At 53.2% G+C, this 56,612-nt stretch carries 56 protein-coding genes, 1 tRNA gene and 1 pseudogene (1 of these 58 cut by a window edge); 46 read left to right on the top strand and 12 right to left on the bottom strand.

Features of this window, described 5'->3' with window-relative positions:
* Together IE156_RS17710 and IE156_RS17705 are read left to right on the top strand one after the other, a co-directional pair.
* Positions 1-349, top strand: the 3' portion of a protein-coding gene (locus IE156_RS17710) for a WG repeat-containing protein (protein WP_229841483.1). 113 nt of this gene lie to the left of the window's left edge; the window shows 349 of its 462 coding nt (coding positions 114-462); its start codon lies off the left edge, out of view; it ends in the stop codon at positions 347-349.
* Between the two features lie 45 nt (positions 350-394).
* The gene (locus IE156_RS17705; protein WP_189393981.1) at positions 395-628 is read left to right on the top strand and encodes a putative hemolysin; all 234 of its coding nucleotides are present in this window, start codon (positions 395-397) and stop codon (positions 626-628) included.
* 70 nt (positions 629-698) lie between these two features.
* On the opposite strand, the gene IE156_RS17700 is transcribed toward IE156_RS17705, so the two are convergent.
* Positions 699-992, bottom strand: coding sequence for a hypothetical protein (locus tag IE156_RS17700; protein ID WP_189393980.1), 294 nt, complete (start codon positions 990-992; stop codon positions 699-701).
* A gap of 252 nt (positions 993-1,244) precedes the next feature.
* Here IE156_RS17700 and IE156_RS17695 point away from each other — a divergent pair, with 252 nt between their 5' ends.
* From IE156_RS17695 to IE156_RS17600, 20 genes are all read left to right on the top strand, one after another.
* Positions 1,245-2,186, top strand: a complete 942-nt coding sequence (locus IE156_RS17695) for a carbohydrate kinase family protein (protein ID WP_189393979.1) — start codon at positions 1,245-1,247, stop codon at positions 2,184-2,186.
* A gap of 28 nt (positions 2,187-2,214) precedes the next feature.
* Complete coding sequence (locus IE156_RS17690; protein WP_189393978.1) at positions 2,215-2,382, top strand: hypothetical protein; 168 nt, start codon at positions 2,215-2,217, stop codon at positions 2,380-2,382.
* A 599-nt stretch (positions 2,383-2,981) separates the two neighbouring features.
* Entirely contained in the window at positions 2,982-3,224 is a 243-nt protein-coding gene (locus IE156_RS17685) for a putative hemolysin (RefSeq protein ID WP_189393977.1), read from the top strand.
* A gap of 231 nt (positions 3,225-3,455) precedes the next feature.
* A complete protein-coding gene (gene thrS, locus IE156_RS17680) occupies positions 3,456-5,378 on the top strand; it encodes a threonine--tRNA ligase (protein ID WP_189393976.1) in 1,923 nt (640 codons plus the stop codon).
* A 46-nt stretch (positions 5,379-5,424) separates the two neighbouring features.
* Positions 5,425-5,949 carry a translation initiation factor IF-3 gene (gene infC / locus IE156_RS17675; RefSeq protein WP_189394023.1) on the top strand — a complete coding sequence of 175 codons (525 nt, stop codon included), beginning with the start codon at positions 5,425-5,427 and terminating at the stop codon, positions 5,947-5,949.
* A 128-nt stretch (positions 5,950-6,077) separates the two neighbouring features.
* A complete protein-coding gene (gshB, locus tag IE156_RS17670; RefSeq protein ID WP_189393975.1) occupies positions 6,078-7,040 on the top strand; it encodes a glutathione synthase in 963 nt (320 codons plus the stop codon).
* Complete coding sequence (locus tag IE156_RS17665; RefSeq protein WP_189393974.1) at positions 7,037-7,444, top strand: PTS sugar transporter subunit IIA; 408 nt, start codon at positions 7,037-7,039, stop codon at positions 7,442-7,444. The genes gshB and IE156_RS17665 overlap by 4 nt, the downstream gene beginning before the upstream one ends.
* A gap of 35 nt (positions 7,445-7,479) precedes the next feature.
* Positions 7,480-7,749: an HPr family phosphocarrier protein gene (locus IE156_RS17660; protein ID WP_189393973.1), complete on the top strand. Its 270-nt coding sequence runs from the start codon at positions 7,480-7,482 to the stop codon at positions 7,747-7,749.
* An 81-nt stretch (positions 7,750-7,830) separates the two neighbouring features.
* Positions 7,831-9,519: a phosphoenolpyruvate--protein phosphotransferase gene (gene ptsP / locus IE156_RS17655; protein WP_189394022.1), complete on the top strand. Its 1,689-nt coding sequence runs from the start codon at positions 7,831-7,833 to the stop codon at positions 9,517-9,519.
* Between the two features lie 319 nt (positions 9,520-9,838).
* Complete coding sequence (locus IE156_RS17650) at positions 9,839-10,324, top strand: hypothetical protein (protein ID WP_189393972.1); 486 nt, start codon at positions 9,839-9,841, stop codon at positions 10,322-10,324.
* A 106-nt stretch (positions 10,325-10,430) separates the two neighbouring features.
* Entirely contained in the window at positions 10,431-10,718 is a 288-nt protein-coding gene (locus IE156_RS17645; RefSeq protein ID WP_189393971.1) for an accessory factor UbiK family protein, read from the top strand.
* Between the two features lie 87 nt (positions 10,719-10,805).
* On the top strand, positions 10,806-11,957 hold the full coding sequence (locus IE156_RS17640; protein ID WP_268248126.1) for an MFS transporter: 1,152 nt from the start codon (positions 10,806-10,808) through the stop codon (positions 11,955-11,957).
* Positions 11,958-12,063: 106 nt separating this feature from the next.
* Positions 12,064-12,741: a pentapeptide repeat-containing protein gene (locus tag IE156_RS17635; protein ID WP_189393969.1), complete on the top strand. Its 678-nt coding sequence runs from the start codon at positions 12,064-12,066 to the stop codon at positions 12,739-12,741.
* Between the two features lie 104 nt (positions 12,742-12,845).
* Positions 12,846-14,366: a YifB family Mg chelatase-like AAA ATPase gene (locus tag IE156_RS17630; RefSeq protein ID WP_189393968.1), complete on the top strand. Its 1,521-nt coding sequence runs from the start codon at positions 12,846-12,848 to the stop codon at positions 14,364-14,366.
* Between the two features lie 423 nt (positions 14,367-14,789).
* Entirely contained in the window at positions 14,790-14,987 is a 198-nt protein-coding gene (rpmI, locus tag IE156_RS17625) for a 50S ribosomal protein L35 (RefSeq protein ID WP_189393967.1), read from the top strand.
* Between the two features lie 16 nt (positions 14,988-15,003).
* Positions 15,004-15,363: a 50S ribosomal protein L20 gene (rplT, locus tag IE156_RS17620; RefSeq protein WP_189393966.1), complete on the top strand. Its 360-nt coding sequence runs from the start codon at positions 15,004-15,006 to the stop codon at positions 15,361-15,363.
* 70 nt (positions 15,364-15,433) lie between these two features.
* Positions 15,434-16,456, top strand: coding sequence for a phenylalanine--tRNA ligase subunit alpha (pheS, locus tag IE156_RS17615; protein ID WP_189393965.1), 1,023 nt, complete (start codon positions 15,434-15,436; stop codon positions 16,454-16,456).
* A gap of 77 nt (positions 16,457-16,533) precedes the next feature.
* On the top strand, positions 16,534-18,939 hold the full coding sequence (gene pheT / locus IE156_RS17610) for a phenylalanine--tRNA ligase subunit beta (protein ID WP_189393964.1): 2,406 nt from the start codon (positions 16,534-16,536) through the stop codon (positions 18,937-18,939).
* A 9-nt stretch (positions 18,940-18,948) separates the two neighbouring features.
* Complete coding sequence (locus tag IE156_RS17605; protein ID WP_189393963.1) at positions 18,949-19,275, top strand: integration host factor subunit alpha; 327 nt, start codon at positions 18,949-18,951, stop codon at positions 19,273-19,275.
* Between the two features lie 77 nt (positions 19,276-19,352).
* Positions 19,353-19,757, top strand: a complete 405-nt coding sequence (locus tag IE156_RS17600) for a MerR family transcriptional regulator (protein WP_189393962.1) — start codon at positions 19,353-19,355, stop codon at positions 19,755-19,757.
* A 175-nt stretch (positions 19,758-19,932) separates the two neighbouring features.
* On the opposite strand, the gene IE156_RS17595 is transcribed toward IE156_RS17600, so the two are convergent.
* Entirely contained in the window at positions 19,933-21,624 is a 1,692-nt protein-coding gene (locus IE156_RS17595) for an anti-sigma factor domain-containing protein (protein ID WP_189393961.1), read from the bottom strand.
* Between the two features lie 517 nt (positions 21,625-22,141).
* On the opposite strand from IE156_RS17595, the gene IE156_RS17590 reads away from it, so the two are divergent.
* The 9 genes from IE156_RS17590 to IE156_RS17550 all read left to right on the top strand — a co-directional run bounded on the left by IE156_RS17590 (position 22,142) and on the right by IE156_RS17550 (position 31,736).
* Positions 22,142-23,923, top strand: a complete 1,782-nt coding sequence (locus tag IE156_RS17590; protein WP_189393960.1) for an ABCB family ABC transporter ATP-binding protein/permease — start codon at positions 22,142-22,144, stop codon at positions 23,921-23,923.
* A gap of 60 nt (positions 23,924-23,983) precedes the next feature.
* Positions 23,984-24,478, top strand: coding sequence for an SUF system Fe-S cluster assembly regulator (locus IE156_RS17585; protein WP_189393959.1), 495 nt, complete (start codon positions 23,984-23,986; stop codon positions 24,476-24,478).
* The gene (gene sufB, locus IE156_RS17580; RefSeq protein WP_189393958.1) at positions 24,475-25,923 is read left to right on the top strand and encodes a Fe-S cluster assembly protein SufB; all 1,449 of its coding nucleotides are present in this window, start codon (positions 24,475-24,477) and stop codon (positions 25,921-25,923) included. Before IE156_RS17585 ends, sufB begins: the two co-directional genes overlap by 4 nt.
* 13 nt (positions 25,924-25,936) lie before the next feature.
* Positions 25,937-26,716: a Fe-S cluster assembly ATPase SufC gene (sufC, locus tag IE156_RS17575; RefSeq protein ID WP_189393957.1), complete on the top strand. Its 780-nt coding sequence runs from the start codon at positions 25,937-25,939 to the stop codon at positions 26,714-26,716.
* Positions 26,713-28,020, top strand: coding sequence for a Fe-S cluster assembly protein SufD (gene sufD / locus IE156_RS17570; protein ID WP_189393956.1), 1,308 nt, complete (start codon positions 26,713-26,715; stop codon positions 28,018-28,020). The genes sufC and sufD overlap by 4 nt, the downstream gene beginning before the upstream one ends.
* On the top strand, positions 28,017-29,264 hold the full coding sequence (locus IE156_RS17565; protein WP_189393955.1) for a cysteine desulfurase: 1,248 nt from the start codon (positions 28,017-28,019) through the stop codon (positions 29,262-29,264). Before sufD ends, IE156_RS17565 begins: the two co-directional genes overlap by 4 nt.
* Positions 29,265-29,717, top strand: a complete 453-nt coding sequence (gene sufU / locus IE156_RS17560; RefSeq protein ID WP_189393954.1) for a Fe-S cluster assembly sulfur transfer protein SufU — start codon at positions 29,265-29,267, stop codon at positions 29,715-29,717.
* A 16-nt stretch (positions 29,718-29,733) separates the two neighbouring features.
* On the top strand, positions 29,734-30,294 hold the full coding sequence (sufT, locus tag IE156_RS17555; RefSeq protein ID WP_189393953.1) for a putative Fe-S cluster assembly protein SufT: 561 nt from the start codon (positions 29,734-29,736) through the stop codon (positions 30,292-30,294).
* 842 nt (positions 30,295-31,136) lie between these two features.
* A complete protein-coding gene (locus IE156_RS17550) occupies positions 31,137-31,736 on the top strand; it encodes a winged helix-turn-helix domain-containing protein (protein WP_189393952.1) in 600 nt (199 codons plus the stop codon).
* A gap of 113 nt (positions 31,737-31,849) precedes the next feature.
* Here the strand turns inward: IE156_RS17550 and IE156_RS17545 are convergent, their stop codons facing one another.
* Entirely contained in the window at positions 31,850-32,281 is a 432-nt protein-coding gene (locus IE156_RS17545; RefSeq protein ID WP_189393951.1) for a helix-turn-helix domain-containing protein, read from the bottom strand.
* 915 nt (positions 32,282-33,196) lie between these two features.
* On the opposite strand from IE156_RS17545, the gene IE156_RS17540 reads away from it, so the two are divergent.
* The 11 genes from IE156_RS17540 (at position 33,197) to IE156_RS17490 (ending at position 45,771) form a co-directional block, all read left to right on the top strand.
* Positions 33,197-34,042: a MurR/RpiR family transcriptional regulator gene (locus IE156_RS17540; protein WP_189393950.1), complete on the top strand. Its 846-nt coding sequence runs from the start codon at positions 33,197-33,199 to the stop codon at positions 34,040-34,042.
* 21 nt (positions 34,043-34,063) lie between these two features.
* The gene (locus tag IE156_RS17535; RefSeq protein WP_189393949.1) at positions 34,064-35,311 is read left to right on the top strand and encodes a diaminopropionate ammonia-lyase; all 1,248 of its coding nucleotides are present in this window, start codon (positions 34,064-34,066) and stop codon (positions 35,309-35,311) included.
* Positions 35,308-36,552: a Zn-dependent hydrolase gene (locus tag IE156_RS17530; RefSeq protein WP_189393948.1), complete on the top strand. Its 1,245-nt coding sequence runs from the start codon at positions 35,308-35,310 to the stop codon at positions 36,550-36,552. The genes IE156_RS17535 and IE156_RS17530 overlap by 4 nt, the downstream gene beginning before the upstream one ends.
* Positions 36,553-36,628: 76 nt before the next feature.
* A complete protein-coding gene (locus IE156_RS17525) occupies positions 36,629-38,227 on the top strand; it encodes an ABC transporter substrate-binding protein (RefSeq protein ID WP_189393947.1) in 1,599 nt (532 codons plus the stop codon).
* Entirely contained in the window at positions 38,224-39,165 is a 942-nt protein-coding gene (locus IE156_RS17520) for an ABC transporter permease (protein WP_189393946.1), read from the top strand. The genes IE156_RS17525 and IE156_RS17520 overlap by 4 nt, the downstream gene beginning before the upstream one ends.
* A 27-nt stretch (positions 39,166-39,192) precedes the next feature.
* Positions 39,193-40,032 (top strand): ABC transporter permease, encoded by an 840-nt coding sequence (locus tag IE156_RS17515; RefSeq protein WP_189393945.1) that lies wholly within the window; start codon positions 39,193-39,195, stop codon positions 40,030-40,032.
* 24 nt (positions 40,033-40,056) lie between these two features.
* Positions 40,057-41,700: a dipeptide ABC transporter ATP-binding protein gene (locus IE156_RS17510; protein WP_189393944.1), complete on the top strand. Its 1,644-nt coding sequence runs from the start codon at positions 40,057-40,059 to the stop codon at positions 41,698-41,700.
* Positions 41,701-41,819: 119 nt separating this feature from the next.
* Positions 41,820-42,755 (top strand): N-carbamoyl-D-amino-acid hydrolase, encoded by a 936-nt coding sequence (locus IE156_RS17505; RefSeq protein ID WP_189393943.1) that lies wholly within the window; start codon positions 41,820-41,822, stop codon positions 42,753-42,755.
* Positions 42,746-43,927 (top strand): YgeY family selenium metabolism-linked hydrolase, encoded by a 1,182-nt coding sequence (locus IE156_RS17500; protein ID WP_189393942.1) that lies wholly within the window; start codon positions 42,746-42,748, stop codon positions 43,925-43,927. Before IE156_RS17505 ends, IE156_RS17500 begins: the two co-directional genes overlap by 10 nt.
* A gap of 21 nt (positions 43,928-43,948) precedes the next feature.
* On the top strand, positions 43,949-45,472 hold the full coding sequence (locus IE156_RS17495; RefSeq protein ID WP_189393941.1) for a M81 family metallopeptidase: 1,524 nt from the start codon (positions 43,949-43,951) through the stop codon (positions 45,470-45,472).
* A gap of 222 nt (positions 45,473-45,694) precedes the next feature.
* Positions 45,695-45,771, top strand: a tRNA-Pro gene (locus IE156_RS17490).
* A 71-nt stretch (positions 45,772-45,842) separates the two neighbouring features.
* On the opposite strand, the gene IE156_RS17485 is transcribed toward IE156_RS17490, so the two are convergent.
* The 3 genes from IE156_RS17485 to IE156_RS17475 form a co-directional block, all read right to left on the bottom strand.
* Positions 45,843-46,991, bottom strand: coding sequence for a tyrosine-type recombinase/integrase (locus tag IE156_RS17485; RefSeq protein WP_189393940.1), 1,149 nt, complete (start codon positions 46,989-46,991; stop codon positions 45,843-45,845).
* Positions 46,992-47,328: 337 nt separating this feature from the next.
* On the bottom strand, positions 47,329-48,237 hold the full coding sequence (locus tag IE156_RS17480; protein ID WP_189393939.1) for a hypothetical protein: 909 nt from the start codon (positions 48,235-48,237) through the stop codon (positions 47,329-47,331).
* Between the two features lie 151 nt (positions 48,238-48,388).
* Positions 48,389-48,862 carry a class I SAM-dependent methyltransferase gene (locus IE156_RS17475; RefSeq protein WP_189393938.1) on the bottom strand — a complete coding sequence of 158 codons (474 nt, stop codon included), beginning with the start codon at positions 48,860-48,862 and terminating at the stop codon, positions 48,389-48,391.
* An 88-nt stretch (positions 48,863-48,950) separates the two neighbouring features.
* Between IE156_RS17475 and IE156_RS17470 the strand changes: the two genes are divergently transcribed.
* Positions 48,951-50,372: an HNH endonuclease gene (locus IE156_RS17470; RefSeq protein WP_189393937.1), complete on the top strand. Its 1,422-nt coding sequence runs from the start codon at positions 48,951-48,953 to the stop codon at positions 50,370-50,372.
* Between the two features lie 28 nt (positions 50,373-50,400).
* Here IE156_RS17470 and IE156_RS17465 read toward each other — a convergent pair whose 3' ends face one another.
* Entirely contained in the window at positions 50,401-51,339 is a 939-nt protein-coding gene (locus IE156_RS17465; protein ID WP_189393936.1) for a phosphoadenosine phosphosulfate reductase domain-containing protein, read from the bottom strand.
* A gap of 164 nt (positions 51,340-51,503) precedes the next feature.
* Between IE156_RS17465 and IE156_RS17460 the strand changes: the two genes are divergently transcribed.
* Entirely contained in the window at positions 51,504-52,289 is a 786-nt protein-coding gene (locus tag IE156_RS17460; RefSeq protein ID WP_189393935.1) for a hypothetical protein, read from the top strand.
* Here the strand turns inward: IE156_RS17460 and rdgC are convergent.
* Positions 52,282-52,428 carry a recombination-associated protein RdgC gene (rdgC, locus tag IE156_RS17455; RefSeq protein ID WP_189393934.1) on the bottom strand — a complete coding sequence of 49 codons (147 nt, stop codon included), beginning with the start codon at positions 52,426-52,428 and terminating at the stop codon, positions 52,282-52,284. The two genes, IE156_RS17460 and rdgC, sit on opposite strands and share 8 nt — an antisense overlap.
* A 64-nt stretch (positions 52,429-52,492) precedes the next feature.
* On the opposite strand from rdgC, the gene IE156_RS17450 reads away from it, so the two are divergent.
* Positions 52,493-53,128, top strand: coding sequence for a hypothetical protein (locus IE156_RS17450; protein WP_189393933.1), 636 nt, complete (start codon positions 52,493-52,495; stop codon positions 53,126-53,128).
* Between the two features lie 98 nt (positions 53,129-53,226).
* Positions 53,227-53,823 (top strand): hypothetical protein, encoded by a 597-nt coding sequence (locus tag IE156_RS17445; RefSeq protein ID WP_189393932.1) that lies wholly within the window; start codon positions 53,227-53,229, stop codon positions 53,821-53,823.
* 23 nt (positions 53,824-53,846) lie between these two features.
* Here IE156_RS17445 and ssb read toward each other — a convergent pair.
* The 4 genes and pseudogenes from ssb to IE156_RS17425 all read right to left on the bottom strand — a co-directional run.
* Positions 53,847-54,176: pseudogene (ssb, locus tag IE156_RS17440) on the bottom strand (single-stranded DNA-binding protein); the annotation flags it as partial.
* Entirely contained in the window at positions 54,177-54,812 is a 636-nt protein-coding gene (locus IE156_RS17435) for a lambda exonuclease family protein (protein WP_189393931.1), read from the bottom strand.
* A complete protein-coding gene (locus IE156_RS17430) occupies positions 54,812-55,576 on the bottom strand; it encodes an ERF family protein (RefSeq protein ID WP_189393930.1) in 765 nt (254 codons plus the stop codon). The genes IE156_RS17435 and IE156_RS17430 overlap by 1 nt, the downstream gene beginning before the upstream one ends.
* A 7-nt stretch (positions 55,577-55,583) precedes the next feature.
* On the bottom strand, positions 55,584-56,612 hold a 1,029-nt coding region (locus tag IE156_RS17425), incomplete at its 5' end, for a hypothetical protein (protein WP_189393929.1).

Genomic DNA, 56,612 nt, shown 5'->3' with positions numbered 1-56,612 from the left:
CCCCATGGCTCATGGGCAAGGCTTGATACAAGATGCCCAAGGTTGGGTTTATGTGAATGATGAGGGTAAGCCCATCCTGCGTCCCTTTATCTACGACAATGGCCCCGACTATTTCGAGGAAGGTCTGGCTCGTTTTGTGTCCAAGGGAAAGATGGGATTTCATGATCAGGCTTTGAATATCCAGATTCCAGCCCGTTACGATTTTGCCTTTCCCTTTGTAGATGGTATTGCCAAGGTCGGTATGGATTGTGAATTTATCCCGGATGGCGAACATCGTTCGGTCAACTGCAAGCAGTGGGAGACCATTTCCAATCCTTTGTCTGGCCGAAGGACTCCCCTCGCAAAGTAGTCAGCGCACAGTACACTGCAACACAGACCTTATTCGGAGAGCAAGATGAAAAAATGGGGAATCCTGGGGCTTGTCGGTCTCTTATCCGCTTGTGCAAACCAAGCCGCGACACAGCCGCCTATCGGCCTCGCCAATCCGGCTTCGGCGTATTGCATAGAAAAAGGCGGGCGCCTGGAGATTGTGAACACCCCAGCAGGACAAGTGGGCATGTGTACCTTACCCGACGGCAGCGTGATCGAAGAATGGGAATTGATGCGCCGCGATCATCCTCCGGCATAGTCTTGATGCTTGATGAAAAAGCCAGCGATTCGCTGGCTTTTCTTTTTTTGCTCTTAGCGGCCGAGATTAATCAACGCTCAATGCGGACTTCAAAATACGCTTCGGACTCGCCTAAATCGCGAAAACCATCACTCATGGCACGGGTGGCAGCGACGATCCATTTTTTGGCCAAGGCGATGTCTTCCCCAGACAATTCGGTCTCTGCGGTCTCCTCGGCCAACTGCCAGGCACGATAGGCCTGGACCACGGCTTCGGGGCCTTGCATGACTTTCTCTAAGCTGCGGCGAAAGCGCTCTTCTGCCTCGCGGCGGCCGCGTTCTGTGATATCGGAAGGAGCGTCGTGCAAGGTGATGGTATAGGACATGATGCTTCTTTTTGCTGTATGGATAAACAGTAATTTAGCACGTCTTTTTGTCTTGGGCTAGATTTTTATAATCTCTGTTGCATCAACGATTACCAATGTCCTTTTAACCTGAAAGCTGGTTGAAGACAGGACTAACTTGCCCGGTCTTTTGTGGGTCTGCCAAGCCTAAATTTGCGTCATAAACTATCTTGTTTCGCTCATGGGTATACTGCCTCACACAGGTTCACGCTCTCTTTTTCATGGACGAGGTGCATGGTGCAGGTTGTAGCGATTGGCAGTATTACCGTTGATATTGTGGTCTCCGATATGCCTGCAGATTTGGCGCGTGGGGATAAGCAAGAGGTCGGGTCCATAGACCTGTACCCTGGCGGTGGCGCTTTGAATGCGACGGCTGGTTTTATGACACAAGGCGAATCTGTACGACTATTGGGCGCACTGGGTCGTGATGGCCTGGGCGAACGCTTGTGCGCGCATATTGAGCAGCTGGGGATTGATGTCAGCAGTGTGCAGATTTGTCCTGATCAACCCACTGGCAAGGCCATTGTCTTGGTAGAGCCTTCAGGCAGTGCCTCTGTGCTGGCACGGCGTGGTGCCAATGCCTGCTTACGTATCCAAGCGCAGGATTTACAGGCTGACTTGATTTATGTTGCCCCCTTGGCGCTACAGCCTATGGAAAGTCTGGCGCAAGCGCTGGCTCAAAGAGAAAAAGGGTCGACCTGTCTGGCTGTAAATCCTAGTGTGGCTTGCCTGAGGCAGCAAGGGCAGGGGTTCAAGCAGGTTTATGCGCAAGCGGATGTGTTGGGCTTGAATGCTGTGGAGGCGCAAATGCTGGCTGGCGTGCAGGATGCAGATATTCAGCTGGATTTATCTGTGGAGCAGGCTAGCGTCTTGGCGACTCGTTTGCAGCACCATTTTCAACAAGCTCTCATCATTACCTTAGGGGTGCAGGGCGCGGTGTTAGCGATGAATGATCAGCATTATTTTGAACCGGCCTGTCAGGTTGCCGTGTGTTCAACCGTAGGAGCAGGCGATGCGTTTCTGTCCAGTTTTGCGCTGGCCTGGAAACGAGGTCTGGAGCCCTCCCACGCTTTGCAGTTTGCCAGTCAGGCGGCGGCAGCGCGATTGGGACAATGGGCGGCAAATGCCTTTCCACCCTTATTTGGGCAGGGTGCAGACGAAGTCCTGGCGTTATAAATACGAAAAACTGTGTGGAGGAAAGGCGATGGCGGCCATCATCATTATTGTGGGTTTATATCTGCTGGTGACGGTGTTACTGGGCGTCACGCTTTTGTATACCCGACCTAAAAGCTGGAAGCGAGACACGGCTTTATTGATGATTACGCCCTTGACCGTGCCCGTGGTTTACGCCTTATTCACGATGCTGGGTTAATGGAGACTAGGGCGTGGGCCTTATTCGGGCGACTTTTGTTGCGTGTTATGAACTTTTGCAGTGATTCTTGCCACAGAAGTAAGCCCGTGTAGCCTGATCCTAATCTTTGTGTTGCCTCTGTGTCGGTTCTTGACAATCGTTGACTTCATGTTCTGAGGACGGGCCGTTACCATAGTCTCAAGCTAGTGTTGAGTTGGGATTTTGGGATGTACGCCATGATTAATGCCTCGAATTTGATCGATTATGTACCTATGGTATTAATGCTTGCTGGCTGCGGTATTTTGGGCTTTATTTTGCTGTCTTTCTGGCTGCATCGTTCCTGATTTACGCGCAGCCCTGTTGTTCTCTGCAACAAACCTTCACCATCTACGCCTGATTTCATTTCTATCTTTTACCTGACGTGTTGCTTTTGCTGCACGCTTGTCACGGCGCACTTTCAGTGTCAAATAAGTGTAGTAAGCTATTTCCACGATCTGTTTCGCGACCAGCGCGTCAAGGCTTGCCCCAAGCCTGCGCTAACAGCAGGCACAGGCTTGTAAGCCATGACGCTACATGGTTTGTGAAGCATCCGCCAAAATCAGGTCAAGGAGAAGGGAATCATGTTTTTCCGCTTAGTTTCTGCTTGCGCAGGCTCTCTGATGCTCACGGCGTGCGCCAGCTCCACTCAAAGTACTAAACCTGTCGCCCAAGCCAATCTGGCTTCTACCTTCTGTCAACGCATGGGTGGTCAAACCGTTGTGCATGAAAATGTGCGTGGCGCCTACGGAACCTGTCTGATGCAAGATGGCAGCGAGTCCGAAGAATGGGCGTTTTATCGCAGTTGGTACCCTCGAATGGACTGAAAACTGCTTCAATTGTGGTTTTTGTGGCGATACAGCGCCGCGATAGCTGGCGAAGGTGATAAACTTATCCAATCAAATGTGTTATTTGGGAAGCAGAATCTTATGAAATCAACGCGAACTACCCGTCGGCAAAACTAGCCGTGGCCGCGTAGCGTTTCGTTTGCTTTCCAAGAACGTTCAATTCAAAAGCGCGGCCTTTTCAAGGCCGCGTTTTTTATTTCAGGAAGTCTTATGGTCCGAATCACATTGCCCGATGGCTCTCAAAGAGAGTTTCAGGGCCCGGTTTCCGTCAGCGAAGTGGCTAACTCAATTGGTACTGGCCTGGGCCGTGCCGCTCTGGCTGGCCGCGTCGGCACGCCAGGTACCGAGTCGCGTCTGGTGGATACCTCTTTTGTGATCGACCAAGACAGCGAGCTGGCGATTGTCACGGCTAAAGACGCTGATGGCCTGGACCTGATTCGTCACTCCACGGCTCACTTGTTGGCCTATGCGGTTAAAAGCCTGTTCCCAGATGCCCAGGTCACGATTGGCCCGGTCATCGATAACGGCTTTTATTACGACTTCTCGTACAAGCGTGCCTTTACGCCCGACGATTTGGAAGCGATTGAAAAGAAAATGGCCGAACTGGCCAAGAAAGACGAAATCGTGACGCGCGAAGAGTGGATGCGTGACGATGCCGTGGCTTTTTTCAAAAGCATAGGCGAGGATTACAAAGCGGAAATTATTGCCTCTATTCCCTCCAACGAGCCCATCAGCTTGTATCGTGAAGGCGACTTCATCGACTTGTGTCGTGGCCCTCACGTGCCATCGACTGGCAAGCTGAAAGTCTTCAAGCTGATGAAAGTGGCGGGTGCTTACTGGCGTGGCGACAGCAATAACGAAATGCTGCAGCGTATTTACGGTACGGCCTGGGCCACCAAGGAAGAGCAGCAAGCCTATCTGACCATGCTGGAAGAGGCCGAGCGCCGCGATCACCGTAAACTGGGCCGCGAGCTGGACCTGTTCCATTTCCAGGAAGAAGCACCAGGTCTGATTTTCTGGCATCCCAAGGGCTGGGTGATTTGGCAACAGGTCGAGCAATACATTCGCCGTGTCTACCAGGACAACGGTTATCAGGAAGTGAAGGCGCCGCAAATTCTGGACCTGTCCCTGTGGAAGAAAACCGGCCATTGGGACAACTACGCTGAAAACATGTTCACGACCGAGTCCGAGAACCGTGTTTATGGTTTGAAGCCCATGAACTGTCCCGGCCACGTGCAGATCTTTAATTCCGGCCTGCACTCCTACCGTGAATTGCCTATTCGTTACGGCGAGTTTGGTCAGTGCCACCGCAATGAGCCCTCGGGTGCCTTGCACGGCATGATGCGTGTACGTGGTTTTACGCAGGATGACGGCCACATTTTCTGTACCGAAGACCAACTGCAAGATGAGTGCGCAGCCTTTACGGCTCAACTGCAGGCTGTGTATGCCGACTTTGGCTTTACTGAAATTCTGTACAAGGTTGCTACTCGTCCTGAAAAACGCATTGGTGACGATGCCGTGTGGGACAAGGCGGAACAGGCCCTGCTGGAGAGCTTGCGCCGTACTGGCTGCGAATTCGAGATTTCCGAAGGCGAGGGCGCTTTCTATGGTCCGAAGATTGAGTACACGCTGAAAGACGCCATTGGCCGCCATTGGCAGTGCGGTACGATCCAGGTGGATTTCTCCATGCCAGCCCGTTTGGGCGCCGAGTATGTAGATGCCCAGGACCAGCGCCGTGTGCCGGTTATGCTGCACCGTGCTATTTTAGGTTCCTTCGAGCGCTTTATTGGCATGCTGATTGAAAACCATGCGGGTGCCTTGCCGGCCTGGTTGGCTCCAGAGCATGTAGTGGTATGCTGCATTTCCGAAAGTTCGGCCGATTATGCACAATCGGTCGCGCAAAATTTGAAGAAAATGGGTTTCCGTGCCTCTTCGGATTTGCGTGGTGAAAAAATCACTCGTAAAATCCGTGAGCACAGTATGCAAAAAGTGCCCTATATTCTGGTCGTGGGTGAAAAAGAGCGTGAAAACGGCGCAGTCGCCGTGCGTGCGCGTGGTGGTGTGGACTTGGGCGTCATGCCGTTAGCCGATTTTTCTACACGATTGAAGCAAGAGATCGATAGTCGTCAGTAAAACAGGAACGCTATCGTTTTTATCGACATTTTTAGGAGTTTTCGACATCGCAACCGAGAAAAAACATCGCATCAATGGTGAAATTCGTATTCCAGAGGTGCGACTCATTGGAGTCGAGGGTGAACAGCTAGGTATCGTTAGCGTGCCTGACGCCTTGGCTATGGCAGAGCAGCATGATGTGGATCTGGTGGAAATCTCCCCAGTGGCCGTACCACCTGTGTGCCGCTTGATGGATTACGGCAAGTTCCGTTACCAGGAACAAAAACGCCAGCAAGAAGCCAAGTCCAAACAGAAAATTATTCAGATCAAGGAAGTCAAATTTCGTCCCGGTACGGATGAAGGCGACTACCAGGTCAAACTGCGTAATGTGAAGCGTTTCATTGACGATGGCGATAAGGTCAAAGTGACCTTGCGTTTCCGTGGTCGGGAAATGGCCCACCAGGAGCTTGGTATGCGGGTGCTGGAGCGGGTTCGTGACGAAGTCACTGAAATCTGCCAGGTTGAAGCGATGCCCAAGCTGGAAGGCCGTCAAATGGTCATGGTTCTGGCGCCTCGCAAGAAAGCGTCCTGATCCTTTTGCACGATACGGCCTGGGTCCGCCCAGGAGCATTATGCGTCGCCCGATTTGCTCCCAAGTAGCGGGTCGGGCACACTCGCCTTTGCAGCTCGTCTGCAGAGGCGTTTTTCTCTAGGTGTGATATGCACGTTTTATTCATCATTGATCCCTTGCCCAGCCTGTCGGCTTACAAGGATTCCTCCGTTGCCATGATGTGTGCATTTCTGGCGCGTGGTCATCGTGTCAGCGTGACCTTGCAGTCCGACTTGTACATTGCCCACAGCCGGGTACGTACGCGTAGTCAGGTTGTCAGTATCGCGGCTGATGCGGATTTGCGTGCGCCTGCGTGGTGGAGCCACCCCGAGCCTGCTATCGAGCAGGAATTGAATGTCTTTGACGCTGTCATCATGCGCAAGGATCCGCCTTTTGATATGGAATATGCCTATTCCACCCACTTGCTCAGCTTTGCGCAGGAACAAGGGGCGAAGGTCTTCAATTCGGGTGCTGCCATTCGCAATCACCCTGAAAAACTAGCTATTACTGAATTCCCGGAATTTACGCCACCCACCTTGGTGACGCGTGATATGGCCCGTTTGCGCGCCTTTCACCAGGAATACAAGGATGTGATCGTCAAGCCGCTTGACGGCATGGGCGGCATGGGTATTTTCCGTTTGCAAGATCCTGAGCCTAATCTGGGCGCCATTTTGGAAACGCTTACCGACAATGGCACGCAAACCATTATGGCGCAGCGTTATATCCCGGAAATCGTCAAGGGTGACAAGCGCATCCTGATTATTGACGGGGAGCCCGTGCCTTATGCCTTGGCCCGTATTCCCTTGGCAGGCGAGACGCGTGGCAATCTGGCCGCCGGTGGCCGCGGGGTTGCTCAGCCCTTGTCCGAACACGACTGGCATATTGCCCGTACTCTGGGCCCAGTATTGGCCGAGCGCGGCCTGTTGCTGATCGGTTTGGATGTGATTGGCGATTACGTCACCGAAATTAATGTGACCAGCCCTACCTGTTTTGTAGAAATTACCGAGCAGACAGGCTTTGATGTGGCGCAGCGTTTTGCAGAGGCCGTCGAAAAAGCGACGGAACGTACGTGATTCGCCTTGCCTTGATCATGCATGAGCCTCTGGCCAGTGCTTTTGCCAGCTGTGCCGAGCACGTGTTGGGCGAAAAGCCCGATTTGTTTGTCTTTGATATTCAGGCAGACGAATGCACGGACACGGCAGTAGAGCGCTTGTTGGGACAATTGCAGTCGCAAGAGCCCGACTCGCCCGCCACACTGATACTGTGTGACCTGTATGGTGCCACACCGTTCAACGTGGCCCGTCGAGTCCAGCAAGCCTTGCAAGATCAAGGGCAAGGCGCTTATTTATTGACCGGCACCAATATGTGCATGGTGTTAAAAGCCTTGACCGAGCGACGTGACAATCCCGAGTGTTTTGCTCAGGATGTCATGGCAGGCGCCTTGCGTGGCATTGTCCATGCCGACTGCCATTGCTAATTTGAATTTTCACTTTCATTTTTCCAGTTGCCCCTATGCCCAGCATCTCCATCACGATCAGTAATAAATTAGGTCTTCATGCACGGGCAGCCGCTAAACTGACCCAGTTGGCTGGCCGTTATAGCAGTGAGATTTTTATCGCGCGTGGCTCACAGCGCGTCAATGCAAAAAGTATTATGGGTGTCATGATGCTGGCCGCCGGAATGGGGGTCACCGTGGTAGTTGATGCTCAGGGCGATGATGCCGATCAAGCCCTGGCAGATATCCAGGCGTTGTTTGACGCAAAATTTGGTGAAAACGAGTAAGGAAAGAATCTGGTCATGAATAGTGCTGCTCGAACTCCGGCGTCTGATCTGTCTGCGATGTTTACCGCCCAAGGTCAGGCGGTGGGCAAGGGCTATGCCATTGCCAAAGCCGTAGTGATGAGTGCTGCCGCACTGGAAGTGCCGCACTATCGAATTGCCATAGAAGATGTTGATTCCGAAAGCCAGCGCTTGTTAAGTGCTATGGCCAGTGCGCGTGACGAATTGCGCAATATGGTGGATCAATTGCCGGTGGATGCCCCGCGAGAGCTTGCACCAATTTTGACGGTGCACAGCTTGCTGCTGGATGACCCCATGCTGACGCAGCAAACCTGCGCCATCATTGCCGAGCGTCATTACAACGCCGAGTGGGCGCTGACCTCGCAAGGTCAGATGCTGGTTGAGCAGTTTTCCCAAATGGAAGACGAATACTTGCGTGAACGTGGTGCGGATGTGCGCCAGGTGATCGAGCGGGTATTACGTGTTTTGGCAGGCAAACCCACTTTGCTGCCTGGTTTGTCGGCGACGCAAGAAGAACCGCTGATCGTCGTGGCTCGCGATATTTCACCCGCTGATATGCTGCGTTTGCGGGGCGGCCATTTTGCGGGTTTCCTGACCGACCTGGGTGGGCCTACCTCTCATACGGCAATTGTTGCCCGTAGCTTGAGTGTTCCCGCGGTAGTGGGGCTGGGTAGTTTCCGCAGCTTGATTCGCGATGGCGATTACCTGATTGTGGATGGTTTTTCGGGTGCGGTTATCGTCAATCCTTCGGAGTTGGTGCTGGCCGAATACCGTGAGCGTCAGGAGGCGTATCGACGCGAGCGAGCCGAGCTAGAGGAACTGCTGGATGCTCCAGCCGTCACGTTGGACGGCATTGTCGTACGCCTGGAAGCTAATATCGAGCTTCCAGAAGAAGCTGAGCTGGCCTTGAAAGCCGGTGCTGACGGTATTGGTTTGTTCCGTAGTGAGTTTCTGTTCATGGGGCGCACAGATTTACCGTCCGAACAGGAGCAGTACGAGGCTTATTCCCGCGTGGTCAAGGCCATGGACGGTAGGGTCGTCACCATACGCACGCTGGATATTGGGGCAGACAAAACGCTGGATGGTGATGCAACTGTCGCCACCAATCCAGCTTTAGGGCTACGTGCAATTCGCTATTGTCTGGATAAGCCCGAAATGTTTGCCACCCAGCTGCGTGCCTTGTTGCGCGCCAGCCTGCATGGGCAAATCCGTATTTTGATCCCCATGATTTCCTCCATGACCGAAGTGCATGCCAGCCGTCAGGCTATCGAGTCGGCCGCACGCGAGCTGGAGAAATCAGGGACGCCGTTTGCGCGTAATTATTTATTAGGCGCGATGGTGGAAGTTCCTGCCATTGCCATTGCTATCGAGCCCTTTGTGCAGGAACTGGATTTCCTGTCTATCGGCACCAATGACTTGATTCAGTACGTGTTGGCTGTAGATCGGGGTGATGCCGAAGTAGCCGGCTTGTATGACCCTATGCATCCAGCTGTCTTGCGTTTGATTGCTCACACGATCAATGCTGCGGATCGTGCCGGTAAACCGGTTGCAGTATGTGGCGAGATGGCAGGGGACGCGTCCGTCACTCGCATGTTGCTCGGGCTGGGTCTGAAAGAATTTTCTATGCATCCGCAGCAATTGCTGGATGTCAAAAAAGAAGTGCGTCTGTCGCACTCCAATGCTTTACGCGTGAAGGTCGCCAGTGCGCTAAATCGTGCCGAGCGTATTGACCTGGCGACATTAGCTGCCTAAGTGCTTGAAAGTAAGCTTATTTAATCTGTCGAATATGTAACAAACCCACGCTGTAGCCCCGGGAGCGAATCCATTTGTAACTGGGACTTGATGGGCTACTCGCTGCTAGGTGCTTGTTGTTAAAGGGTTTGTCATCAAGCGTGAGCGGGATCGTCAGAATAATTGAAATCAGGATTTACACTAATAGATTGGTCTGCGTGCTCCGCACCGATAGAATGGCTTTTAGGGGAGTTGTAACAGACCCAAGGCCGAGCCGGAAGTCGCACCAGGCATCGGCCCATTCTATCTAGCGACCTTGGAATAGTAGGAAGGAAATCTTATGAAACTGACTCGTGCTCATTTTGCTGTCATGGCCGCTGCTGCTTCGATGACTCTTTTGGCTGCGTGTTCCAAAGAGAACGATACCGCTGCTACGAGCGCGCCACCTGCTCCTGTCGCTGCACCTCAAACGACAGCACCTGCCACCCCACCTGCACCAGAAGCGAATAAATCTCTGGAGCAAAAAACGGAAGAACTGAAGCAGGACGCCGCGAAGGTTGCTGACGACGTCAAAAAAGAAGCAGAGGAACAGAAAGAAAACGCCAAAGAAAATACCAACTCGCTGAAGGAAGATGCCAAGGCCGCAGGCGATAAGGTCGCCGAGAAAGCAGGCGAGGCCAAAGATGCTGTATCTGACGCCGCCAGCCGTGCTGGTACCGCCATTAAAGATGGTGCTGCCAAGGCTGATAGCGCAATTCAAGGCAAGCTGGGTAATGGCGTAGACTCCTCCCCGTCCTCGGTTCCTTCGGAACAAGCCAAACCTTAAGGTTTGAACGACGAGGCTGATTGTTTGGCCAGATGAAAAAAGCGGGTGCCTTTGGCACCCGCTTTTTCTATACTGCTGGTAGTGTCAATATTTTCAGGAGAGGACCATGATTAATCGTAGCGAGTGGCTGGAAGATCTGCAAAAAAACGTCTCGGAGCTGATCTCCAAAAGTCCGGCTGCCGATATTGAGCGCAATGTGAAAGCTTTTATGGGTCAGGCCTTTAACCGGATGGATCTGGTGACCCGTGAAGAGTTTGATACCTACAAGCTGATGCTGGAGCGCGCTTTGGCACGTGTGGCGGCTCTGGAGACCCGCTTGCAAGCCCTGGAAGGGCGGCAGACGCCAGTTCCCCAAGAGAGCGATCCCTCTGCTAAAGAGGGCAGCCAAAGCTGATCACTTCTTTTGAGCACCGTCACAAGGCCTAAGGGGCCAAATTCGGCCAGCCCCTTTTTTATCGCTGTTTTTCTTGTCTTGACCGGGGTGTGCGCCGCACTGCATGTGTGGAAAGTACCCCCGGCCTTGCCGTTTATGCAGCGCGAACTAGGCATGGATCTGGTGCAGTCCGGTTTTTTGCTGGCCAGCGTACAGATGGCCGGCATGCTGCTGGGCCTGTGCATTGGCTTGATTTCCGAGAAAATTGGTTTGCGACGTTGCATTCTGATTGGACTGGGTATTTTGAGTGTGTCCTCATTGCTCGGTTCCTTTTTTCAGCAGGGCACCTTGGTGCTGTTGGGACGCATCGTAGAGGGCTGTGGCTTTTTGATGGTGGTGTTACCCATCCCGGCCTTGATCAAACGTATTACCGACGCAGCGCGTTTGAGCCGAATCATGGGCTTGTGGGGCTGTTATATGCCTGCAGGTGCGGTGTTAATGCTATGGGCCGGTGCCGCCTGGCTAGCGGTGGGCTCCTGGCGTACGCTCTGGCTTGTTCTGGGCATGCTGACACTGATCGTCATGGTGTTGACCTTTTTGCTTGTTCCCCCGGACTCAAAAACCCAGACCAAAGGTGCGGCACAGCAGGCGTCTTCCCATCGTTGGCCGAATTTGTTGCGTACGACGTTAAGCTCTAGCCGTGTCTGGTTGCTGGCGTTGGCTTTTGGGGTGTATGCGGCGCAATGGGCCGCAGTGGTGGGCTTTATGCCGACTATCTACAATCAGGCGGAAATCGCGATAGGTACAGGAGGGCTGCTGACGGCTCTTATTGCGGCAGGCAATGTGGTGGGGAATCTGGGTGCAGGGCGTTTCCTGCATGCTGGAATCTTGCCGCATCGCTTACTGCAAGCGGGATATCTGGGTATGATCGTCTGTGCTGTCCTTGCCTTCGGGCTCACGCAAAGCCTGACGATTCAATTTGTGGCCATCCTGCTGTTTTCGATTGTGGGTGGACTGATTCCCGCTACCTTGTTCTTTTTGGCAGTGACGGCTGCTCCTTCGCCCGAAACGACCTCGACTTCAGTGGGTTGGGTCCAGCAATGCTCCTCATTGGGGCAGTTTGTGGGGCCGCCGGTAGTGGCCTGGGTCGTGCATACCCTGGGAGGGTGGCAGTGGGCGTGGATCGCAACGGTTAGCTTTGCTGTGGTGGGCCTAGTGATTGCCTGGAGTTTGTCACGACTGGGCTTGCCTAAAGGATAAATGTTGCGATTTTGGATGAGGTGTAAAGAGTTACGCCATCAAGTATCAGCAAGAGCCAGCGAGTTTGCCCACGCTGGCTTTGTTTTTTGAAAGGATGTGCCGCAGTATGCTTATCAGTAATACCCAGGTGAGCCGTGATGGACTGGTCGATCTCTTAGCCTCACACCAAGCGTCGTTGAGTTTTGAAAACTGTACCTTCGATGAAGAGGATTTGTCGGGTCTGGTTCTGGAGGGGCTGCGTTTCTCCGGCTGCAGTTTTCTGGATACGCGGCTGACACGCTCGAAACTGCAGGACACCGTTTGGCAACGTTGCAAAATGGGTCGTGTAGATTTCAGTCTGACTGACTTAAGTAACGCCCGCTTCGAGGTCTGTGATCTGCACTTGAGCAAATGGGTGCGTGCACGGATTGCAGCACTGCATATTGAAGACTCCAAACTAAGTGGGGCCGTTTTTAACGAGACGCAGGGCTTGGAGGTGACATTGCGCAATTGCAAGCTGGTCGGCACTACCTTACGTGCCATTAATTTTCGCAAACAAACTCTGGTGCAACTGGATTTTTCTGATGCGGATTTAGGTGGCTGTAATTTCCAGGATACTGTTTTTGATGGTGGCAGCTTACGCGGTGCCAGTCTGCGGGGAGTGAACCTCAAAGGCGCGGATTTGCGCAGTGTCGAATTAGGCAGCATTACCTTATACGATCTGAATCATTCCTTTCAGGGTGCTTGTCTGTCTGTCGACCAGGCTGTTCAACTGGTCAGCTCTATGGGCGTGATGGTGCAATAACAGCGCTTACGTATAAGTGCTCTGTGCTGTTTGATGGCTGATCTGTAGAGCTTCAGGTCCTCCACAGGCAGACTGACTGTTTGAGTGTAAAAGGGGAAGGGCACATGTCCTTGGCCGTCTTGAACAGTTGCGCCTTGTCGGGCCTGGATTTTATTGATGTGCGTGTTGAAGCGCATGTGGCACCCGGTTTACCGGCCTTTCATATCGTTGGATTACCGGATGCGGGGATACGGGAAAGCCGTGAGCGTGTGCGCTCTGCCTTGCAAGCCAGTGGTTTTGACTTTCCTGCAGCCCGTCTAACCATCAATCTGGCGCCGGCTGATCTGCCTAAGGAGTCAGGGCGTTTTGATCTGCCGGTAGCGTTGGCAATTTTATTGGCCAGTGGCCAGCTTAGCCGCCCGGATGACAAGCAGCGGGAGCAGGCACTCACAGGCCTGGAGCGTTACGTAATGGCGGGGGAGCTGTCGTTGACGGGGGCTGTTGTTCCTGTTCAAAGCGCCCTGACGATTGCTTTGGGTATGGCTCGTCAGCATCCCGAGCTTTGTTTGCTTCTGCCTGCGCAGAGTGCCGAAATTGCGGCTCATGTACCGGATTTGCATGTGCGTGGTGTTGCCAGCCTGGCTGAAGCAGCAGCCTATCTACGTGGTGATACCGAGCTGGAGCAGACTGCGCCCAGGTCTTGGCCCGAGCAGAACGCGGACCAACAGCTCTGCTTGTCCGACGTACTGGGACAGTCCCTGGCTTGCCGGGCCTTGGAGGTAGCCGCTGCGGGTGGTCACAGTCTTCTGCTTAATGGCTCACCGGGTGTAGGTAAGACCATGCTGGCACAGCGCTTGCCGGGTTTGTTACCTGATTTAGATCGATATGCCCAACTGGAAGTGGCTGCTTTGTACTCTTTTGTGCAAGAGCAGGATTTTTTTAGCAGGCGGCCGCCATTCCGCGCTCCCCATCACAGTGTGTCCACTCCTGCCCTGATCGGTGGGGGCAGTCGACCCCGGCCGGGCGAGGTGTCCCTGGCTCATCACGGTGTATTGTTTCTGGACGAGCTGCCAGAATTTAGTCGCCGGTCACTGGAGGCTTTGCGTGAGCCTCTGGAGCAAGGCTGCGTGCGTATTTCACGGGCTCAGAAGCAAGCGGTCTTTCCGGCCCAATTTCAATTTGTAGCTGCCATGAACCCTTGTCCATGTGGGTGGGCGGCGAGCCGTCATAGGCCTTGTCGTTGCTCTCCAGGCCAGCGTGAGCTTTACCGGCAACGCTTATCGGGTCCCATGTTAGACAGAATTGATCTGCTGGTGACGATGAGTGAGTCCGACCCGGAGCGCGACCAAGCTGCATCGGCATCCAGTCAGGTAAGGGAACGGGTGCAGGAGGCGAGGGCAATACAAGCCAGCCGCCAGAGAGCCAGTAATGCACGCATATCAGTTGCCTGCCTTCGCGAACATAGTGTTTTGTCTGAGGGGGCTGTGCAACTGCTGAACAGTGCGCGGCAGCGTTGGCACTGGTCAGAAAGAGTGCAGGGTAGAGTGCTGCGGGTGGCACGCACGATTGCAGATTTGGCAGGGGGGCATCAGATTGCTCGCCCTCATATCGCAGAGGCCTTGCAGTTTCGCCCTGATTTGCCGTAATTCATATGGGCAAGAGTGGGGAGTTAGCCTACTGTTGAGCAAGGCGTGCAGCGGATTGGAGAAGGGGAGTCCGTCAGTTTGTTGTTTTATCGACTGGGAGTGCCAAGTCTGTGCCTTATAGCGTTAGCGTTGCCGCTAAAGGGCTTGCAAGAGGTATTCCCTTGGTCAAAACAGGGATCAGGGTAGGGGCGGTAGCCAAGCTGCCTAACTTTGATCTCATCACGGACCTTGTTAGACGGTAAAAAATCCCTTTGATATCTAGACAATTTCCCGGGAATCACTCTATAATCAAGGGCTTTTCCCCTGTTTGAGTCTGCTCTGGCAGCGGGTAAAGAAAAAAATAAGTGCCTGTTTTGGGTCATACAAGTGCCAGCCAGCTTCCAAGGCCGGCCACCCGCAGACATAAATTAGTCGAGTAATTTCATGCCTAAAATGAAAACCAAAAAAAGCGCCTCCAAGCGCTTTGTGGTTCGTGGTAGCGGTTCCATCAAGCGGGGCCAAGCGTTCAAGCGTCACATTCTGACTAAGAAGACGACCAAGAACAAACGTCAATTGCGCGGTACCGTCCAGGTTCATAAAGCCGACGTTGCTTCCGTAAAAGCAATGATGCCTTTCGCTTGATTAGGGAGAATCGAACATGTCACGAGTAAAACGCGGTGTTAACGCACGCGCACGCCACAAAAAAGTAATTGCCCAAGCTAAAGGTTTTCGCGGTCGCCGCGGTAATGTATTCCGTGTAGCCAAACAGGCTGTCATGAAGGCAGGCCAGTATGCCTACCGTGACCGCCGTAACAAGAAACGTGTATTCCGCTCGCTGTGGATTACCCGTATCAACGCAGCTTGCCGTGAACTGGACATGAGCTACAGCCAGTTTATCGCCGGCCTGAACAAAGCCTCTATCGCTTTGGATCGTAAGGTTCTGGCTGACTTGGCTGTTAAAGACAAAGCAGGTTTTGCTGCTGTTGTTGCACAGGCTAAGAACGCTCTGGCTGCTTAAGCGGTATCTGACTGTATAGTTCACAAACGGGGCCTTTGGGGCTCCGTTTGTTTTTGGAAAGTAACACGCCATGACTTCCTCCCACGACGATCTTATTGCCCAAGCACGGGATTTATTTGAGCAGTCTCAGGACGCCGCCTCGCTGGAAAATGCCAAAGCCCGATTTTTGGGTAAACAAGGTGCGATCACCGCCTTGATGAAAGGCCTTGCCCAGATGGAGCCGGAGCAGAAAAAAGCAGCCGGTGCCAGCATTAACGTGCTCAAGCGCCAAATTGAAGATTTGCTGAATGATCGTCGTGCTGCCTTGGCGGTAGAGCAATTGAACCAACGTCTGGCTCAAGAGCAGATTGATGTGACTTTGCCTGGCCGTGGTCGCGGAACCGGTGGTATTCACCCGGTTATCCAGACTTGGCAACGTGTCGAAGCCATTTTTCGCTCTATCGGTTTTGAAGTGGCTGACGGCCCCGAAATTGAAAACGACTGGACCAACTTCACGGCCTTGAACAGCCCTGAAAACCATCCCGCCCGTTCCATGCATGACACTTTTTATGTGGATATGCAGGACGAAACCGGCGAACCGTATTTGTTGCGCACGCATACCAGCCCCATGCAGGTGCGTTACGCCCGCATGAACCAGGCGCCGATCAAAGTGATTGCTCCCGGCCGCACCTATCGTGTTGATAGTGATGCCACCCACTCGCCCATGTTCCATCAAGTGGAAGGGTTGTGGATTGCCGAGAATATCTCCTTTGCAGATCTGAAAGGCGTCTACACTAATTTCCTGCGCGCCTTTTTTGAAAGCGATGATCTGGTTGTGCGCTTTCGACCCTCTTTTTTCCCCTTTACCGAACCATCTGCTGAGATTGACATGATGTTCTCCTCCGGTCCTAACAAGGGCCGCTGGCTGGAGATCTCTGGCTCAGGGCAGGTTCACCCGCAAGTGGTGCGCAATTTCGGTTTGGACCCAGAGCGTTACATCGGTTTCGCCTTTGGTTCCGGATTGGAGCGCCTGACTATGTTGCGCTATGGTGTTAACGATTTACGCCAGTTTTTTGAAGGCGACCTGCGCTTTTTGAAGCAGTTCAATCGTTAATTCCTACTTCGCGCCGCCGGACCTCTTAGGTCCGGTCGGTTCCGATATATGCCGTTTATCGTCTCCATCTTTGCATCATGTTATTTTCCGAATCGTGGCTGCGCCGCTTTGTGAATCCCAAACTGGGAACTGAAGAACTGGGTCACCAGCTGACTATGGCTGGCTTGGAGGTTGAAGAAATTCAAGCCGCCGCGCCTGCCTTTGAAAACGTGGTGGTGGGTTTGATCGCCGAGATCGCCCCTCATCCCGACGCTGACCGTCTGCGCGTGTGCCAGGTCGATGATGGCTCGGGTACGCTGCTGCAAATTGTGTGCGGTGCACCTAATGCAGCACAGGGCATCAAGATTCCTGTGGCTCGTGTCGGTGCAGAATTGCCGGGTGGCATGAAAATTGGTCCGGTCAAAATGCGTGGCGTAGAATCCGCCGGCATGTTGTGTTCGGGCCGTGAACTGGGCTTGTCCCAGGATCACGATGGCTTGCTGGTACTGGATGCGGATGCGCCGGTGGGGCAGAGCCTGCGTGAACTGCTGGATCTGGACGATCAGATCATTGAATTGAAGTTAACGCCTAACCGTGCTGACTGTCTGTCGGTCCTGGGTGTGGCGCGTGAGGTGGCTGCGTTGACTGGCGAGCCACTGACTTTGCCAGATTTCACTCCTGTTCCTGTCACGATTGATGATCGCGTTTCAGTGACTATCAAAGACGCCGATTTGTGTGGCCGTTTTGCTGGTCGCGTGATCCGTGGCGTGAATGCACGCGCCAAGACACCAGACTGGATGAAAAGTCGTCTGGAGCGTAGCGGTCAGCGTTCGATTTCCGCTTTGGTGGACATCTCCAATTACGTCATGCTGGAACTGGGTCGTCCTACCCATGTGTTTGATTTGCAGCATGTGCAAGCCGGTCTGGAAGTGCGCTGGGCGCGTAAGGGCGAACAGCTGGAACTGCTAAGTGGCTTGAATGTAGAGCTGGATACCGATGTCGGTGTCATCACTGTTAACGACGTGCCTCAGAGCATGGCCGGCATTATGGGTGGTGAGCAAAGCGCAGTCACCCTGGATACTAGCGACGTCTATCTGGAAGGCGCGTTCTGGTGGCCAGAAGCCATCATGGGCCGTGCGCGTCGCTACAAGTTCTCTTCGGATGCCAGCCACCGCTTTGAGCGTGGTGTGGACTTTGATTCCATCACCCCGCATCTGGAGCGCACAACGGCTCTGATCCTGGAAATCTGCGGTGGTCAGGCTGGTCCTATGGACGATCAGGTTGTGGCTCTACCAGAGCGCAAGCCCGTTGCCATGCGTCTGGATCGTTGCCGCCGTGTTCTGGGTATCCCGTTGGATCAAAAGCAGGTTGAAAGCATTTTTACCCTGTTGGGCCTGAGCTTTTCGGTCAATGAGGGTGTATTTACCGTGACGCCTCCCAGCTTCCGTTTCGATTTGACCATCGAAGAGGATCTGATCGAGGAAGTCGCCCGTATTTATGGTTTTGAAAACATTCCTGATCTGCCTCCGGTAGCGGCAGCAGAAATTCGCGTGCCTAGCGAAACCCTGCGCGGTCCACATGCTTTGCGTGCTGTGCTGGCCGCCCAGGATTACCAGGAAGTGATCAACTTCTCCTTTGTGCAGGAGTCCTGGGAAAAAGACATTAACGGGCATGCCGATCCTATCCGTTTGCTGAACCCCATTGCCAGCCAATTGGCAGTGATGCGTACCAGCCTGATTCCCGGTCTGCTGGCCAATATTGAACGTAACGCCAACCGCCGTCAGTCGCGTGTGCGCGTGTTTGAATTCGGTCGTGTTTTCATGCGCGACGCCAGTCAGGAAAATGGTCCTTTGACTGTAGCTGGTATCCATCAGCCCAACCGCATCGCGGCTGCTGCCTGGGGCCCTGTGTATACAGAGCAATGGGGCCAGCCTGATCGTCCGGTTGACTTCTTTGATGTCAAACGCGACCTGGAAACCTTGTTGGGCCGTCGCGCAGCAGACGTGCGATTCGAGCCTCAGGCTCATCCGGCTTTACACCCAGGTCGTAGCGCCAGTGTGATTCTGGATGGTAAAACCATAGGCTGGATTGGTGAAATCCATCCTCAGTGGTTAAGCGAGTTTGGCTTTAATCAAGCTCCCGTGGTCTTTGAGCTGGATGTGGACGCTATTTCCTACGACGAAGTGGTTCACGCACAAGAAATATCCAAGCAGCCTGTGGTGCAACGAGATCTAGCGGTTTGGCTGGATAAAGACGTATCCTATCAAGCTGTGCTCGATACCTTGAACAAGGTGCGTAGCAGCGCAGAACAAGCGGCTATCGTCAAAGACATTCAGTTGTTTGACGTCTGGCGCGATAAGAACGATGCATCGGAAAAGAGTCTGGCGATTCGCTTCTGGCTGCAAGACAGCGCCACCACGCTGGACGATGAGCGTGTCGAGCAATGCCTGCAGGTATTGTTGGCGGCACTGGTGTCTGCGCATGGTGCGCGGGCAAGGGCATAAGGAGACACAATGAACGTAGAGCGTACGTTGACCAAGGCGGATTTGGCCGAACTCTTGTTTGAGCGTGTTGGCTTGAATAAACGTGAAGCCAAAGATATTGTGGATACCTTTTTTGCTGAGATCCGCGATTCCTTGGCTGAGGGTGTAGAAGTTAAGTTGTCCGGCTTTGGTAATTTCCAGGTCCGGGACAAACCCCCGCGTCCGGGTCGTAATCCCAAGACGGGCGAAGTCATTCCGATTTCGGCGCGACGGGTTGTGACTTTTCACGCCAGTCAAAAGCTCAAGAGCGTCGTCGAAGGGGCGCCTGTGTCACCTGATGAGGATGACCAGGACTAAGTCCTGGTACGTTTGCGTACAGTTTTGCCTGACTGAACGTGTAAAATCACTCCTATTGTCGATGAGCATTAGTGGCCATGAGCACAAACGAAAAGACGGCGACCTTGCCTCCTATTCCAGCCAAACGTTACTTCACCATTGGTGAGGTCAGCGAGCTTTGTCTGGTCAAGCCCCATGTCCTGCGTTATTGGGAGCAGGAATTTACGCAATTAAAACCCGTCAAGCGACGCGGTAACCGACGCTATTATCAGCACCATGAAGTGCTGTTAATTCGCCGGATTCGCGGTTTGCTGTATGACGAAGGCTTTACCATCAGTGGGGCGCGTAATCGCCTGGGTGATGGTCCGGATATGCCTTTCGATCAGGAAGCCGCAGTGCGCCTGACCGGGCAGGAAATGCAGGCTTTGCGAACCAATCTTGGGCAGATTCAAGCCATGCTGGATCAAGCCTTGGAAATGACTGAGCCGGGCTCGGCTCAGTAGGTTTGTATTGCTCTGCAGCAGTGATAAGGTCGGCCTTGGTGCCGGCCTTTTTCATGGGACCGGGGATGAGAAGGACGCTGCATTGACGTGAGCTCTTTAATCACAAAGCCCGCCTGGAGGCGGGCTTTGTGATTAAGAAAACTGACGAGCTGGAACGTCTGTCTGGCCGTAGTGTTTAAGAACGCGTGGCTGCTGCGCTGGGGTCATTATTGGCACTGGGCAAAGAGTCCAGCTGACCAAAGCTCACAATGCGGCCAATATAAAGCACAGGTCCTTCTGGTGCGCCGCTGTTGGAGCCGCCTTCGGTTTCAAGCGTCATTTCAAAAATCTGCTCGTCTTCCACGGTGCCGATCAAACCGGCAGGAACGGTAATGGGGCGATTCGGATCAATCAAACCCAAGGAACGGATTTGTGTGCCACGCGGAGTGTGTGTCCACAGTTGTACCGATTGAGTCGCTTTGACTTCTGTGCTGACTTTGGGCACCAACAGTACATTGCCTTGCGGGTCGACGGTGGCAATCCAGGCCGGGGTAGACGATTGACCGGGCGCCTGCAGGATGGCGGCTTGACGCGGTTTCATCTCAATGACGTTGACCGGTGGCTCTGAGTTCATGTTCAGAAGCAAAGCAATGACTAGTCCCAGAATAAGGGCAGCAGCCAGACCCCCTAATAAGAGGGGGCGAGACACAGCAAAACCACGGGTCTTGTTTTCGGTGTCGGCGGGCTCTGGCTTGTGCTGTTCAGTCGTGACTGCTTCGGTATCGTGTTTAACCGGTTTTTTCTTGTCTGCGGCTTTTGGGGCGGCTGGTGCGGCTGCAGGCACGGGCGCAGCGATTTTGGCTGCTGGGTCTGAATCGGCACGCAACAAGGTGGGGAAGGGCGGGGTGTGATCATCAGCCTTATGGTCGGAGCTTGAGCTGCTGGCAGACCAGCGGGGCTCGGTACGCACGGCCACCTCAGGCTTTGGAGTTTCCTCTGCCGGTGCATTGCTTTTGATACTGGGTTCCTGGCGTTCAATCTTGACCGTCGTGCTGCCGGTGTTTGTGCTGCCACTGCTGTCAGGGTTAGCGTTGCTGGCTGTCTCGGTGTCCGTATTGGTGCTGTTACCCGCCTGACGACGTGCCGTTGGGGGGGGTAAGCCCAATGTGTGATGAATGTGCGCCAGGCTGGTTGGCGCTGGCAAGGTGGGGCTCAAGCAGTCCACCAGCTCCAGCCAGGCTTGTTCCCACGCCAAGGCCAGGCGGGCAGCCTGATCATTTTGTTGCATCAAGGTGTGAGCCTGAGCCAGCTCATGTTGGCTTAGCAGGCCCAGCGTATATTCGCCAATCATGATTGCGTGGCGCGGATCGCTGGCGTTCCCTTCATTGATCAAAGGGCTGAGCTGTTGCAGGCCCTGTTGAACAACGGCCCGCAATTGAGCGGGTGAGCGGTTCAGCTGAAGGCCTAATTGCTCGTAATTATTGCCATGCAGATAGGCGTGGATCATGGCCCGTTGACTGGTGCCGTCCAGTTTGCCCAAGGCAGGAATAAAACGCTGACCGGCTTGCGGTTTGATGGCGGGCAGAGCGTAGTTGCTATCACCTGTCTGCGTACGCTGACGCAATCGGGCCAACAATCTGAATCGCAAAATGCTGTAAATCCAGGCGCGTCCTTCGCCCAGATCGGGGTCATAACCAGCGGCATTCTTCCACAGCAATACGAAGCTATCGCGCAGTACCTCTTCGGCATCGATGCGTCGGCCTAAAACGGCTTGGCCTAACGCCAGCATCAACGGTGCTTCCTGGTCGTACAGCAGATCCAGCGCCTGGCTGTCTTGTGCGGCTAACTGATCCAGGGAAGAGGAATACGAAAAAGAAGAAGACGGCATGGATGAATTTTGCACGGTATAGAGGGTTATGAACCGGATGTCTTGTTAACAGGTGGTATTGGCGGTGCCCATGCCCCTGTTTCAGGCAAGCAGGTATTGTATGCTTTTCGCCGAAGGCTTGAAGGTAACAAAGTGCTGGATTGCCAGCATTTTCTTTGCAGTGTTAAGCCGTACATTTACCAATGTGCAGCGCTTTAAGAGTGACGATAGGGGGTGTTGCGTCACGCACTGTGGTTTGCGGGCAAACAATCCGCTAAACAATAGCGTTGGCGGCAGGGTCTTGGACAGGAAAGTGACTGTAAAAGGCTATACTTCTTTGTTGCCCGCTAACAGGTCTTTTCTTAGGTGCCTGCTCATTGGCGAGTCTCGTTTCTGTATTCGCATCAAGGACATAGCATGAGCCGGTCTGCTCATGAAAGGGGGCTACACCCCTTTGGTCTTGATCTCAGCGTTGTGCTGCAACTCATTTATAAGTCGTCCGCTGTTCTTCAGCCTAGTGTTGTTGAGTGCGGGCCTATTGCGTGTGCCTCCTCGTCCTGAAGTGCTTGATGGTGTCTCTGGTGGTCTGAGCACCCTGAAATCCTTATTTCCTTACGTTTGGCGATTCAAGACGCGTGTCGTCTTGGCCTTGTCCTGTTTGCTGCTGGCCAAAGTGGCAACCGTCATGATGCCGATTTACCTGAAACAGGTTATCGACGCATTGAGCCTGCCCGCGACTGCTTTGATGTTGCCGGTAGCGGCCTTGCTGGGCTATGGGGCAGTGCGCCTGGCTTCCAGCGCTTTGGGTGAAATACGGGATGCTTTGTTCGCACGGGTCACGCAAGGATCAGTGCGCCTGATTGCCAATCACGTATTTCGTCATTTGCTGGACCTGTCTTTGCGTTTCCATACGGAACGTCAAACGGGCGGTTTAAGCCGGGATATTGAACGAGGGACTAAAGGCGTCAGTTTCCTGCTGAATTTCCTGGTCTTTAATATCCTCCCTACCTTGCTGGAGATCGCACTGGTCTGTGGCATCTTGCTGTGGCGTTACGATTGGCCTTTTGCTGCCGTGACCTTTGGAACGATTGCTGCCTACATTGTGTTCACCTTGTTGGTGACCGAACGTCGTATGCGGTATCGGCGTGCTATGAATGAACTGGACAGCCGTGCCAATTCCCGCGCGATTGATGCTTTGCTCAATTACGAAACGGTCAAGTATTTCGGTAACGAAGATTACGAGATCAATCGTTACGACCAGAATATGGGGCAGTGGGTGCACGCAGCGGTGCGTAACCAGGTTTCGTTGAACTTGCTCAATATTGGTCAGGCCTCAATTATCAGTGTCGGGGTAACCGCCTTGCTGTTCATGTCGGCCCAAGGCGTGTTGAACGGAACCATGACCGTAGGGGATGTGGTGCTGGTGTCCGCGTTCCTGACGCAGCTCTATGCCCCCTTGAATTTCTTGGGCTTTGTTTACCGCGAAATCAAGAATTCTCTGGCGGATATGGAACGACTGTTTTCGCTGTTGCGCCGCAAGCAAGAGGTTAAGGATGCGCCAGATGCGCAGGAGCTGGTCTGTGAGCAGGCCAGTGTGCGTTTTGAAAACGTCAGCTTTGCCTACGACAGCCGCCGCACCGTCATTCAGAACCTGAGTTTTGAGATCCCTGCCGGCAAAACGGTGGCGGTGGTGGGATCCTCCGGGGCGGGTAAATCCACGTTGTCGCGCTTGTTGTTCCGCTTTTACGATGTCACCGAAGGCCGAATCCTGCTCAATGGACGCGAGCTGCGTCAGTGGACGCAAGAAAGTCTGCGCCGTCATATTGGTATCGTGCCGCAGGATACGGTCCTGTTTAATGACACGATTTTGCACAATATTGCCTATGGTCGCCCTAATGCCAGCGAGGAGCAGATTGTGGCCGCTGCTCGTGCTGCCAGCATCCATGATTTCATTCTGAGTTTGCCCGACGGCTACGAGACCGTAGTGGGTGAGCGTGGCTTGAAGTTGTCCGGGGGTGAAAAGCAGCGCGTGGCGATTGCCCGCACCTTATTGAAAAACCCGCCTGTGCTGATTTTGGACGAGGCTACCAGCGCCTTGGATACACGTACCGAACGCGCGATTCAATCCGAGCTGAACGAGATTGCCCGCGAACGGACTACCTTGATTATTGCCCACCGCTTATCCACGATCACTGACGCTGATTTGATTCTGGTTTTGGAGCGCGGGCAGATCGTGGAACAGGGGACGCATAAGGAGCTTTTGGCTCTGGATGCAGCCTATGCCCGTATGTGGAATATCCAGCAAAGTTTGCAGGGATAATTTGACCATATAGTACCAAAGCGGTACTATATGGCTCTACGACCTGTTCAGAGAGAAGGAATGCTGCGAATCAGTAAAATCATTGATTACGGCACTTTGGTGCTGACACACATGGCTGGCGATCCAGACCGTGTGTTCAGTGCGTCTGACTTGGCCGCCATCTTGGGCTTGGGCCAACCGACTGTCAGCAAGGTGCTTAAACTGCTGGGCCAGCACGAACTGGTGATCAGTAGCCGTGGCGCACGCGGAGGGTATGTGTTGGGCCGCCCCGCCAAACAGATAAGTGTAGCGCAGATTATTGACGCACTGGAAGAACAGCCTTTTGGCTTGACCGAGTGTGTTGCCACTCCCGGGGCCTGTTCCGTGGAGTCAGATTGCCATATACGCAGCAATTGGCAGCGAATCAACGATATTGTCCGGCGCACTTTGGAAGAAGTCAGTGTTGCAGACATGATACGCGTGCCCGTTAACGAATTTCCCCTGACACACAAGCCGGGTCCCGAATTGAAAAACAGAAACAAGGCGAGCACCTCCAACGTGGAGTTAACCGAATGAGTACCGTCAACGAACATCTGGACACCTTCCTCGATCGTGATTACGAGGCAGGCTTTGTCACCGACATCGAGTCTGAAACCATACCGAAAGGTCTGAGCGAAGACGTCATCCGTTTCCTGTCCGCGAAAAAACGCGAACCGGAATTCATGCTGGAATGGCGCCTGGCGGCATATCGCCATTGGCTGACCATGAAGTATCCAAAATGGTCGATTGTGGAATATCCACCTATCGACTTTCAGGACATCAGCTACTATTCTGCGCCCAAGAGCAAGGCCGACGGCCCCAAGAGCCTGGACGAGGTCGATCCCGAATTGCTGCGCACCTATGAAAAACTGGGTGTGCCTTTGCACGAGCGTGCCCGGCTGGCCGGTGTGGCTGTCGATGCCGTGTTTGACTCGGTCTCGGTTGCGACTACTTTCCGTAAAGAACTGGAAGAAGTCGGTGTGATTTTCTGTTCCTTTTCTGAAGCCGTGCGCGAGTACCCGGAGCTGGTCAAGAAGTACCTGGGCACCGTGGTTCCGCCTAGCGACAACTTTTACGCGGCATTGAACTCGGCCGTGTTCTCGGATGGTTCCTTTGTGTACATCCCCAAAGGGGTGCGTTGCCCCATGGAGCTGTCCACGTACTTCCGCATCAATGCCCGCGATACTGGTCAGTTCGAGCGCACCTTGATCATTGCCGAAGAAGGGGCCTCGGTCAGCTATCTGGAAGGCTGTACGGCGCCGATGCGCGATGAAAACCAATTGCACGCAGCGGTCGTGGAGCTGGTCGCGTTGGACGACGCCAAGATCAAGTATTCCACCGTACAAAACTGGTATCCCGGCGACAAAGATGGCGTGGGCGGTATTTACAACTTCGTCACCAAGCGTGGCGAATGCCGTGGCGCCCGTTCCCATATCTCCTGGACGCAGGTTGAAACCGGCTCGGCCATCACCTGGAAATACCCTAGCGTGGTTCTGCGTGGTGACGATTCTCAAGGCGAGTTCTACTCGGTCGCCCTGAGCAACCACCGCCAGCAAGCCGATACCGGCACCAAAATGATTCATATGGGTCGCAATACCCGCAGCACGATTATCTCCAAGGGGATTTCGGCTGGCCAAGGTATCAATACCTATCGCGGCCTGGTTCGTATCACCCCCAAGGCAGAAAACGCCCGTAATTACACCCAATGTGATTCGCTGCTGATTGGCAAGCGCTGTGCTGCACACACCTTCCCAACCATGGAAGTGCAGAACCCTAGCGCCAGTGTTGAGCATGAAGCCACCGCTTCGCGCATTGGCGAGGACCAGCTCTTTTACGCTATGCAGCGCGGCCTGACTGCTGAAGACGCCGTCTCCATGATCGTGAACGGCTTTTGTAAAGAAGTGATTAAAGAATTGCCCATGGAGTTTGCGGTCGAAGCACAGAATTTGCTCGGCGTCAGCTTGGAAGGCAGTGTAGGTTAAGGAGAATAATGAGATGCTGACGATTAAAGATTTGCGCGCTTCGGTTGAAGACAAACCTATCCTTAAAGGTCTGAACCTTCAGATCAATCCCGGCGAAGTTCACGCCATCATGGGCCCGAACGGCTCGGGCAAGAGCACCTTGTCCCAGGTGCTGGCTGGCCGTGAAGACTACACCGTTGAGGGTGGTTCGGTAGATTGGCTGGGTCAAGACCTACTGGAAATGAAGATCGAAGACCGTGCCCGTTCCGGCTTGTTCCTGGCTTTCCAGTACCCCATCGAAATTCCCGGTGTTTCCAACGCCTACTTCCTGCGTGCTTCCGTGAATGCCGTGCGCCGTCATCAGGGCTTGCCTGAGCTGGACGCGATGGATTTCCTCAAGCGTGTGAAAGAGGAAATGAAGACAGTTGGAATGCGCGAAGAATTTCTGTACCGCTCCGTGAACGAAGGCTTTTCCGGTGGCGAGAAAAAACGCAACGAAGTTCTGCAAATGAGCTTGTTGGAACCTAAGCTGGCCATTCTGGACGAAACCGACTCTGGTCTGGATATTGACGCGTTGCGTGTGGTGGCTGATGGCGTTAACCGTCTGCGTTCCCCCGAGCGTTCCTTGCTGGTGATTACCCACTATCAACGTCTGCTGGACTACATCGTGCCTGATTTCGTGCACGTGCTGGCAGGTGGTCAGATTATCCGTTCAGGTGGCCGTGAACTGGCCCTGGAACTGGAAGAGCGTGGTTATGGCTGGGTGTTGGAACAAGCAGCTGCCGAGCAAAAAGCCAAAGGAGCTGCGGTATGAGTCTGCCAGATTGGGTCAACAGCTTTGCCGCTCAGGCTGCACAAGCACCTGGGGCCGGTCTGCCATGGCTAAGCGCTATGCGTCAGCGCGCCCTGGATCGTTTTGCACAAGAAGGCTGGCCAACGACACGCATTGAGGCTTGGCACCATACTTCTTTGGCTTTGCTGGAGCAACAAGCATTTGCACCGCAAAAATCGGCTTCAGCTGCAGATTTGGTGGCTTCAGTGCGCCAACAAGAGGACGGGTATTTCCTGGTCTTTGTGGATGGTCATTACGACGCATCCTTGTCGCACCTGGCTGAAATGCCCTCTGGCGTTCGCTTGACTACGTTGAGCGCCTGTCTGCAAGAAGATGCGGATTGGGTGCAGCAGGCTTATGGCGACGAGTCCAATGGAGCATCTACAGCTGCCTTGAACCTGGCCTTGGCCCATGACGGTGCGGTGCTGAGCCTTGAGGCTGGAAAGCATCTGGAACAGCCTGTTCATCTGGTCTTTGTGCGGACCCAAGGTGGTAGCGCTAGCTTTACCCGCAACTTAATTTCTCTAGAGTCCGGTGCCAGTGCGACGGTCGTTGAGCACTATTTGGGCCAGGATGGCTTGGATGCGTCATTGAGCAGTGCGGTCACCCGATTGAACGTGGCTTCTGACGCGAATCTAACCCACATGAAATTGCAGCAAGAAGCATTGCAAGACTTTCATCTGGCCAATATTGATGTTCAGCAGGCGCGCGGTTCGGTCTTTAATTCGCACTCTTTGTCTTTCGGTGCGCGGATTGCCCGTAACGATATCGCCACTGTGTTCAACGGTGAACGCTGTGAAACCCTGTTCAATGGTTTGTACTTTGTGAATGGCCGCCGTCACGTCGATCACAATACGGTCATTGACCATGCTCAACCTAATTGCCAAAGCCGTGAGTTCTACCGTGGCGTACTGACAGACACGGCTCGAGGTGTATTTAGCGGCCGTATCTTAGTAGGTAAAGGCGCGGACGGTACTGATTCGATACAGCGTTCGGACAGCTTGCTGTTGTCTAAAATGGCTCGTGCTGATTCCCGCCCCGAGCTGGAGATCTATGCGGATGATGTCAAGTGTGCACACGGTGCAACCGTGGGTCAATTGGACGCCGACAGCCTGTTTTACTTGCGTTCGCGCGGTATGACGATGGAAGACGCACGCAATATGCTGATTTACGCATTTGCCGCCCAGTCCTTGGAGCGTATCGCTTCCGAGAGCCTGCGTAGCCGCGCCATGGTTGGTATCAACGCTTTGTTGCCCGGCGGTCTCGCCTTTGGAGAGCTTGCATGAATGCGCCTATGCCCGTAACTGCTACTGGTTTGCTGAATCACCGCGAGGATTTTCCCATCCTGGCGCGCCCCATTCGGGGCCAACGCTTGTCCTATCTGGATAACGGAGCGACGACGCAAAAGCCGCGTTCGGTCATTGAGGCCGAGGCGCGCTTCTATGAACAGTCCAATGCCAACATCCACCGTGGTGTGCATTGGCTGTCACAGCATGCAACTGAGCTGTACGATCAGGCTAGAAGTACAGTGCGGGCATTTCTGAATGCCGCGCGCGATGAAGAAATTGTCTTTACACGCGGCACAACAGAATCCATCAACCTGGTGGCGTATAGCTGGGGCATGGACAACCTGAAAGCGGGTGATGAAATCTTGCTGACAGGCCTGGAGCATCATTCCAATATCGTGCCCTGGCAGTTGGTTGCTCAGCGTACTGGTGCCGTCATCCGTGTGGTGCCGGTTCTAGACAATGGCGAGCTGGATCAGGAAGCCTTCAAGCAGCTGCTGAACGAGAAAACGCGTTTGCTGGCCGTGGGTCACGTCTCCAATGCTCTGGGCACTATTAATCCCATTGCCGAAATGACACGTCAGGCCCATGCCGTGGGCGCCAAGGTTTTGGTGGACGGTGCTCAATCTGTTCCTCATGGTGTGGTGGACGTCCAAGCGCTGGATGCCGATTTTTACACCTTCTCGGCCCACAAGCTCTACGGTCCAACGGGTATGGGCGCTTTGTACGTGCGCTACGAGATTCTGGACAGCATGTCACCCTGGATGGGTGGCGGTGACATGATCACGACTGTCAGCTTCGAGCAAAGCAATTACGCACCTGTGCCACAGCGTTTTGAAGCCGGTACTCCTAATATTGCCGGTGCTATTACCATGGCTGCCGCCATCGACTATCTGATGGCTATTGGTATGCAGCGTATTGCCGATCACGAGGCGGTGCTGTTGGAGTACGCCACAGATGCGTTGCTGGCCATGCCTGGCATCCGCATCATTGGTACGGCAGCGCACAAGGCGGGCATTGTGTCCTTCCTCGTCGACGGCATTCACCCTCATGATCTGGGCACTATTCTGGATATGGACGGGGTTGCTGTACGTGCTGGTCACCACTGTGCCATGCCGTTGATGACACGCTTTGGCATTCCGGGTACTGCTCGTGCCTCTTTTGCTTTGTACAACGATTACGCTGATATTGACGCTTTGCTGGGCAGCCTGCGCAAAGCTCAAAAACTATTTGGAGTTGGCTAAATGAGCCAAGATTTCAACGGGCTGCGCGAGCTTTACCAAGAGGTCATTTTTGACCACAACCGTAGCCCGCGTAACTTTGAAGTAATAGAAAACGCCAGCCATTTCGCCAATGGTCACAATCCTCTGTGTGGGGATCAGTTGGCTGTCTACGCCGTCATCGAAGAGGGTGTGGTGAAGAAAGTCAGTTTTGTGGGGCATGGCTGTGCCATTTCTAAAGCCTCGGCATCCTTGATGACTGAAGCCGTGAAGGGTTTGAGTCTGGCCGAATTCGAGTCTCTCTTTGCAGATATGCACGCTATGCTGACTGAGGCCCATCCTGATCGAGACATGGGCAAGCTGGAAGTGTTATCGGGTGTGCGTGAATTCCCCGCACGGGTTAAATGTGCCACCTTGGCCTGGCATACCCTGCACAACGCCATTAATCAGGCCAAAGAAACCGCGCAAACCGAATAAAAGGCGCAAGCAAGCCATGAGCTACTTTGAACGACATGATGTGCTGGTCTCCCGGGATGTCCCGGCTGTCAGTATTCCTTACGGTGCGCCCGTCACAATTGAATCGGGCTGTACAGCAACTATTACCCAAAAGCTGGGCGGCAGCTATACCGTGATGGTAGAGGGCAACCTGTACCGGATTGAAGGTGTAGATGCGGATGCACTGGGCTTTGAGACTCAAGGCGAGGCCGAGGTCTTTGTGCCCGAATTGCCACTGAGCGAAAAAACGATCGAAGATGCCGCCTGGATTGTTTTGTCCAGCGTCTACGACCCAGAAATTCCGGTTGATATCGTTAACTTGGGTTTGGTGTATGCCTGTCACGTCACTCAGACTGGGCCAGAGACTTTTTCCATCACTATGGAAATGACATTGACCGCTCCAGGCTGCGGTATGGGTACGATGATTGCCGATGAGGCTCGCTATAAGCTGGAGACCATCCAGGGGGTGGAGAAAGCAATGGTGGATCTGGTGTGGGACCCGCCCTGGAGTAGAGAGCGCATGAGTGAATCAGCCCGCTTGCAATTAGGGATGCTGTAAAAGAAAAAGCCTGCAGAATATGCAGGCTTTTTTTTGTCTGGCACTTTGCCTGGATCGTGGAAATTGCTGGATGCCCTCCCTATATTTTTTATCTGGCAGCCTTGAGTGGATTCTTCACAAGGGGAGAGCGCTATTGCCAAAAAAGCCTTAGGGCCATGCTGATCATGTGTAGTGAGGCCATCGCTCTTGCGGTCAATATGAGCGTATCGGGCAAGGAATGACAGTGCTATAAGATGCCCCATAAACATGACTTCGACTTCTTAGTCATTTGAAAATACGTCTATCTTCGATAATTCCATATGCTTATCTTTGCGGGTTATTTGCTCAAGATATTGCTTGATGGTGTCAAGTACTTGCCTTATTATTCGATTCGTAAGGAAAGTGTTGTTATTTGTTTATTTTGATCATGAAATCGATTAAAAGTGTGTTTTCTTGTCTTTTTGGTAAGAAGTTTGTTTTTTGATCAAGGTTTAGTTCCTTATCTTAGGTGAGAACAGCATTTTATAAAGTGCTCAGCGACCGTAGAGCAGGCATCAAGCGCTTTTGCATGTAGCGTTGACTTAGGTGCCAAGACTTTTATCAGTAAAAAATAATCAAGATATCAGTGTCAGGTAGCCACCGCTCAGAGCGTGCGGCGTAGTGCCTAGATATAGGCAGGTTTTTTAGAAACGGGGAGCTTGGGATTGTTTAGGATTGAAAAAATAATACTTTTATTTGACGATAATGACCTAACGCAAAAGCTGATAAAGGACTTCGCTTTATGGGGAATACCCTTGCGAGTGCTGCAGGAGCGAAGTGCCGCTGAACTCTGTTTAGACGAGTCTGCTGAGCCAGGCGAATTAATGATGATGTGCACACAAAAGCAAGAGTTACTGCGTGATGTGGGATGCTTACGAGCCAAGTCTCCGACATTGGGAATTGTTGTCTTACGGATGGATGGTCTGGTCTCGCCGGCACACAGCGGTTTTTTGATGTTGGCAGGCGCGGATATCTGTTTGGATCAGCGAGCGCAAAGCATGGAAATTCTGGCGAGCATTCAAGCCTTGCGCCGACGTGATCTGGCTTTAAAAGCCAAGTACTTAGAGGCCAGAGACAGGGGTGTATCGCCAGCACCCGCAGAGACTAATACAGGCCTTATCCGCTTAAGCCCAGGACCTGTGCACGGCTGGACGCTGTTGGAGGATGGCTGGCGTTTGGTTACACCGGGCTGTCATGCGGTTGCGCTGACGGGTGCGGAGCGACGGGTTTTACGTGTGCTGTTGGCAGCCAGTCCTAATCCGGTTACTCGCGAAAAACTGTTTAGCGACAATGAAGGGGATCAGCCTACCAGCCGCTATATTGATGTGGTGGTTAGCCGCTTGAAGCGCAAAGTGGCTCTGCATGGAGAGCGTCTGCCTATTCGTTCAGTGTGGGGAGTAGGTTATGTGTTTTCTTGCGGCTAGTTGAAGGGGAGTGTGTATCGTTTTTGTTGTAGGGCTCAATAGCCCGATTTATGTCAGACGCCCTGGTCTGTTGATACACACTCTATAGCTGATGATGTTGGCTATCGTCAGCGTTATCTAAATGAAGCCAGCTCAATTAAATTATTAAGGCTTGCCTCATCCATTTGCTTCCCTTGGCGCAGGTAAAGCTCGTAAACCAAGCGGATGATACGTGCCTCGGCTTCTGGTCGCAGGCCTACGCTTTTGGCTTGAAAGAGTAATTGTGCCTTGGTAATAATCTCTTCCAGAATATCCAGTTCCAACAAGGTAGATGAAGGCTCGGACGGGGCTGGATTGCCTTCGCCTGATGCCAGCCAGCTAACGGAGAGATTGGTCGCTTGAGCCATTTTAACCAGGCTCGACCGGGAAGGATCGGAATTACCGGACCGCCAACTTCGTAGCACGGATGTGGACATTCCCATCTTGTCTGCTAGATTCTTTGCGCCACCGGCGCGTGTTATGGCTAAATTTATTCGGTCTGAGAAGTCTTTAAATTCATTGTCCATATGAGTGTTATCTGATGTGCTACGCCGTTGTGGTGAGGAACTCCCACTAATTTAAGTGCAATTTACCCTTGGTTCTTTGTCTCTTATCAATTGTTTTCTAATTGCTCCAAGTTCTCGCTCTGCACCGATAAGATCTTGCTGTTCTTTGCTTTCTAATCAAAAGTAAAGAAATGTATGTTATTTGATATAAAACGCTCATATTGTGCTGTATCTTGTTGTTTTTAACAAAAATCGACTTTATCGATAAGAGTTTGTTGCAATATGGCGCGTTCTTCATGCTTAAGGCTCTGTATAGACTGTCTCAAGTGAGTCAATAATGTCTTTCATGGCTTACTCTTTGAGTAGGCAAGTAGATGTTCGACCCCTTAGTTGCGGTGATTCTACCTCTTGAACGTTCATTTGTGTTGAATGTGCGATTTTTGTCTCTATATCTTAGATACAAAGAGTCATGTTTGCCTTGTTTTGAGCCAAGTCCGCGCGCTGAGGGGCATTTAGTAACGTGCTGGCAATGGCTTGCCTAGCCAGATCAAGTCACTCTTTCTGAGTGCTTGGAGAGCCCTCTCGCTAGCAGACGGTAGAGGGAGAACTCTGGAGTACGTTCCATTTCGTGCCCAGGAGACACTGGCTCATCTGACCGAATGAGCCCTGTCGTTCCTCCTCCCTGGATGAAATTTATATTTCATTTATTACGCTGTCATTTCATTTTTTTATTCCTGTGGATAGGCACGCGCTTGCCTCGTCCTTTACCTCTATATTCCCTTTTTTAACAGATAGTTAAGCTATTTAACGCTGCTGGAAATGACCTTCTTTGCTTGTTCCAAGGGTAAATACGGAGCCAAATCATCACATCCTCAATTGAAATTTAAATTTTATTAAGTATTATGTGAAAAACAAATTTCAATTTTAGGTTGTGTCATGGTCATCAAAGATTCGATCCTGGATATTCTCGATGTCCTGCCCAGTGCGGAGCGGCGTTTGGCCGATGTGGTCTTGTCTCATATGGGGCAGTTGGCTACCTATTCCGCCCAGGAATTGGCCGAGAAGGCAGGCGTATCAGCGGCTACCGCGGTGCGCTTTTTCCGGCGTTTGGGTTTTAACGGTTTTAACGAGTTCCGGGTCACTGCCCGTGAGCAGATGGGAGACGGCGCCCCCTTCAAGCGTCTGCACTCTATGTCCAGCAGCGGTATTCAGGCCAATATGTCGCCGTTTATCAATGCGGATGTACAGAACATTTCCACCACCTTCCAAAACATCACCGAACAGCATTTAGAAAACTTCACCCAAGCGGCGTTGAAAGCGCGGCGTATCTGGGTGTTTGGTTTCCGCAATGGCCAGATCCTGGCTTGCTACGCCCACTCTTTATTGCAGCAACTGCGCTCTGATGTGCATCTGGCCGTGGGCACGGTCGCCCATCTGACGGAACAGCTGGCCGATGTGGAAGCAGGGGATTTGGCTCTGGTGATGGATTTCCGCCGTCGCTCTGTGCTGTTGCCATCTTTGGTGGAGCATCTGCGTGGTGAGTCCGTGCAGATGGCTTTCTTGACCGACGGTCTGGAAAGCTCTTTGCTGCGCTCACAAGACATTGCTTTCACGGTAGCGACGCGCGGCGAGTACCTGTTTGATTCGCACACCGGCACGCTCAGCCTGATCAATTATCTGGTTAGCCGAGTGGCTTTGCAGGCCGAGACGCAGGTGGCGCGTAAGTTGCAGAAGATCGAATCCATCCATCGTAGTTTTCAGGACTTGAAGTCCAATAATTAAACCCATAGAAGTGGAGCAGACATGAACAAACATGCCGTTCGGGAGCAAGGCGCGGTGCAACTGTATCTGAACCCTCGTTGCGTTCAGGATAGCCAGGAATACGACGCCTCCTTGCAATCGATTTTGTCGGTCGCCGCCTACGAGCAGGCTCAGGCCAGCATTGTGCAGTGGCCCGGTTATACGCCTACCCCTTTGCGCCATCTGTCCGGTTTGGCCGCGCAGATGAGCGTGGGCGGTGTGTACTACAAGGATGAAGCGGGTCGTTTTGGTTTGGGCAGCTTTAAAGCCTTGGGCGGCGCGTATGCGGTTAATCGCTTATTACTGCGCCAGCTGCACGCTCATACCGGCATTGACAGCCTGACTTTGGATGATCTGAAGAACCCCGCTTACAAAGACTTTATTGCTGGCCTGACCGTCACCTGCGCTACTGACGGCAATCATGGTCGTTCGGTTGCCTGGGGGGCGAAGAATGCGGGCTGCCAGTGCGTGATCTACATCCATGAGCACGTCAGTACGGGTCGCGAGCAGGCGATTGCGTTTTACGGGGCCAAAGTAGTACGTGTGCCCGGCAATTACGATGATTCTGTTCGTCAGGCGGCTGAAGATGCCCAAGAGCATGGCTACTTTGTGGTGTCCGACACGTCTTATCCCGGCTATATGGATGTGCCCAAGGATGTAATGCAGGGTTACACCGTGATGGTGCAAGAGGCGTTGGACCAGATTGGATCGGGCAAGCCGGTCAGCCATGTCTTTATTCAAGGCGGTGTGGGTGGTTTGGCGGCAGCTGTGTGCGCTCATATGTGGGAGCGTCTGGGCGCCCAGCGTCCTCGCTTGATTGTGGTTGAACCCAATAAGGCGGATTGCCTGTTCCAAAGTGCTGTGCAAGGCAAACCTGTCACGGTGACGGGTGATTTGAATACGGTGATGGCCGGTCTGGCTTGTGGCGAAATCTCTTTACTGGCCTGGGAAATTCTGGATCCCGGTACCTATGCCTATATGACACTGGAAGACGATGCGGCCTTGCAAACCATGCGCCGTCTGGCCCGTGCAGATAAAGGCGATGCACCGATTGTGGCGGGTGAGTCCGCAGTGGCTGGTGTGGCAGCTTGCATGGCCGCTTGCGAGCAGCCGGACTGGCGTCAGGCTTTGGGCATCGATGAAAACAGCCAGATCCTATTTTTTGCCAGCGAAGGCGATACCGATGCGCAGTTGTATCAGCGCATTGTGGGTATGAGCGCCCAAGAGGTTCTGGCTCAGGAGACGATATGAACAGCCCAGCCAGCACAAGCCTAGTCATTAATGGCGAGCGCCTGCTGCAGCGTATTGCGCAGTTGGCGCAGATCGGTGCGATCGACGGGGGCGGTGTTTGCCGTCTGGCCCTGACAGATGAAGACAAGGCTGGTCGGGATCAGGTCGTTCACTGGATGCGCGAACTGGGTATGAGTGTGCAAATCGATCAGATCGGCAACATTATTGGCACCCGCGTCGGTCGTCTGGATGTGGCTCCCGTCATGACCGGTTCGCACATTGATACGGTGCGTACTGGCGGGCGCTATGACGGCAATCTGGGTGTGCTGGCTGGCTTGGAAGTGGTGGCCAGCTTGAACGATGCTGATGTGCAGTTGGATCGTCCCCTGCAAGTGGTGGCCTTTACCAATGAAGAGGGCGCGCGCTTTGCGCCAGACATGATGGGCAGTCTGGTGTTTCAAGGGGGCTTGTCCTTGCAAGAGGCGCTAGACACCGTCGGGATTGATGGCAGCACCGTGCGCGAGAATCTGGAGCGCATTGGTTACGCCGGCCCTGTGCCTTGCGGCCAGCCAAATGTACATGCCTATATGGAGCTGCATATCGAGCAAGGTCCGGTGCTGGAGCACGAGGGCATTGATATTGGTGCCGTAACCGGGGTGCAAGGGATTTGCTGGCTGGAGTTCGAGGTGCAAGGCGTCTCCAACCACGCGGGCACCACTCCCATGCATCTGCGCCATGACGCCGGTGTGGTGGCGCAGCAGATTGGCAGCTTTGTGCGTCAGTTAAGCGAGCGCTACGGCCCGCCGCAACTGGGCACAGTAGGGCGCTGCGAGCTGTTCCCGAATCTGGTCAATGTGATCCCTAGCAAAGCCGTGTTTACCGTGGATTTGCGCAATGTGGACAAGGCCAGCCTGGATCAGGCTGAACAAGAAGTGCTCGAGTTTGCCCATAAGGCGGCCGAGCGCGAAGGTGTGCAGATCAAGCATCGCCATCTGGCCCGCTTTGATCCTGTGCAATTTGATGAACGTTTGATCAGTATGGTCGAGCAGTACGCCAAGGAACTGGACTGCTCGGTCAAGCGTATGCCTAGCGGTGCCGGACACGATGCACAGATGCTGGCTCGTTCCTGCCCCACAGGCATGATTTTTGTACCGAGTGTGCGTGGCTTGAGCCACAACCCGGCAGAGTTTACCCACGATAAAGACTTGATCGCCGGATGTTCCATTCTGCTATCGAGCTTGGTGGAGTTGGCCCGTGAATAAGCTGTAAACCCCCATGACGGGACCGTCGCCATAAGAGCAAAGGCGGACCGCTTTTAACTACCTGGAGAGACAAAAAATGAGCAACCTGCTTAAGGACCGCTTGCGTCCTGCCAAATCGTTAGCCGCCGTCTGGGCTGCCCTTGCCATTACCGCGATTACCCCTGTGGCCGTTAGCGCTCAAACCACCTTGACTGCCGTGATGGAAGCGCCTTTGCGTTCTCTGGACCCGGTCATTACCACTTCCTATATTGTGCGTAATTACGGCTATATGGTGTACGACACCTTGCTGGCCGAAGATGCGCAGGGCCAGGTCAAACCGCAGATGTTGGAAGGCTGGAAAGTGACTGAAGACGGTCAGACCTACACCATGACTTTGCGTGAGAATCTGCGCTGGCATGACGGCTCGCCAGTGACGGCAGAGGATGCGGTTGAGTCCATCAAACGCTGGATTCAGTTGGACAAGATGGGTCAGATCATGACGGAGTTCCTGACCAAGATGGAGGTCGTGGACGATCGCTCCTTTGTGATGCAGTTTTCTTTCCCCACAGATATTGCCCTGCGAGCGATGGGCAAGCCCAGTTCTCTGCCCTTGTTTGTGATGCCTAAAGAGGTGGCACGCACACCGATTAGCCAGGCGATTACCTCTACTGTGGGTTCGGGGCCATTCCGTTTTGTGGACAAGGAATATCGTCCTGGCGTGCAAGCGGTATTTGAGAAGAACCCGGACTACGTACCTCGTAATGAACCCGCCAGCGGTCTGGCTGGTGGCAAGCAGGTCAAGGTAGACCGCGTACGTTGGGTGGCGATGCCCGACGCCATGACAGGCGTGAATGCGTTGCGCAGTGGCGAGATTGATGTCATCGATCAGGTGCAGCTGGATCTTTTGCCTTTGCTGCAAAACGAATCGGATATTGTCCTGAATGCCTCTACGGCCCGTGGTGCGCAAACCGAAATGCGCTTTAATTTCCTGCAGCCGCCTTTCAATAACAAGCAAGTACGTCAGGCCGCCATGATGGCCTTGAACCAGAAGTCCTTGATGCAGGCGCAAGTGGGCAACCCAGACTACTTTGAAACCTGCGGTGCGGTCTTTGGTTGCCACAGTGTGTTCCCCTCGCAAGCCGGTTCCGAGACTTACTTCAACGGCGATGCGGTGGGTGCGAAAAAGCTGCTGGAACAGTCTGGCTATAAGGGTGAGCCCCTTGTCTTGTTGCACCCCACGGACTTCCTGACTTCGCCTGTGGTCCCCGTGATTGCCCAACAACTTCGCAATGCCGGTTTCACCGTGAATGTGGAAGCGATGGATTGGCAAACCGTGCAGACTCGCCGCACGTCCAAGCGTCCCGTACAAGAGGGCGGCTGGAGCATCATCACGACCTATTCGGGCCTGGTGGATGTGAGCAATCCCTTGAGCTTTATGGCGGTGGCCTCCAATGGCGACAAGGCTTGGTTCGGCTGGCCGGATATTCCCGCTATTGAAAAAACGCGCATGGAGTTTGCCCGTGCCAGTGGTGAGTCTGACTTGATTCGTCTGGCCACGGATCTGCAAAAGCACATTATGGACGAAGGTGTCATCGTGCCTCTGGGCGAGTTCAAGATGGTTAGCGCCATGCGCAAGAACCTGAATGGCTTTCTGCAAACCCCGGTTCCGGTCTTCTGGAATGTGGAGAAGCGATGATTGGGCTTATCTTCAAGCGTGTGCTGGCCACCATACCGGTATTGCTGATCGTCGCGCTGGTGATTTTTGTGGTTCTGCGCATGTCGCACGGCGACCCTGCCATTTTGGTGGCAGGCGATAGCGCCACCAACGAGCAGATCGAGGAAATCCGCCATCAGATGGGCCTGGACCAGCCTGTACCTGTGCAGTTTGTGCAGTGGCTGGGCAGCATGGTGCAAGGGGACTTTGGCATGTCCCTGATCTCCAGCCGCCCGGTCAAGGATCTGGTGCTCGACAGGCTGGGACCAACCGTGTCACTGACCCTATTGACGCTGATCTACACCCTGACCATTTCAATTCCGCTGGGTGTGTGTTCGGCTTGGTATCGCGGCAAGTCTCTGGATCGCTTCGTAATGGCAGGTTCGGTAGCGGGTTTTTCAGTGCCGGTCTTTATCGTGGCTTATCTGCTGATCCTGCTGTTTTCGCTGGAGCTGCGTTGGTTGCCGGTACAGGGTTACAAGCCCTTGAGCGATGGCCTGTGGGAACACTTGCGGCATTTAATTTTGCCCGCAGTGTCCCTGGGGACGGTGTACATCGCTTTGATTACTCGCATTGTGCGTACCAGCGTTATCGACACCTTGAACGAGGACTACATCCGTACGGCCCGCGCCAAAGGCTTGAATGAGCGAGGCGTGCTGACACGTCATGCCTTGGGCAATGCAGCCGTCCCCATCCTGACGATTATTGGCATCAGCATCACCATGCTGATCGGCGGAGTGGTGGTGACGGAATCGGTCTTCAACATTCCTGGGTTGGGCCGTCTGGTGCTGGATGCGGTGCTGTCACGCGACTTTACGGTGATTCAGACCCTGATCGTGCTGTTTTCACTGGTGTATGTAGGGATCAATCTGCTGATTGATATCTCTTACATGCTTGTCGATCCCCGTATCGATTATTGAGCCGCCGCTTTTTATAGGTAGAACAATATGCACAAGCTCAACAAATTGAAAAAAGTGGTCGCCAGCACGTCGGCTCGTGCCGCCTTGCTGTTCCTGATCCTGATGGCGGCCATGGCGATCTTTGCTCCCTTCCTAGGTACGCAAGATCCCACCCAACTGGACCCCAGCGTCCGCTTGCAGCCGCCTTCTGCGCAGTTTTGGCTGGGGACGGATGCACTGGGCCGGGATCTGTACTCCCGTGTGGTGTACGGCGCTCAAGTGTCCTTTATGGTGGGTTTTGGTGTCCTGGCGATTAGTGTCTTCTTTGGCGTGATACTGGGTTCCCTGGCCGGTTATTTCCGCCGTCTGGATTCCATCATCATGCGGGTGATGGACGGCGTGATGGCGATTCCCGGGATTTTGCTGGCCATCGCTCTGGTGTCAGTGTCCGGGGCTAGTTTGACCACGGTACTGATCGCCATTGCCATTCCTGAAATTCCACGGATGACCCGATTGGTGCGTGGCGTGATTCTTAGCGTGCGCTCCGAGCCGTATGTGGAAGCAGCCATGACGGTGGGAACCTCGGCCTATGTGATCTTGTCGCGCCATATGTTTCCCAACACTTTTGCGCCTTTGATTGTGCAGGGCACCTATGTGTTTGCCTCGGCCGTGTTGCTGGAAGCGATCTTGAGTTTTCTGGGGGCGGGCATTCCGCCGGAGATGGCCTCCTGGGGCAACATCATTGCGGAAGGTCGGCTGTACTTCCAGCTGATTCCCGGCATCGTGCTCTATCCCGGCATTGTGCTGTCCATCACGATTTTAAGTATCAATATCCTGGGCGACGCATTGCGCGATGCGCTGGATCCCAAGCTGGTCACACGGCTGTAAGTGACAAGGGCAGGAGACATAACAATGAATACCTCTTCTACTACCGCTCAATGCGTCTTGTCGGTGAAAGACCTGTGCATTGAAACCAAGGCCGCTCAGCCGCGCCAGTTGGTGAACAACCTTAGCTTTGATGTTTATGCAGGCGAGACGCTGTGTATTGTGGGTGAGTCCGGCTCGGGTAAGTCCTTGAGCTCCTTTGCCATCATGGGCTTGCTGCCGCCTGATACCTTGCGCGTCAGCCAGGGCAGCATTGAGTTGATGGGTCAGAACCTGCTGACGATGGACAAGGAGCGCTTACTGTCATTGCGGGCCTCGGCCATGTCCATGGTGTTTCAAGAACCGATGACTGCGCTGAATCCGGTGCAGCGGGTGGGTGAGCAGATCGACGAAGTGATCCGCATCCACGAGAAAAACAGTTCCCGGCAGGAGCGCCGTCAGCGTGTAATCAGCATGTTGGAACGAGTCCGCTTGCCTGAGCCGGAAAAGCTCTTCATGGCCTATCCACATGAGCTGTCTGGCGGCCAGCGCCAGCGCATCATGATTGCCATGGCCTTGATCTTGCAGCCTCGTTTGCTGATTGCGGATGAGCCCACCACGGCCTTGGATGTGACCACCCAAAAGCAGATTTTAAGTCTGATCAAAGAACTGCAAAGCGAATGCGGTACCTCCGTGATTTTCGTGACTCATGACTTTGGGGTGGTGGCCGATATTGCGGACCGCATTCTGGTCATGAAGCGCGGCGACAGCGTGGAAATGGGTACCTGCCAGCAGATTTTGTCTAATCCGCAGCAAGCTTACACGCGCTCTTTGATTGCGTCGGTCCCGAATGTGCATCCACCCGCAAAGGCGGAAGTACAAAACGAGATCGTGTTGAGTGCACGCGGCTTGGGCAAGGTTTACGGCTCGGATTGCTGGTTCTCCAAGGGTCGCAAGATGCATGCCTTAAGCGATATCAATCTGGATATTCGCCGGGACGAAGTGCTCGGTGTGGTGGGGGAGTCGGGTTCGGGTAAATCCACCTTGGCGCGCTGCATTATTGGCCTTGTTGAAGCCAGCTCGGGACAGATCACCTTAAACGGTGAGTCTTTGCCCGCCGCTTGCAAAGATCGCAATCTGGCGCAGCGGCGCAAGATGCAGATTGTGTTTCAAGACCCGTATCGATCCTTGAACCCCCGCGTGACCATCGGTCAGTCCTTGACCGAAGGCATGCACAACATAGGCATCGCTCCCAAGATCGCGCTGGAGCGCGTCACCGAGGTGCTTGCCATTGTTGGGCTGGACGCTGATGTGCTGGACCGCTACCCGCACCAGTTCTCGGGTGGGCAACGGCAGCGGCTGTGTCTGGCACGCGCCATTGTGATGGAACCGGATGTCTTGATTGCAGACGAGTCTGTGTCAGCGTTGGATGTGCTGGTCCAGGAACAGGTACTCAAGCTTTTGGTGGATATCAAACGCAAAACCGGCGTGGCGATTTTGTTCATTACGCACGATTTGCGAGTGGCTGCCCAGATTTCTGACCGCATTGTGGTGATGCAAAAAGGCCGGATTGTGGAGGCTGGCGATCCTAGTCGTGTGATCAGCCAGCCTAGTCAAGCCTATACGCGTGAACTGGTGGAGTCCGCACCAGGGGTGCATTGGGATTTTCAGAATTTTTGTGCTTATGCCTGATTAAAGCGGCGGTTGCAGCGGTGCTGTAGATGCACAGCGCAATCCCGGCCCTTGCCTGAGTCAGGGCGTACCGAATCCCTTCTTGGGCGAATCTTAATTGTTGATGGAGTTCAAATTTCATGTCCAGGTTTGTCAATGTAGCAGCGGCTCAATTGGGCCCTATCGCCCGCAATGAAACTAAAAAGCAGGTTGTCGATCGTTTGCTGGCCCATTTGCATCAGGCCAAGAAAATGGATGTTGATGTGGTGGTGTTTCCGGAGCTGGCACTGACCACGTTTTTTCCTCGTTGGTTTAGCGAGGATATTTCGGACTTTGATTGTTTCTATGAAACCCAGATGCCGGGTCCAGACACTCAGCCCTTGTTTGACGCTGCTGCCAAGCTGCAGATTGGTTTCTATCTGGGTTATGCCGAGCTGGTCATCGAGAACGGTGTGAAGCGTCGCTTTAACGTGTCCATTTTGGTGGATAAAACCGGCACGATTGTGGGCAAGTACCGCAAGGTGCATTTGCCAGGTCACGGTCAGGATGAACCGTGGCGCGCCTTCCAGCATCTGGAGAAATACTACTTTGAACCCGGCCAGGAGTTCGGCGTGTGGTCGGCCTTTGGGGGCGTGATGGGCATGGCACTGTGCAACGACCGCCGCTGGTCGGAAACCTACCGTGTCATGGGTTTGAAGGGCGTGGAAATGGTCATGTTGGGCTACAACACCCCCGTCCATAATCCGCCTGCGCCTGAGCACGACGATTTGTCCATGTTCCATAACCATCTGGTGATGCAGGCCGGAGCCTATCAGAACGGTACCTGGGTAGTGGGGGTGGCCAAGGCAGGCAGCGAAGAGGGAATCGAGATGATTGGCGGTAGCGTGATTATTGCGCCGTCCGGCGAGATTGTGGCCTCTTGTTCGACTAAGGGTGACGAGCTGGCCATTGCCCGTTGTGATCTGGATTTATGCAATTCTTATAAGAACACCACCTTCAACTTCGAGCGGCATCGTCGACCAGAAGCATACGGTTTGATCAGCTCGCAACGTGGAGCGGTCGTGCCATGGGCGTGAACGAACATAAGGTTAAGGACTTGGCCTGGGATGCGGTCAGCTTGACGCAAGCCTTTGTGCGCATCCCCAGCTTGTCCGGGCAAGAGCAGGGCATGGCGGATTTCGTGCAGCAAGTCATGCGAGAGCTGGGCTTTGATCAGGTCACGGTGGATGAGAAAGGCTCGGTGCTGGGCTTTGTAGGCCCAACACAGGCGCCGCTGGCATTGCTTTTTGATGCGCATATGGATGTGGTGCCTATTGCCGGAACCTGGACGGTGGAGCCCTTTGGCGCTGAGATTAAAGATGGCCGCATGTATGGGCGCGGCACCAGCGATATGAAGGCCGGCTTGGCCGCGGCTTTATGCGGGGCAGCGGCTGCGGCCCGGTCGGGCACGTTACGGCAACGTATTGCCGTGTCGGCCAGCGTGATGGAGGAAGTGATTGAAGGCTATGCCTTGTCGCACGCTTTAGAGCAATGCACACCTGCGGCAGTGGTGATTTGCGAGCCTTCGCGCCTACGCATCATGGTGGGGCAGAAAGGGCGGCAGGAGATTTTGTTGCGCCTGCAAGGCCGGCCCGCGCATGCTGCCTTGCCGCATCTGGGGGTGAATCCGATTCAGGCAGCGGCTAAAGCGATTTCGGCCTTGCAGACTTTGGACTTGCCGCAGGATGCCCTGGTCGGGCAAGCCTTGCTGGTGCCAACTGACATTATTTCCGATCCGCATCCCTCCATTTCATTGATACCTTCGTCGGTCACCGTGCGTTTTGATCGTCGCACCTTGGTGGGTGAAAGCAGCGAATCTGTGCTCAGTCAGATGGAAAAATGCCTGCAGGCCGCGGGGGTTGAGGGGTTTTCACTGGAAGTGGTGAACAGTCAGGTACAAACCTATACAGGCCAGCAAGCCAGCCCGCAGCGAGACTTGCCTGCATGGCGGCTGGACGAGTCTGCGCCCTTGGCCCAAGCCATGGTGCAGGCTGTCCAGCAAGCCAGGCGGCCGGTGGAAATGGATACCTGGTGGTTTTGTACCAATGGGTCCGAGTCAGCCGGACGGCGAGGTATCCCGACCATCGGCCTGGGGCCGGGTGAGGAGGCCCAGGCCCATACGGCTGATGAGTCGGTAGCCATCGATGATGTGCTGGGTGCTAAGGATATTTACGAACAGCTCTGCCTTCAATTGGCGGGTCAGGCTTAATAGCAAAATCGGAGACAAGTGATGCGTATCGCAGTAGCGGGTTTTCAGCACGAGACCAATACCTTTGGTCCGGCCATGGCCACGATGGCGGACTTCGAGCATGGGGGCGGCTGGCCGGGCATGTGCCGTGCCGAAGCGATTGAGCCTGCCTTGCGAGGGGCTAATATTCCGGCGGCTGGTTTTATGGCTGCTGCTGCCCAGGCCGGGGTTGAGTGTGTCCCGCTATTGTGGGCCGCTGCTAGCCCTTCCGCGCCAGTAGAAGCCATAACTTACGAGGCGATTGTGGCGGAAATTCTGCATCGCCTTGAACAGGTTTTGCCGGTGGATGCGGTGTACCTGGACTTGCATGGCGCAATGGTGGCCGAGCATAGAGACGATGGGGAAGGGCATTTGCTGGTTCTGGTGCGTGAAATGGTGGGGCCGGACGTGCCCGTGGTTGCCAGTCTGGATCTACATGCCAATGTCAGCGACACCATGCTGAGGCAGGCAGATATGTTGGTGGCTTATAAAACCTACCCTCACGTGGATATGGGCCAGACCGGAGAGCGTACTTTTCATGCTTTGATGCGATGTCTGCACAATGAGGAGCTCCCCCAATTGGCCTGGCACCGATTGCCTTTCCTTATTCCGGCGATCTGGCAAAGCACCGAGATGGAGCCGGCTGCCAGCCTATATCGCAGCTTGTCAGCGTTGGAAGTGATAGACGGTGACGGCAGCGTGTCCTTTGCAATGGGTTTTCCTGCTGCTGATGTGCCAGAGTGTGGGGCCGTCATATGGGCCTACGCCCAAACTCAGGAGCAGGCTGATAGCCGCTTGGCGGATTTTCTGGATGAGGTCTTGAGTAAGGCTGAAGGTTTTCAAGGCAAGCTCTATGAACCTGACGAAGCAGTGCAATGGGCCTTGAATCATCCCGGTACCGGGCCGGTGATTATTGCCGATGCCCACGATAACCCCGGCGGGGGCGCCAGCTCTGACACCTGTGGACTCTTGCGCGCTTTGCTTAAAGCCAAGGTGTCAGAGGCGGCTTTAGGTTTGATCGTAGACCCTGAAAGCGCGGCTTTAGTGCATCAAGCAGGTGTGGGGAAAACCATTGAACTATCTTTGGGCGGTAAATCAGGTGTCCCCGGTGATATGCCTTTACATGCCCGCTTCTACATCGAGTCCCTGTCTGACGGGCAGTTCCCCGCCACTGGCCCGTACTACGCGGGCTGTGCCATGAATCTGGGCCCCAGCGCCTGTATACAGATTGAGGGGGTACGTATCGTACTGGCCTCGTATAAATCGCAAATGGCCGATCAAAGCATGTTCCGTTTTGTCGGCATAGAGCCGGAGCAGATGAAAGTGCTGGTACTGAAAAGCGCCGTACATTTCAGAGCGGACTTTGGGAGCATTAGCGACCGGATCATCGTGGGGGCCGCACCGGGTGGCATTTCTATGCGTACGACGGATTTGCCGTGGCAGCGTTTACCTGCTGAACGACTGCTTTATCCAGGTGGCCCTAGCTTGTCGCAATGGCGAGTCATGCAGTCTGAAGTAGGGGCATGATCACGAGAGCTTTGCTTTTTTTTTCCAAATAGGTATACTTCCGCCTTCACGGTTTTGATGTCGATTAGCTTGGTAAATACAGGCTTTGAAAATCAAGCCGCCTGTTCGGGCAAGTGTGGATTTTGATCGATACTAAGATTGGCTATTAAAAATCTTAAATCGAAAGAAAAAACCTAAAAATGCTTGCAGGAAAGGAAGAACAGGGTTATAGTTTAATTCTTTCGGGGCGTAGCGCAGCCTGGTAGCGCACTTGCATGGGGTGCAAGGGGTCGAAGGTTCAAATCCTTCCGTTCCGACCAAATATATCAAGGACTTACAGCAAAATTGCTGTAAGTCCTTTTTGTATTGTGCGTGACATTTGCGTGACTTCTCACGCGGACCTCCTTTTCAGTAGAGTTAAGACAGGTGTCTGCGAGTTGCTCTCTGTCACCCTATTTGCGTACTCAATCAGCTTTCCTAGCTCTGCTGCTGAGTAGTGCGATGTCACGCTGCCATTCGTATGCCCGAGTAGTGCTTTGCGATCCTCCTCTGGAACATCTGCGGCACGCAGGCGGCGCCCAAATGTGTGCTTCAAGTCGTGTACACGAAATTTAGCGAAGTCGGGATGCGCTGGCGTCCGATACTGGTCAAGCCATTTTTCTGCTGCTCGTTTCCGAGCCTTCCTCCAGGCGCTGTCATTCATTCTGTGCAACGCATCTCCCTTGTAAGGGAACACCCATTCTGGATGAATGCCGCGCTGGCCGTTAATAACTGACAGGGCCACGCGATTCAGAACCACAAGCCTTTCTTCGCCATTCTTAACACCGGAGTTCACGAACCGACCTCCGAAGTCTGCCGGCAATAGAAAGACGCTTGTTTTTAAAGCCGGTACGGCAATCTCCCATTCCCACCGAAGCTTACATACCTCTTGCTCGCGGCATCCAGTATTGACCTTATATAGAGCCATCTTTTGCAGATGGGGAGGCAGCTCTTTAAATAGCAGGGCCTGCTCAGACCAATCCAAAGGGTAGGGCTTACGGCCATTCTTCTCGCAAAGCATGTCAATCATAGGCGTGGAGTCGAGCCAGGGCTTTTTGTTCTCATCGCGCCATTTGCGTGCACATAAATTCAAAATTCGCACAACACGCTGAAGAGCAATGTTAATGGTGCGATTCGATCGCCCCTCATCCAAGCGCGAGTCCACATAGCTTTCCAGGGCCTCATTGTCGATTTCAGATATAGGCAGGTCGCCAATAAATGGATCTAGCTGCTTGAGGTAGATCGCGCTATGCCAAATTGAGCGCTGGTGTGAATACTCCTCTAAAAAACGGGTTGCGGCCTCCCTCCAGATCCTGTCACGGCGTATGCCGTAAACAGTGGATAGCCGTATCTGCTCAAGCTTGTGTATCAGATATTGCTCGGCTTCTTCGCGGCTGCTAGTTTCAGTGCTCTCGCAAATTCTTCCGTACCCTTTGACCTTCTTGTCGATATGCCAGACTCCTTTGCGTAGCTGGAGTCCGGTGATTGTTTTGCGTGCCATAGATCGGCGTTTCCTTTTCCATGAGCTCGCCCAACACTACCGCCTGCATCGTTGCGCGTGGCTGCTTTACTGTCAATGCCAAACTTGTCCATGTACTCACTGGCCCATTGGTCCAGGTCGTGACGGTCGAATGCCTTACCTTGCTTGCCGATAGGAACCTCACGAAGGTGTGGCCGCACGTCTCTATTGAACGTGTTCCTGCACATGCCAAGATAGGCGGGCGCTACGCTAACCCGTATAAATCGCGGCTGTATCTCTTGAATCGTTGCCTTCATAGCGACTCTCCATCAAAAACCCGGCTCTAGGCCGGGCTGGTGTTCTTTAGGTGTGGTGGCGGTCACTGGTCTAGCTCCTTACGGGCTGCGTCGATGGCGGCGTCATACTGCTTCCGGTCAATCGTGATGCGTGTGACTGGCACACTGTTTCCGCTTCGGAACATGGCGTGAACCATTTCAGCCAGGGCCGCATCCACCTTGTCGGCGTCCTGCTTGGCGCTATCCAGTGTCTTGCTGGCCGTGGCCGCGTCAGCCAACAGATCACCGGTATCCAGTCCGGGCATGATCTTGTCCACCAGCTCCGCCAGTGCTCGTTCCGGCGCGTCATCAGCACCGCTTACAGGTTGCTGCGCATGGATGGCCCGAACTATTGCCCGAATGTCTGACGAGTTGGCTTGCCCGTCTGGATGCAACCAGGGGGCAGCTATGCGGTCAATGTCGGCGTCGGTTAATGATTGCTGCGCCTGGGCGGCATGCTGAGCTTCAATTTCCATACGCAGCGCTTCAATCTCTGCATCCCTTGCTGGGATACCTGCCATCACATCATCGAGCGTTTGCTGTGTGACGTCTGGCTGGGCGGCAACGGGGGCGGAATAAAGAAGCCCTTCCTTCATGCCACTCTTTCCGCAGGGGGTGAACCGGGCGATCACGCTATTGAAACGCGGTGTGAATATTGCGAGCTCACCGTTGCGGTCCGTTCCTATACGAAGTACCGGCTCCGCGCCCACAGGGGAGCTTGGGTGCAGACGCTCCCAGATTCGTGCCGCCTCCAAAAAGGCGAGCTTGGCGGCCCTGGTGCATTCTTTATGAGCACCACATCCTGTTGGCCCGGCTATGTTCATGCCGATTAATTCGGCCTCGTGGTAGGTCGGGCCACCGCTGTCCATCCAGCTCGCGATCTCACGTAGTGCCGCAGGAATGGAGAACGCCTCTGCGATGACGGGTGCGTTGTTTTGTGTGTCTGTGCTCATCGGTTCTTCTCCCTTAGCTGGGGGTAATTCGGGTTGGGGGCGGCTTTTGAAGTCACCGGGATGAATGCGCGTGTGCCGTAGACCTGTGCTGCTCGGTCGAGGTTGAACGCTTCTTGCGGGGTAGACCGCGTCTGGTTGTGTGGGTGGTTGCTCATGACTGCCCTTTCATGAAGGTGATCCAGTGGGTATCGGCACGTTTCCCGCTGGGATGGCCGAACAGGGGCTTGTGTGGAGTCAACTCAAGGATCTGACGAGTGGGGATCTGGATCTCGTTCCATTTAAAAATCAGCACACCCTCTGGCTTAAGGACGCGGAAGCATTCCGCAAAGCCACGACGCAGATCGTCCTGCCAGTCATCACTGAGGATTCCGTACTTGGCACGTAGCCACGATTCCCGGCCAGCGTGACGCAGGTGAGGGGGATCGAAGCAGACAAGACGAAAGCTCTCGTCGGAGAAGGGCATGGCCCGAAAGTCCATATTCAGGTCGGGCGTGATGTTGAAGGCCCGCCCGTCGCAAAGCGTGTGCTTCTCGCTGCGGATGTCCCCGAATAGGGCACGTTGGTCATCGCGGTTAAACCACATCATGCGGCCACCACAGCAGGGGTCTAGAACAAGCTGTGTCATGTAAATAGCTCCTATATATGGACGCAAAAAAAACTCACTAAGCGTTACACTTGGTGAGCTAAGTTCAATTATTAAAAGGGGTTTGGGCGTGACTGAATTTAATGCTTGGGTTTTTCAGGGAAACCCTAATTTTTATGACTTAGAGAAGTACATACAGTCTTCGAGACAGATTTACTGGAATACTCCCAATCGCAATAGAACAAAGATAGCTATTGGAGATCCTGTCATTATTTGGCGTTCAACAATTGATCGAGGGGCTATCGCGGTTGGTTATGTGAATGAGCTTCCTACAAAAGCTGCTGAGGTTTTACATCCTGAAGCTCTAGGTAGTGAGTTTTGGGTGGGCCAGGAGGATGTTAAGGAAGAAGAGTGGAAAACAGGGATTCAATTAGTAGATATTCGTGTGGGATCTGCCCAGGGTATGGTTACCCAGGAGCACTTTAAGCAGCATCCTTTGTTGCAGAGATCACAAATCATAAAGAATCCTAGGGGAACTGTATTTCAGATGTCTCAGACTGAGTTTCAGGCTTTTGAAGAGCTCTGGAAAAGCTCGTCAATGCTAAGTGCGTCGAGTTTAGTGGGCGAGTCGTGTGCCAAATATAAAAACTCTATCCGAAAGCGTTCCTTTTGGTGGGTCAGCCATGGATCATCGTTCAGTCGCGAATTAGACGGCGGGTACATTTGGTGCCCGGTGGTGCGTGATGAAGATGTGCAGAGACCTACTTGGATAAACGTAAGTAAGGTCCGCAAGGGGGATCTCGTGGTGTCTTACGCCAAGGGGTTGGTCCGAGCTGTTGGAGTGGCGATTACTGATTGTTTTGAAGCGCCTGTACCCGAAGGACATGGGTCTTGGAATGGCACGGGATGGCAGGTAGATGTTGATTGGGTATTTTTAGATGATCAATTAAGACCCATGGAACACATGTCGCAACTTGGTGATCTACTTCCTGCACGAAATTCACCTTTACGACCGTCTGGCGAAGCTAATCAATTTTATCTATGTGAGGTGTCTGACCAATTTTTCGACGTGCTCATCGGACTGGTCGGTCAGTTGGACGTTAGGTTTGAATCAAAATTAGATGATGTCGAAATTGACGCGTCGTCATCATCAGAGACTGAGGCCAAATATTTGCGGAAGGCACGTATAGGACAAGGAAAGTTTCGTGAAGGCGTCATGTCTGTTAGGCATTTTTGCTTCGTGACTGGCACCGAGGATTCGCGCTTGCTCACTGCCAGTCATATAAAGCCGTGGCGTGATTCAACCAATTACGAGCGTCTAGATAAACACAATGGGTTCATGTTGGCCCCACATGTCGATAAATTGTTTGATAAAGGTCTGATTTCTTTTTCTGATGATGGAAATATTCTTGTCTCCAGCAAGGAGATTAAGGACGTTCTTATGTCTTGGGGCATTAGCCCAGATCATAGATGTCCTCCCTTTCATAACGAAAACTTACCGTACTTGGCTCAACACAGGGCGCTGTTTGGCTTTGCAGATCTTGATTCTTGATCTTTGAGGTTTTTGGAATGTTGGTGTTTCATTCGCATAATCCATAGATAGACGAGCAGCTGGAGGCATCTGCAAAGATTCGTGTGAGGTCGAACTGGCGACCGCCTCGGCTGGTCATCGACCACTCCACCATTCTGTCGATACCGTAGTTTTCGTGAGTGATGATGTCGCCTTCTTTGTAGGTCGGGTCGTCTACGGCACTGAAGAAAGTGCTGCAACCGCGCTTGCTGGCAAGACTTACCAGGCGCTCCCACTCACGCACTCGATCCACCTCTTCTGGCCAGCGCTGGGCAATCTGGCGCAGCTCATCTTTATTGCAGTTGACGCAGGGCATGCAGCCCACTCGGCCAGCGCCCTGCAAATACAGCGGATTGGGCTTGATGCCCATTAAGTGGTGGGCGTCAAATACATCAGCCACTTTCCAGCGCAGGATCGGCCGGTAATTGAATAACCCGCCGCCTACCTCGTCGCACTTCGGCAAGTACCGGCGCGCCAGGCTCTCGTCGGCGCGCACCCCTTGCCACGACAAGACCATCCCGCCTTCATCCATCAGTGGCAGCATTACCTGCTCAATTAACGGGTTTACTTTCAGTTCTGTTGTGCAGAACCGAGTCTTGGTGCTTGGGAAGCGGCCCTTCCACAGGCAGAGATCCAGAAATGGGATGCCTGTGGGATGCAGCACTGCCAGGGCCTGTTCAACAATCGAATCCGGGACACCCTTCTCACGCCACTTCGTATCCACATAAAGGCGCTTTCTGGCGATCTGCTCAGAGAAGTCCGCCTTCACCCAGCGGATCGGCACACCAGTGGCCTGCGCCAAGTAGTTCACATAGTCATAGGTCTGCTGATGTTCATGCCCAGTGTCAGCAAAGACGGCCTGTAGGTTCGGTACTTCCTGAACGATGGCCAGCAGAAGTAGGGCGGTGCTGTCCTTCCCGCCTGATACTGAGACGACGTTGTGGGTCATGGGTTGATCCTAGAAAAGAAAAACCCCAGTTGAGTAAATCAAGCGGGGTTATGGGGTGTAGCTGGAGTCATGATGCTTTATAGGGGAGGCATCCTATGTTTTAGACACAGAGGTTCGGCTATGATCCTTGCGGATATAGGCGAAAGAAATTGTTTGGAGGTCACGTGAGTAAAAAGGTCGCTTGGTTAAAGAGCACTGCTTTAAAGTTCAAAATTGAAATACAGTGCTTTTTTTTCGCAGCTCTAGCAAGTACGGTTGTAGTTAGCCTGTGGATGAGTGGAAGAGTCTATGGTGCTACATGGTGGGAGATGTTTACTGCTATAGGCACCGTTGGGGCTGCGGCTGGTGCTGCTTATTCAGCGTGGTTTTTTAGAATGGATTTAATAAAGAAAACTATTGTTTCTGATTTTAATTCTAGGAAATCTATTTTTGGAACTCTGGAGAAATTTTTACATGCAATTGAAGAATCTATTAAGTTAATGGGAGAGTCAGAGATTCTGGTGTTACGTGGATTTAAAGAGTACGAAAGTGATGCCCGATCAGATTTAGAAAGTTATCATTATTGTTTGAATTTGAATTTAGAAGGATTAAGCCGAGATTATCAGAAAATATTTCGTTCTGATGTTTTTATAAATTTTGACCACCATGTGTTTTTTGATCTGAAAAGCTCCAATAAAATTTTCTTCTATAATTTAAAGTCTGATATGGATTCTGTTGATGGTTTGTTTGATTTTTCGGGGATTAGTTTCAAAACACTTGATGCCTATGATTCTTTGGTGTTGTATGAGAGTGAAATTAAAAAAATTCTGTCTCACTATGAAAAATTGATTTTGGTTATTGTCGGTTTATATCCTGAGAAAAGTTTCGATTTTAAAAAGGTGTTAAATTTAGTTAATTCTTTTGAGAGTAAAATTGAGTCTAGCAGGCTCGCCGATAGTGTGGTTACGTGAGCGGCAGCCAGTCCATACTGAGAGGCTCTTGGTTTGAGCTTGGCGTAAATCGATGTTTATTTAGCTTTTCTAGTAGTACTTTGGCTGAAACCCCAAAACGGGTGTCCAGGCGTAAGATACGCAGGTTTTTAAACCACATGGGTGTATTCCTTTCAGGATGGGCTATGCTCACGCCGTATATACAGGCATGAGGCGAGAGGGCTATGGGGATTAAGTGGAAAGAGGACTACAGCGCCGAAACTCAGAGGCTGTTTGGTCTTATTGTTGGATTTGGTGCTGGAGCGCTGATAACGGCGGTATTGCTCGGTTTCTTGTGTGACTGGGGTATTGTAAAAGGTGCAAGATGGTGGGAAGTGATGACTGCTATTGGTACCGTCGGGGCTGTAATCGTTGCTTTGTTTTTCGGCCTGAGATCAGAGTTTCAAAATAGCATGCTTAGAAAATATCGCCTTGACTCTACGTGTGCCAGGATTAGTAACAGAGTATCAGTGCACTTAATAAACTTAGATTGGGTGATTAAGGCTCTACATACCTGTGGTGATGTAGATGAGGTCGGGGTTGCCGGTCTAACTAGGCTGTGGTTGATTGAAAACATAACTGATGAGGATGTTTTAGAGCTGGCAAATACATACGAAAACGCGTATTTATTAATTCAAATTAGAGAAAAACTTCTTGCTTTGCTGAGATTGTCGGCCATACCTAGAGAGCATGATATTGAGCAATCTGGCTATGATTTTCAAAAGATTTTCTCCCTAATTAAAAATGGTGAAACGGTGAAGGAATTAGAGGAAATGTATAAAAATCTTATTGATATCAGAAATCGAACTGCGGGTCTTTAGAATTTTTTTTCATAGCACTAAATCTACGCCGGTCATAGAGGGTGAGTGATATTTCTTATCGACCAGCGCTCAGGTAGCCATCATATAAGGAGAAGTGTTTGAGAGGTCTTAATTGGATTTCAAGCAAGCTGGGCTTTTTTGGTTGTTTTATTGTGGGCGGGATAGTGGGGGCATTGATTTGTTCGATTGCTCCGCATTTCATTTGGACTTTCATTACCCACCCTGTCACAGCGTCTTGGGCGCAGGCTTTTGGTACTATCGCTGCTGTTTTTTCTGGTTTTTGGCTCAACGCTCATCAGAAAAAGTCAGCTGCTTGTCATAAGGTAAATCTAATAGCCAGTGCTCTCGATGAAGCTAATAGACAACTTCGATCTTACACGATCTGCACTTCTAAAAAATCAGGAAGTGGAGGTGGTATATTTGAGAGCGATGGTGCATTTGACCCTGAGCGCCTAAGTTTCGCAGTTCAATATCTCTCAAGCATTGGCTTCTCAAATTTTCCTTTTAATATTGCTTGCAGTTTAAATGAAGCACTAAATATAATTTCCAAAAAAATCGCTAGATATAATGAAGAAGTTACTAAAATAGGAGAAAGTGACTGGTCAATTATGGCTTTGGGAGGCCCGGATAGTCCTGAAGCGAAGGCTATTAAGCAGGCAATTAAAGCAATTGAGCGTCAAAAGAAAGGGCTGTAATATCACTCCGTATAATAATGTGCACCGCCCATCATTTGCATTTGCTCGGCAACCACTTCAGTTGTGAAACGCTCCTGACCATCCTGGCCTGTCCATTTACGGGTGCGCAGGCGACCTTCTACGTAGACGGGACGGCCTTTACGCAGGTATTCGCCCGCGATTTCAGCCAGACGGTTGTAGAACACCACACGGTGCCATTCCGTTTCCTCGCGCTTTTCGCCGGAGGTACGGTCTTTCCACTGCGAAGTCGTGGCAATGGAAATATTGCAGATGGCCGAGCCTTCTGCTGAGTATCGAACCTCCGGATCACGGCCAAGATTGCCCACCAGAATGACTTTGTTGACTGAGGCCATTTACGCAGCCTCCAGCAGGGCGTCCCGCAGTTCGTGCTGATACTTGGTGACCGTCCGCTCAAACTCCATCAGATCGGATTCCAGCGATTCAATCTGGTTGTCGTAGCGCTCGATGCGGATGATCTTCATGCGGCCTAGGTCATGAACCCACAAGATCAGATCCACCCATTTACGTCCAAGCAGCCACATTGCGCCATTGCATTGGTCTACGTAGGCGGCAATGTCACCGTTCACAAAGGCGGTGAACAGGGTGTCGCTGCTGACCATCGTCTTGATTTCAATGATCCCGTCATCGCCTACCAAACCGTCCACGCTAACCCCAAATAGGCGGTCCGGCGTTGTGATGAAACCGGCCTCGTCAACGATATGGCCGGTCTTGCGCTCATAGACAGCACGGGCGTAGGGCTCTTGCTCTGTGCCCAGGCGCATAGCGCCGTTCACAAAGACCTGCATAGGCTCGCCGCCTTCGCGCTCTCGGGCTACGTCCATGGCGTAGTCCAGGCACTTCTTAGAAGGGGCCCCGCTTTTCAGGCGGTCGCGGCAGTCTTTGAATCGGCTGCCGGTGATGACGCCCTTGCGGGCCTGGAGCCATTCTGGAGTGCCTTGTTCGGCAGTGTGAATGATTAAGCCTTCCATTATTGAGCCTCCGTGAGCATCTTCTTCTTGTCCGATACAGCCTTTTTGAAGGCGTTGTAATCAGTAAGGTTGTTGGTTGCGTAAATGACGTTGCCGCCTTCCTGCCAGATGGTTTCCAGCTGGTCCAGCGTTTCTGCTTTGGCTACCTCGCAGATCCACTCGTCGCGTAGGTCTGCGCTAATTTTCGAGTTCGCGCTGCCTTGCCCATCATCGTCGTCACCTTTTTCAGAAACGCCGGTGATGGCTTTGAGGGTGTGGCGCTGCAGGTACGTGACGGTGGATGCGATGGCCTGGATATTGTTCTTGCTTCCGCTTTGGTCGGCATTGGCTTCAAGGGACACAGAATCGGTATGACCCTGACGGTGTTTGAGAATGCAGGTCACGCGGATTAGGTCTTTTTCTTGATGGGTTTTCCAGCTCCAGGCGAAACCATGCTTTGAAAGGGCAGGGCCTACCGCTTCGACCACATCGGAAAGCTCTGCGTGCTTATAGTGTGTGCGCCCGTTCTTCCCGGTGAAGTCGACGGCTTTGCGCTTGATTATTTCAACAGCCTCGGACTTGAATGCGGCCAAGGCATCGTTGAAGGCCTTTTCGGCCTCGCGTTCTTCCCAGCGTTGCTGCAGGTTCATCATCTGCTCCACTTGGTCGAGCGTGGCACCTTGTTTCATGGCTGCCATCATCATGCCCATGGGGGAGTTGGCAGGCACTTGATCTGCTGGCGCGGCCAACTCCCGCTGTGGTGCTTCAATAATTTCTGTGCTCATGGTGTCCTCAATATTGGATTCGGATAGCTGGGATCAGGCCCTTGGCGATTAGAATGACGGCCTGCTTGGCGCACTCGTCGGGTAAGCCGTTCTCAATGAATGCAGCCAGGGCGGCGTTGTTAATGCTGGCTTTATGCGCTTTGTCCTCTTCGCGGCGGCGCTGCTCGGCCTCTTCGGCTGCCTTTTCGTCGGCTTGGCGTTTGATTTCGGCCTGACGGGCAGCCTCAGCGGCTTGCTTGGCCCGCTCGACCGATGCAAGACGTTCAGCTTCGGCCTGTTCTTCGGCGCGGCGCTGGCGTTCGGCGGCGTCCTTGGCGTCCTGTTCGGCCTTGACCTGGGCGGCTTTCGCGTCCGCCTCACGCTTGGCGGCTGCATCGCGCTCAGCTTGGGCTTTGGCTTCCGCATCGGCGCGGGCCTTTTCGGCAGCTTGCCGGGCAATCTCCGCCTCGCGGTCTTTCTGCTCCTGCTCGGCCTGCTTGCGGCGTAGGTCGGCCAGTTCTGCCTGCTCGGCTTCGTGCTTCTGGCGTTCCGCCAGGGCTGTGTTCAGAATTTCCAGCGCCTTGGCTTTGACTCGGTGAGCCTCGGCCTCAAACTCTTCCCAGGACTCGCCCACAACCAGAGACTCAACCACTGTGATGCGCTGGCGCAGGGCTTCAACATCAAGCCCACCTACTTCCCGAGCCTGGTCAGCCATGCCGTCCAGGTCGGCACGATGCAGCGCTACCCGGTTGGCCTCTGCTTCTTCCCAGTCCGTCAGGGGCTTGCGAACTTCGTCGCGCAAAGCGTCCATCTTTGTGTTCCAGTCCCGGCGCTGGGCGTCGATTTTCTTCGGCACTTCTTTGTACTCAGCAGATAGCGCTGCACCCATCTTTTCTACAGCCGTTTTCGTGCGCGTTACCTTGTAAGCGTCGGCGGCGCAGGCTTCGCGGTCTTTGCGTTTGCTCATGTCGTACACGGTGCCGCATACCTTCTCGCGTACCTGCTTGACGTAGCTGTCCAAGCCTCCGGGCGTGGTAAATGTTGCTAATGCCGTCTT

The sequence above is a fragment of the Alcaligenes pakistanensis genome (assembly GCF_014652815.1).
Lineage (GTDB): Bacteria > Pseudomonadota > Gammaproteobacteria > Burkholderiales > Burkholderiaceae_B > Alcaligenes > Alcaligenes pakistanensis.
The sequence above is the reverse complement of the archived record's forward strand: the minus strand, read 5'-3'. Positions and strand labels throughout refer to the sequence as shown.

Excerpts from the sequence above, each read along its gene's own strand:
- IE156_RS17705 (WP_189393981.1), top strand. The coding sequence starts at position 395 with ATGAAAAAATGGGGAATCCTGGGGCTTGTCGGTCTCTTATCCGCTTGT.
- IE156_RS17700 (WP_189393980.1), bottom strand. The coding sequence starts at position 992 with ATGTCCTATACCATCACCTTGCACGACGCTCCTTCCGATATCACAGAA.
- IE156_RS17695 (WP_189393979.1), top strand. The coding sequence starts at position 1,245 with ATGGTGCAGGTTGTAGCGATTGGCAGTATTACCGTTGATATTGTGGTC.
- IE156_RS17690 (WP_189393978.1), top strand. The coding sequence starts at position 2,215 with ATGGCGGCCATCATCATTATTGTGGGTTTATATCTGCTGGTGACGGTG.
- IE156_RS17685 (WP_189393977.1), top strand. The coding sequence starts at position 2,982 with ATGTTTTTCCGCTTAGTTTCTGCTTGCGCAGGCTCTCTGATGCTCACG.
- thrS (WP_189393976.1), top strand. The coding sequence starts at position 3,456 with ATGGTCCGAATCACATTGCCCGATGGCTCTCAAAGAGAGTTTCAGGGC.
- gshB (WP_189393975.1), top strand. The coding sequence starts at position 6,078 with ATGCACGTTTTATTCATCATTGATCCCTTGCCCAGCCTGTCGGCTTAC.
- IE156_RS17660 (WP_189393973.1), top strand. The coding sequence starts at position 7,480 with ATGCCCAGCATCTCCATCACGATCAGTAATAAATTAGGTCTTCATGCA.
- IE156_RS17650 (WP_189393972.1), top strand. The coding sequence starts at position 9,839 with ATGAAACTGACTCGTGCTCATTTTGCTGTCATGGCCGCTGCTGCTTCG.
- IE156_RS17645 (WP_189393971.1), top strand. The coding sequence starts at position 10,431 with ATGATTAATCGTAGCGAGTGGCTGGAAGATCTGCAAAAAAACGTCTCG.
- IE156_RS17635 (WP_189393969.1), top strand. The coding sequence starts at position 12,064 with ATGCTTATCAGTAATACCCAGGTGAGCCGTGATGGACTGGTCGATCTC.
- IE156_RS17630 (WP_189393968.1), top strand. The coding sequence starts at position 12,846 with ATGTCCTTGGCCGTCTTGAACAGTTGCGCCTTGTCGGGCCTGGATTTT.
- rpmI (WP_189393967.1), top strand. The coding sequence starts at position 14,790 with ATGCCTAAAATGAAAACCAAAAAAAGCGCCTCCAAGCGCTTTGTGGTT.
- rplT (WP_189393966.1), top strand. The coding sequence starts at position 15,004 with ATGTCACGAGTAAAACGCGGTGTTAACGCACGCGCACGCCACAAAAAA.
- pheS (WP_189393965.1), top strand. The coding sequence starts at position 15,434 with ATGACTTCCTCCCACGACGATCTTATTGCCCAAGCACGGGATTTATTT.
- pheT (WP_189393964.1), top strand. The coding sequence starts at position 16,534 with ATGTTATTTTCCGAATCGTGGCTGCGCCGCTTTGTGAATCCCAAACTG.
- IE156_RS17605 (WP_189393963.1), top strand. The coding sequence starts at position 18,949 with ATGAACGTAGAGCGTACGTTGACCAAGGCGGATTTGGCCGAACTCTTG.
- IE156_RS17600 (WP_189393962.1), top strand. The coding sequence starts at position 19,353 with ATGAGCACAAACGAAAAGACGGCGACCTTGCCTCCTATTCCAGCCAAA.
- IE156_RS17595 (WP_189393961.1), bottom strand. The coding sequence starts at position 21,624 with ATGCCGTCTTCTTCTTTTTCGTATTCCTCTTCCCTGGATCAGTTAGCC.
- IE156_RS17585 (WP_189393959.1), top strand. The coding sequence starts at position 23,984 with ATGCTGCGAATCAGTAAAATCATTGATTACGGCACTTTGGTGCTGACA.
- sufB (WP_189393958.1), top strand. The coding sequence starts at position 24,475 with ATGAGTACCGTCAACGAACATCTGGACACCTTCCTCGATCGTGATTAC.
- sufC (WP_189393957.1), top strand. The coding sequence starts at position 25,937 with ATGCTGACGATTAAAGATTTGCGCGCTTCGGTTGAAGACAAACCTATC.
- sufD (WP_189393956.1), top strand. The coding sequence starts at position 26,713 with ATGAGTCTGCCAGATTGGGTCAACAGCTTTGCCGCTCAGGCTGCACAA.
- IE156_RS17565 (WP_189393955.1), top strand. The coding sequence starts at position 28,017 with ATGAATGCGCCTATGCCCGTAACTGCTACTGGTTTGCTGAATCACCGC.
- sufU (WP_189393954.1), top strand. The coding sequence starts at position 29,265 with ATGAGCCAAGATTTCAACGGGCTGCGCGAGCTTTACCAAGAGGTCATT.
- sufT (WP_189393953.1), top strand. The coding sequence starts at position 29,734 with ATGAGCTACTTTGAACGACATGATGTGCTGGTCTCCCGGGATGTCCCG.
- IE156_RS17550 (WP_189393952.1), top strand. The coding sequence starts at position 31,137 with ATGATGATGTGCACACAAAAGCAAGAGTTACTGCGTGATGTGGGATGC.
- IE156_RS17545 (WP_189393951.1), bottom strand. The coding sequence starts at position 32,281 with ATGGACAATGAATTTAAAGACTTCTCAGACCGAATAAATTTAGCCATA.
- IE156_RS17540 (WP_189393950.1), top strand. The coding sequence starts at position 33,197 with ATGGTCATCAAAGATTCGATCCTGGATATTCTCGATGTCCTGCCCAGT.
- IE156_RS17535 (WP_189393949.1), top strand. The coding sequence starts at position 34,064 with ATGAACAAACATGCCGTTCGGGAGCAAGGCGCGGTGCAACTGTATCTG.
- IE156_RS17530 (WP_189393948.1), top strand. The coding sequence starts at position 35,308 with ATGAACAGCCCAGCCAGCACAAGCCTAGTCATTAATGGCGAGCGCCTG.
- IE156_RS17525 (WP_189393947.1), top strand. The coding sequence starts at position 36,629 with ATGAGCAACCTGCTTAAGGACCGCTTGCGTCCTGCCAAATCGTTAGCC.
- IE156_RS17520 (WP_189393946.1), top strand. The coding sequence starts at position 38,224 with ATGATTGGGCTTATCTTCAAGCGTGTGCTGGCCACCATACCGGTATTG.
- IE156_RS17515 (WP_189393945.1), top strand. The coding sequence starts at position 39,193 with ATGCACAAGCTCAACAAATTGAAAAAAGTGGTCGCCAGCACGTCGGCT.
- IE156_RS17510 (WP_189393944.1), top strand. The coding sequence starts at position 40,057 with ATGAATACCTCTTCTACTACCGCTCAATGCGTCTTGTCGGTGAAAGAC.
- IE156_RS17505 (WP_189393943.1), top strand. The coding sequence starts at position 41,820 with ATGTCCAGGTTTGTCAATGTAGCAGCGGCTCAATTGGGCCCTATCGCC.
- IE156_RS17500 (WP_189393942.1), top strand. The coding sequence starts at position 42,746 with ATGGGCGTGAACGAACATAAGGTTAAGGACTTGGCCTGGGATGCGGTC.
- IE156_RS17495 (WP_189393941.1), top strand. The coding sequence starts at position 43,949 with ATGCGTATCGCAGTAGCGGGTTTTCAGCACGAGACCAATACCTTTGGT.
- IE156_RS17485 (WP_189393940.1), bottom strand. The coding sequence starts at position 46,991 with ATGGCACGCAAAACAATCACCGGACTCCAGCTACGCAAAGGAGTCTGG.
- IE156_RS17480 (WP_189393939.1), bottom strand. The coding sequence starts at position 48,237 with ATGAGCACAGACACACAAAACAACGCACCCGTCATCGCAGAGGCGTTC.
- IE156_RS17475 (WP_189393938.1), bottom strand. The coding sequence starts at position 48,862 with ATGACACAGCTTGTTCTAGACCCCTGCTGTGGTGGCCGCATGATGTGG.
- IE156_RS17465 (WP_189393936.1), bottom strand. The coding sequence starts at position 51,339 with ATGACCCACAACGTCGTCTCAGTATCAGGCGGGAAGGACAGCACCGCC.
- rdgC (WP_189393934.1), bottom strand. The coding sequence starts at position 52,428 with ATGTGGTTTAAAAACCTGCGTATCTTACGCCTGGACACCCGTTTTGGG.
- IE156_RS17450 (WP_189393933.1), top strand. The coding sequence starts at position 52,493 with ATGGGGATTAAGTGGAAAGAGGACTACAGCGCCGAAACTCAGAGGCTG.
- IE156_RS17435 (WP_189393931.1), bottom strand. The coding sequence starts at position 54,812 with ATGGAAGGCTTAATCATTCACACTGCCGAACAAGGCACTCCAGAATGG.
- IE156_RS17430 (WP_189393930.1), bottom strand. The coding sequence starts at position 55,576 with ATGAGCACAGAAATTATTGAAGCACCACAGCGGGAGTTGGCCGCGCCA.